Origin of the sequence: Clostridium luticellarii (assembly GCF_002995845.1) — a bacterium.
Classification (GTDB): Bacteria; Bacillota; Clostridia; order Clostridiales; family Clostridiaceae; genus Clostridium_B; species Clostridium_B luticellarii.
The window spans coordinates 1-55559 of record NZ_PVXP01000015.1 but is presented as its reverse complement, the minus strand read 5'-3'; the positions used below and the strand labels follow the sequence as shown (position 1 = coordinate 55559).

86 protein-coding genes and 1 pseudogene (1 of these 87 running past the window's edge) are annotated in these 55559 nt (G+C 34.0%); 83 read left to right on the top strand and 4 right to left on the bottom strand.

Going from position 1 to position 55559, the window contains the following annotated elements; all coding sequences use genetic code 11:
* The 7 genes from CLLU_RS07495 to CLLU_RS07465 all read left to right on the top strand — a co-directional run.
* Positions 1-18, top strand: partial view of a MetQ/NlpA family ABC transporter substrate-binding protein gene (locus CLLU_RS07495; protein ID WP_106009114.1) — the 3' end only. It extends 813 nt beyond the left edge of the window; 18 of the gene's 831 nt are visible here — the last part of the coding sequence; its start codon lies beyond the left edge, outside the window; the stop codon is at positions 16-18.
* Positions 19-149: 131 nt separating this feature from the next.
* Positions 150-1328: a trans-sulfuration enzyme family protein gene (locus CLLU_RS07490; RefSeq protein WP_106009113.1), complete on the top strand. Its 1179-nt coding sequence runs from the start codon at positions 150-152 to the stop codon at positions 1326-1328.
* A gap of 180 nt (positions 1329-1508) precedes the next feature.
* The gene (locus CLLU_RS07485; protein WP_106009125.1) at positions 1509-3578 is read left to right on the top strand and encodes a cell division protein FtsA; all 2070 of its coding nucleotides are present in this window, start codon (positions 1509-1511) and stop codon (positions 3576-3578) included.
* A gap of 104 nt (positions 3579-3682) precedes the next feature.
* Complete coding sequence (locus CLLU_RS07480; protein WP_106009112.1) at positions 3683-4855, top strand: M20 metallopeptidase family protein; 1173 nt, start codon at positions 3683-3685, stop codon at positions 4853-4855.
* A gap of 109 nt (positions 4856-4964) precedes the next feature.
* Positions 4965-5915, top strand: a complete 951-nt coding sequence (locus tag CLLU_RS07475; RefSeq protein WP_106009111.1) for a 3'-5' exoribonuclease YhaM family protein — start codon at positions 4965-4967, stop codon at positions 5913-5915.
* Positions 5916-6115: 200 nt separating this feature from the next.
* The gene (locus CLLU_RS07470) at positions 6116-7078 is read left to right on the top strand and encodes an RluA family pseudouridine synthase (protein ID WP_106009110.1); all 963 of its coding nucleotides are present in this window, start codon (positions 6116-6118) and stop codon (positions 7076-7078) included.
* Positions 7079-7139: 61 nt separating this feature from the next.
* Entirely contained in the window at positions 7140-8747 is a 1608-nt protein-coding gene (locus CLLU_RS07465; protein WP_106009109.1) for a putative polysaccharide biosynthesis protein, read from the top strand.
* 10 nt (positions 8748-8757) lie between these two features.
* Here CLLU_RS07465 and spoVB read toward each other — a convergent pair whose 3' ends face one another.
* Positions 8758-10089, bottom strand: a complete 1332-nt coding sequence (gene spoVB, locus CLLU_RS07460) for a stage V sporulation protein B (RefSeq protein ID WP_106009108.1) — start codon at positions 10087-10089, stop codon at positions 8758-8760.
* Between the two features lie 268 nt (positions 10090-10357).
* Between spoVB and CLLU_RS07455 the strand changes: the two genes are divergently transcribed.
* The 11 genes from CLLU_RS07455 (at position 10358) to CLLU_RS07405 (ending at position 22605) form a co-directional block, all read left to right on the top strand.
* Positions 10358-10654, top strand: coding sequence for a DUF6506 family protein (locus tag CLLU_RS07455; protein ID WP_106009107.1), 297 nt, complete (start codon positions 10358-10360; stop codon positions 10652-10654).
* 48 nt (positions 10655-10702) lie between these two features.
* On the top strand, positions 10703-11581 hold the full coding sequence (gene lipA, locus CLLU_RS07450) for a lipoyl synthase (protein WP_106009106.1): 879 nt from the start codon (positions 10703-10705) through the stop codon (positions 11579-11581).
* A 98-nt stretch (positions 11582-11679) separates the two neighbouring features.
* The gene (locus CLLU_RS07445) at positions 11680-13626 is read left to right on the top strand and encodes a sigma-54-dependent Fis family transcriptional regulator (protein WP_106009105.1); all 1947 of its coding nucleotides are present in this window, start codon (positions 11680-11682) and stop codon (positions 13624-13626) included.
* 397 nt (positions 13627-14023) lie between these two features.
* On the top strand, positions 14024-14962 hold the full coding sequence (locus CLLU_RS07440) for a thiamine pyrophosphate-dependent dehydrogenase E1 component subunit alpha (RefSeq protein ID WP_106009124.1): 939 nt from the start codon (positions 14024-14026) through the stop codon (positions 14960-14962).
* Between the two features lies 1 nt (position 14963).
* The gene (locus tag CLLU_RS07435) at positions 14964-15935 is read left to right on the top strand and encodes an alpha-ketoacid dehydrogenase subunit beta (protein ID WP_106009104.1); all 972 of its coding nucleotides are present in this window, start codon (positions 14964-14966) and stop codon (positions 15933-15935) included.
* An 85-nt stretch (positions 15936-16020) separates the two neighbouring features.
* Positions 16021-17379: a 2-oxo acid dehydrogenase subunit E2 gene (locus CLLU_RS07430; protein ID WP_106009103.1), complete on the top strand. Its 1359-nt coding sequence runs from the start codon at positions 16021-16023 to the stop codon at positions 17377-17379.
* A gap of 20 nt (positions 17380-17399) precedes the next feature.
* Complete coding sequence (lpdA, locus tag CLLU_RS07425) at positions 17400-19133, top strand: dihydrolipoyl dehydrogenase (protein ID WP_106009102.1); 1734 nt, start codon at positions 17400-17402, stop codon at positions 19131-19133.
* A 175-nt stretch (positions 19134-19308) separates the two neighbouring features.
* Positions 19309-20616, top strand: coding sequence for a PQQ-dependent sugar dehydrogenase family protein (locus tag CLLU_RS07420; protein WP_106009101.1), 1308 nt, complete (start codon positions 19309-19311; stop codon positions 20614-20616).
* A gap of 40 nt (positions 20617-20656) precedes the next feature.
* Complete coding sequence (locus CLLU_RS07415; protein ID WP_106009100.1) at positions 20657-21373, top strand: zinc dependent phospholipase C family protein; 717 nt, start codon at positions 20657-20659, stop codon at positions 21371-21373.
* A gap of 84 nt (positions 21374-21457) precedes the next feature.
* Positions 21458-21967, top strand: coding sequence for a hypothetical protein (locus CLLU_RS07410; protein WP_106009099.1), 510 nt, complete (start codon positions 21458-21460; stop codon positions 21965-21967).
* 35 nt (positions 21968-22002) lie between these two features.
* The gene (locus tag CLLU_RS07405; protein WP_106009098.1) at positions 22003-22605 is read left to right on the top strand and encodes a B12-binding domain-containing radical SAM protein; all 603 of its coding nucleotides are present in this window, start codon (positions 22003-22005) and stop codon (positions 22603-22605) included.
* 14 nt (positions 22606-22619) lie between these two features.
* Here the strand turns inward: CLLU_RS07405 and CLLU_RS07400 are convergent, their stop codons facing one another.
* Both CLLU_RS07400 and CLLU_RS07395 read right to left on the bottom strand, forming a co-directional pair.
* Positions 22620-24095, bottom strand: coding sequence for a recombinase family protein (locus tag CLLU_RS07400; protein ID WP_106009097.1), 1476 nt, complete (start codon positions 24093-24095; stop codon positions 22620-22622).
* 29 nt (positions 24096-24124) lie between these two features.
* Positions 24125-24373, bottom strand: a complete 249-nt coding sequence (locus CLLU_RS07395; protein ID WP_106009096.1) for a helix-turn-helix transcriptional regulator — start codon at positions 24371-24373, stop codon at positions 24125-24127.
* Between the two features lie 193 nt (positions 24374-24566).
* On the opposite strand from CLLU_RS07395, the gene CLLU_RS18730 reads away from it, so the two are divergent.
* Entirely contained in the window at positions 24567-24704 is a 138-nt protein-coding gene (locus CLLU_RS18730) for a hypothetical protein (RefSeq protein ID WP_158255903.1), read from the top strand.
* On the opposite strand, the gene CLLU_RS07390 is transcribed toward CLLU_RS18730, so the two are convergent.
* Entirely contained in the window at positions 24691-25098 is a 408-nt protein-coding gene (locus CLLU_RS07390) for a helix-turn-helix domain-containing protein (RefSeq protein ID WP_106009095.1), read from the bottom strand. The two genes, CLLU_RS18730 and CLLU_RS07390, sit on opposite strands and share 14 nt — an antisense overlap.
* 208 nt (positions 25099-25306) lie before the next feature.
* Between CLLU_RS07390 and CLLU_RS18725 the strand changes: the two genes are divergently transcribed.
* The 64 genes and pseudogenes from CLLU_RS18725 to CLLU_RS07115 all read left to right on the top strand — a co-directional run.
* Positions 25307-25480: a hypothetical protein gene (locus CLLU_RS18725; protein WP_158255902.1), complete on the top strand. Its 174-nt coding sequence runs from the start codon at positions 25307-25309 to the stop codon at positions 25478-25480.
* Between the two features lie 48 nt (positions 25481-25528).
* The gene (locus CLLU_RS18720; RefSeq protein ID WP_158255901.1) at positions 25529-25681 is read left to right on the top strand and encodes a hypothetical protein; all 153 of its coding nucleotides are present in this window, start codon (positions 25529-25531) and stop codon (positions 25679-25681) included.
* Between the two features lie 32 nt (positions 25682-25713).
* A complete protein-coding gene (locus CLLU_RS07385) occupies positions 25714-25917 on the top strand; it encodes a hypothetical protein (protein ID WP_106009094.1) in 204 nt (67 codons plus the stop codon).
* A 49-nt stretch (positions 25918-25966) separates the two neighbouring features.
* Positions 25967-26173 carry a helix-turn-helix domain-containing protein gene (locus CLLU_RS07380; RefSeq protein ID WP_158255900.1) on the top strand — a complete coding sequence of 69 codons (207 nt, stop codon included), beginning with the start codon at positions 25967-25969 and terminating at the stop codon, positions 26171-26173.
* Entirely contained in the window at positions 26170-26916 is a 747-nt protein-coding gene (locus CLLU_RS07375; RefSeq protein WP_106009092.1) for an ORF6N domain-containing protein, read from the top strand. Before CLLU_RS07380 ends, CLLU_RS07375 begins: the two co-directional genes overlap by 4 nt.
* Before the next feature lie 6 nt (positions 26917-26922).
* On the top strand, positions 26923-27123 hold the full coding sequence (locus tag CLLU_RS07370) for a hypothetical protein (RefSeq protein WP_106009090.1): 201 nt from the start codon (positions 26923-26925) through the stop codon (positions 27121-27123).
* Positions 27124-27277: 154 nt separating this feature from the next.
* Positions 27278-27520 (top strand): hypothetical protein, encoded by a 243-nt coding sequence (locus CLLU_RS07365; RefSeq protein ID WP_106009088.1) that lies wholly within the window; start codon positions 27278-27280, stop codon positions 27518-27520.
* 214 nt (positions 27521-27734) lie between these two features.
* Entirely contained in the window at positions 27735-27893 is a 159-nt protein-coding gene (locus CLLU_RS18715; RefSeq protein ID WP_158255899.1) for a hypothetical protein, read from the top strand.
* The gene (locus CLLU_RS07360) at positions 27874-28086 is read left to right on the top strand and encodes a hypothetical protein (protein ID WP_106009086.1); all 213 of its coding nucleotides are present in this window, start codon (positions 27874-27876) and stop codon (positions 28084-28086) included. The genes CLLU_RS18715 and CLLU_RS07360 overlap by 20 nt, the downstream gene beginning before the upstream one ends.
* An 86-nt stretch (positions 28087-28172) precedes the next feature.
* On the top strand, positions 28173-28406 hold the full coding sequence (locus CLLU_RS07355) for a hypothetical protein (protein WP_106009084.1): 234 nt from the start codon (positions 28173-28175) through the stop codon (positions 28404-28406).
* Positions 28399-28590: a hypothetical protein gene (locus CLLU_RS07350; protein WP_106009082.1), complete on the top strand. Its 192-nt coding sequence runs from the start codon at positions 28399-28401 to the stop codon at positions 28588-28590. The genes CLLU_RS07355 and CLLU_RS07350 overlap by 8 nt, the downstream gene beginning before the upstream one ends.
* 1 nt (position 28591) lies before the next feature.
* Entirely contained in the window at positions 28592-29080 is a 489-nt protein-coding gene (locus tag CLLU_RS07345; protein WP_106009080.1) for a siphovirus Gp157 family protein, read from the top strand.
* A gap of 11 nt (positions 29081-29091) precedes the next feature.
* On the top strand, positions 29092-29793 hold the full coding sequence (locus tag CLLU_RS07340) for a hypothetical protein (protein WP_106009078.1): 702 nt from the start codon (positions 29092-29094) through the stop codon (positions 29791-29793).
* Between the two features lie 5 nt (positions 29794-29798).
* Positions 29799-30506: a helix-turn-helix domain-containing protein gene (locus CLLU_RS07335; RefSeq protein WP_242977512.1), complete on the top strand. Its 708-nt coding sequence runs from the start codon at positions 29799-29801 to the stop codon at positions 30504-30506.
* On the top strand, positions 30506-32323 hold the full coding sequence (locus CLLU_RS07330) for a toprim domain-containing protein (protein WP_106009076.1): 1818 nt from the start codon (positions 30506-30508) through the stop codon (positions 32321-32323). Before CLLU_RS07335 ends, CLLU_RS07330 begins: the two co-directional genes overlap by 1 nt.
* A gap of 10 nt (positions 32324-32333) precedes the next feature.
* Positions 32334-32552: a hypothetical protein gene (locus tag CLLU_RS07325; protein ID WP_146127597.1), complete on the top strand. Its 219-nt coding sequence runs from the start codon at positions 32334-32336 to the stop codon at positions 32550-32552.
* A complete protein-coding gene (locus tag CLLU_RS18710) occupies positions 32542-32679 on the top strand; it encodes a hypothetical protein (RefSeq protein WP_158255898.1) in 138 nt (45 codons plus the stop codon). The genes CLLU_RS07325 and CLLU_RS18710 overlap by 11 nt, the downstream gene beginning before the upstream one ends.
* A 4-nt stretch (positions 32680-32683) precedes the next feature.
* Positions 32684-33208: a hypothetical protein gene (locus tag CLLU_RS07320; RefSeq protein WP_106009072.1), complete on the top strand. Its 525-nt coding sequence runs from the start codon at positions 32684-32686 to the stop codon at positions 33206-33208.
* Positions 33195-33452, top strand: coding sequence for a hypothetical protein (locus CLLU_RS07315; protein ID WP_106009070.1), 258 nt, complete (start codon positions 33195-33197; stop codon positions 33450-33452). The genes CLLU_RS07320 and CLLU_RS07315 overlap by 14 nt, the downstream gene beginning before the upstream one ends.
* A 229-nt stretch (positions 33453-33681) precedes the next feature.
* Positions 33682-33864 (top strand): hypothetical protein, encoded by a 183-nt coding sequence (locus tag CLLU_RS07310; RefSeq protein WP_106009068.1) that lies wholly within the window; start codon positions 33682-33684, stop codon positions 33862-33864.
* Between the two features lie 60 nt (positions 33865-33924).
* Complete coding sequence (locus tag CLLU_RS07305; RefSeq protein ID WP_106009066.1) at positions 33925-34302, top strand: YopX family protein; 378 nt, start codon at positions 33925-33927, stop codon at positions 34300-34302.
* Positions 34299-34643, top strand: coding sequence for a DUF5406 family protein (locus CLLU_RS07300; protein ID WP_106009064.1), 345 nt, complete (start codon positions 34299-34301; stop codon positions 34641-34643). Before CLLU_RS07305 ends, CLLU_RS07300 begins: the two co-directional genes overlap by 4 nt.
* Before the next feature lies 1 nt (position 34644).
* A complete protein-coding gene (locus CLLU_RS07295; protein WP_106009062.1) occupies positions 34645-35154 on the top strand; it encodes a dUTP diphosphatase in 510 nt (169 codons plus the stop codon).
* A gap of 103 nt (positions 35155-35257) precedes the next feature.
* A complete protein-coding gene (locus CLLU_RS07290; RefSeq protein WP_106009060.1) occupies positions 35258-35449 on the top strand; it encodes a hypothetical protein in 192 nt (63 codons plus the stop codon).
* A gap of 1 nt (position 35450) precedes the next feature.
* A complete protein-coding gene (locus CLLU_RS07285) occupies positions 35451-36098 on the top strand; it encodes a hypothetical protein (RefSeq protein ID WP_106009057.1) in 648 nt (215 codons plus the stop codon).
* Between the two features lies 1 nt (position 36099).
* Positions 36100-36390 (top strand): hypothetical protein, encoded by a 291-nt coding sequence (locus CLLU_RS07280; protein WP_106009055.1) that lies wholly within the window; start codon positions 36100-36102, stop codon positions 36388-36390.
* A 3-nt stretch (positions 36391-36393) separates the two neighbouring features.
* Complete coding sequence (locus CLLU_RS07275) at positions 36394-36603, top strand: hypothetical protein (RefSeq protein ID WP_106009053.1); 210 nt, start codon at positions 36394-36396, stop codon at positions 36601-36603.
* Between the two features lie 2 nt (positions 36604-36605).
* Positions 36606-36821, top strand: a complete 216-nt coding sequence (locus CLLU_RS07270; RefSeq protein WP_242977511.1) for a defense against restriction DarA-related protein — start codon at positions 36606-36608, stop codon at positions 36819-36821.
* Positions 36822-36824: 3 nt separating this feature from the next.
* Complete coding sequence (locus CLLU_RS18705; protein ID WP_158255897.1) at positions 36825-36974, top strand: hypothetical protein; 150 nt, start codon at positions 36825-36827, stop codon at positions 36972-36974.
* A 16-nt stretch (positions 36975-36990) separates the two neighbouring features.
* A complete protein-coding gene (locus tag CLLU_RS07265; RefSeq protein ID WP_106009049.1) occupies positions 36991-37182 on the top strand; it encodes a hypothetical protein in 192 nt (63 codons plus the stop codon).
* A gap of 34 nt (positions 37183-37216) precedes the next feature.
* Positions 37217-37378 (top strand): hypothetical protein, encoded by a 162-nt coding sequence (locus tag CLLU_RS18700; protein ID WP_158255896.1) that lies wholly within the window; start codon positions 37217-37219, stop codon positions 37376-37378.
* Positions 37379-37467: 89 nt separating this feature from the next.
* Positions 37468-37644, top strand: coding sequence for a hypothetical protein (locus tag CLLU_RS18695; RefSeq protein WP_158255895.1), 177 nt, complete (start codon positions 37468-37470; stop codon positions 37642-37644).
* A gap of 35 nt (positions 37645-37679) precedes the next feature.
* Positions 37680-37991, top strand: coding sequence for a hypothetical protein (locus CLLU_RS07260; protein ID WP_106009047.1), 312 nt, complete (start codon positions 37680-37682; stop codon positions 37989-37991).
* 41 nt (positions 37992-38032) lie between these two features.
* Positions 38033-38962: a site-specific integrase gene (locus CLLU_RS07255; RefSeq protein WP_207655956.1), complete on the top strand. Its 930-nt coding sequence runs from the start codon at positions 38033-38035 to the stop codon at positions 38960-38962.
* Positions 38963-39101: 139 nt separating this feature from the next.
* Positions 39102-39233 (top strand): annotated as a pseudogene (locus CLLU_RS19315) (HNH endonuclease); the annotation flags it as partial.
* A 54-nt stretch (positions 39234-39287) separates the two neighbouring features.
* A complete protein-coding gene (locus tag CLLU_RS19105; protein ID WP_242977513.1) occupies positions 39288-39497 on the top strand; it encodes a hypothetical protein in 210 nt (69 codons plus the stop codon).
* Positions 39494-40030, top strand: coding sequence for a hypothetical protein (locus tag CLLU_RS07245; protein WP_106009044.1), 537 nt, complete (start codon positions 39494-39496; stop codon positions 40028-40030). Before CLLU_RS19105 ends, CLLU_RS07245 begins: the two co-directional genes overlap by 4 nt.
* A gap of 15 nt (positions 40031-40045) precedes the next feature.
* Entirely contained in the window at positions 40046-40213 is a 168-nt protein-coding gene (locus CLLU_RS18690) for a hypothetical protein (RefSeq protein ID WP_158255894.1), read from the top strand.
* Positions 40213-40779, top strand: a complete 567-nt coding sequence (locus CLLU_RS07240; protein WP_106009042.1) for a hypothetical protein — start codon at positions 40213-40215, stop codon at positions 40777-40779. Before CLLU_RS18690 ends, CLLU_RS07240 begins: the two co-directional genes overlap by 1 nt.
* Positions 40780-41115 carry a PDDEXK family nuclease gene (locus CLLU_RS07235; protein WP_106009040.1) on the top strand — a complete coding sequence of 112 codons (336 nt, stop codon included), beginning with the start codon at positions 40780-40782 and terminating at the stop codon, positions 41113-41115. It abuts the gene before it with no gap.
* A complete protein-coding gene (locus CLLU_RS18685) occupies positions 41108-41278 on the top strand; it encodes a hypothetical protein (protein ID WP_158255893.1) in 171 nt (56 codons plus the stop codon). The genes CLLU_RS07235 and CLLU_RS18685 overlap by 8 nt, the downstream gene beginning before the upstream one ends.
* A 180-nt stretch (positions 41279-41458) precedes the next feature.
* Positions 41459-41944 carry a DUF5651 domain-containing protein gene (locus tag CLLU_RS07225; protein WP_106009037.1) on the top strand — a complete coding sequence of 162 codons (486 nt, stop codon included), beginning with the start codon at positions 41459-41461 and terminating at the stop codon, positions 41942-41944.
* A gap of 6 nt (positions 41945-41950) precedes the next feature.
* The gene (locus tag CLLU_RS07220; protein WP_106009035.1) at positions 41951-42295 is read left to right on the top strand and encodes a hypothetical protein; all 345 of its coding nucleotides are present in this window, start codon (positions 41951-41953) and stop codon (positions 42293-42295) included.
* A gap of 9 nt (positions 42296-42304) precedes the next feature.
* Positions 42305-42835, top strand: a complete 531-nt coding sequence (locus CLLU_RS07215; protein ID WP_106009034.1) for a helix-turn-helix domain-containing protein — start codon at positions 42305-42307, stop codon at positions 42833-42835.
* Complete coding sequence (locus CLLU_RS07210) at positions 42832-43080, top strand: hypothetical protein (protein ID WP_106009032.1); 249 nt, start codon at positions 42832-42834, stop codon at positions 43078-43080. The genes CLLU_RS07215 and CLLU_RS07210 overlap by 4 nt, the downstream gene beginning before the upstream one ends.
* 111 nt (positions 43081-43191) lie before the next feature.
* Positions 43192-43713 carry a hypothetical protein gene (locus CLLU_RS07205; RefSeq protein WP_106009030.1) on the top strand — a complete coding sequence of 174 codons (522 nt, stop codon included), beginning with the start codon at positions 43192-43194 and terminating at the stop codon, positions 43711-43713.
* Between the two features lie 116 nt (positions 43714-43829).
* Positions 43830-44243, top strand: coding sequence for a hypothetical protein (locus CLLU_RS07200; RefSeq protein WP_106009029.1), 414 nt, complete (start codon positions 43830-43832; stop codon positions 44241-44243).
* Positions 44244-44329: 86 nt separating this feature from the next.
* Entirely contained in the window at positions 44330-45175 is an 846-nt protein-coding gene (locus CLLU_RS07195) for a hypothetical protein (protein WP_106009027.1), read from the top strand.
* A 16-nt stretch (positions 45176-45191) separates the two neighbouring features.
* Positions 45192-45410 carry a hypothetical protein gene (locus tag CLLU_RS07190; RefSeq protein ID WP_106009026.1) on the top strand — a complete coding sequence of 73 codons (219 nt, stop codon included), beginning with the start codon at positions 45192-45194 and terminating at the stop codon, positions 45408-45410.
* Positions 45411-45456: 46 nt separating this feature from the next.
* The gene (locus CLLU_RS07185; protein WP_106009024.1) at positions 45457-45681 is read left to right on the top strand and encodes a hypothetical protein; all 225 of its coding nucleotides are present in this window, start codon (positions 45457-45459) and stop codon (positions 45679-45681) included.
* Positions 45682-45734: 53 nt separating this feature from the next.
* The gene (locus CLLU_RS07180) at positions 45735-46226 is read left to right on the top strand and encodes a hypothetical protein (protein WP_106009022.1); all 492 of its coding nucleotides are present in this window, start codon (positions 45735-45737) and stop codon (positions 46224-46226) included.
* 48 nt (positions 46227-46274) lie between these two features.
* Positions 46275-47063, top strand: coding sequence for a hypothetical protein (locus tag CLLU_RS07175; RefSeq protein WP_106009020.1), 789 nt, complete (start codon positions 46275-46277; stop codon positions 47061-47063).
* Between the two features lie 133 nt (positions 47064-47196).
* Positions 47197-48357 carry a hypothetical protein gene (locus CLLU_RS07170; protein ID WP_106009018.1) on the top strand — a complete coding sequence of 387 codons (1161 nt, stop codon included), beginning with the start codon at positions 47197-47199 and terminating at the stop codon, positions 48355-48357.
* A 92-nt stretch (positions 48358-48449) separates the two neighbouring features.
* The gene (locus tag CLLU_RS07165; protein WP_106009016.1) at positions 48450-49790 is read left to right on the top strand and encodes a helicase-related protein; all 1341 of its coding nucleotides are present in this window, start codon (positions 48450-48452) and stop codon (positions 49788-49790) included.
* Positions 49732-50616, top strand: a complete 885-nt coding sequence (locus CLLU_RS07160; protein ID WP_207655955.1) for a hypothetical protein — start codon at positions 49732-49734, stop codon at positions 50614-50616. The genes CLLU_RS07165 and CLLU_RS07160 overlap by 59 nt, the downstream gene beginning before the upstream one ends.
* Entirely contained in the window at positions 50591-51709 is a 1119-nt protein-coding gene (locus CLLU_RS07155; RefSeq protein WP_106009014.1) for a phosphoadenosine phosphosulfate reductase domain-containing protein, read from the top strand. The genes CLLU_RS07160 and CLLU_RS07155 overlap by 26 nt, the downstream gene beginning before the upstream one ends.
* A complete protein-coding gene (locus CLLU_RS07150) occupies positions 51710-52294 on the top strand; it encodes a ParB N-terminal domain-containing protein (protein WP_106009012.1) in 585 nt (194 codons plus the stop codon).
* Complete coding sequence (locus CLLU_RS07145; RefSeq protein ID WP_106009120.1) at positions 52287-52934, top strand: class I SAM-dependent methyltransferase; 648 nt, start codon at positions 52287-52289, stop codon at positions 52932-52934. The genes CLLU_RS07150 and CLLU_RS07145 overlap by 8 nt, the downstream gene beginning before the upstream one ends.
* A complete protein-coding gene (locus tag CLLU_RS07140) occupies positions 52924-53451 on the top strand; it encodes a hypothetical protein (protein WP_106009010.1) in 528 nt (175 codons plus the stop codon). Before CLLU_RS07145 ends, CLLU_RS07140 begins: the two co-directional genes overlap by 11 nt.
* On the top strand, positions 53452-53781 hold the full coding sequence (locus CLLU_RS07135) for a hypothetical protein (RefSeq protein ID WP_106009008.1): 330 nt from the start codon (positions 53452-53454) through the stop codon (positions 53779-53781).
* Between the two features lie 11 nt (positions 53782-53792).
* Positions 53793-54305, top strand: coding sequence for a hypothetical protein (locus tag CLLU_RS07130; protein ID WP_106009006.1), 513 nt, complete (start codon positions 53793-53795; stop codon positions 54303-54305).
* Between the two features lie 102 nt (positions 54306-54407).
* The gene (locus CLLU_RS07125; RefSeq protein WP_106009004.1) at positions 54408-54596 is read left to right on the top strand and encodes a hypothetical protein; all 189 of its coding nucleotides are present in this window, start codon (positions 54408-54410) and stop codon (positions 54594-54596) included.
* Between the two features lie 201 nt (positions 54597-54797).
* The gene (locus tag CLLU_RS07120) at positions 54798-55169 is read left to right on the top strand and encodes a hypothetical protein (RefSeq protein ID WP_106009002.1); all 372 of its coding nucleotides are present in this window, start codon (positions 54798-54800) and stop codon (positions 55167-55169) included.
* A gap of 85 nt (positions 55170-55254) precedes the next feature.
* Positions 55255-55559 (top strand): hypothetical protein (locus tag CLLU_RS07115; protein ID WP_146127596.1); only part of this gene is annotated, 305 nt, incomplete at its 3' end.

The following is a 55559-nucleotide window of genomic DNA, read 5'->3' as shown; positions in this document are numbered from 1 at the left end:
GAAATTCCTGTTTTTTAAGGCTGATTTAAAATTGGGAAAGATACTATTTCGTAAAGGCATTTACTCCCGGAGAGGATTTAGCTAAAATAGATGTTATATAAGTTGTAATATGTAAAAAACAATATTAGTAGTATTTGGAGGAATTATCTATGAATAAAAGTTTTGCTACAAAACTCATTCACCTTGGCGAACAAAGCCCGGAGTCTATTTCTAAATCCAAGACTTTGCCTATATCTATGACTTCTGTATTTGCCTTTGACGATGTAGAAACATTGGACGAGGTATATGAGGGAAAAACCAAGGGATACGTATATTCCAGAAATGGAAATCCAGTTCATGATTCATTAAAGGAAATAATGTGCAGTATTGAAGAAGGGGAGGATGCCCAGGTTTTTTCTTCAGGTATGGCAGCTGTAACCATGTCAATTTTATCGCTGGTACAGTCAGGAGATCATATAATAGCAGATAATGTACTATATGGTGGAACTTATCAATTCCTTAAAAATGAACTGAGTAAATTCAATATAGAGGTTACTTTTGTGGATACCATAAATGAATCCATAGAGAAGTATTTTAAATCCAATACAAAACTTGTGTATGTGGAGACTATATCAAATCCACTGATGAAGGTGGCTGATTTAAGATCAATATCCAATATTACTCACTCTCACAATGCAAAGCTGATTGTTGATAATACTTTTGCTACCCCTATAGTATGTCAGCCTATAAAGCTGGGTGCGGATATAGTGGTGTATAGTGCCACAAAATATTTATGTGGTCACAGTGATATAACTGGTGGAATTGCAGTTTCAAACAGAGAACTTACCCAGAATGTAAGGAATATAAGTGCGCTCTATGGTCCCATGATGAGCCCTTTTGATGCATGGCTTCTTATAAGGAGTTTGAGAACCTTGGAGATCAGGATGATACAGCACTCTCAAAATGCTGCAAAGCTGGCAGATTTTTTGGAAAAACACAGTAAAATAAGAGAAGTTCATTATCCCGGACTGAAATCCTCACCCTCTAACGAAATGGCCGGTAAAAATTTCGTAAACGGCTTATACGGAGGGATGTTAAGCATTGACGTAGTCAATGGGGAAAGTGGAGCTTATGAACTTATACGTGCACTTGACACTATAAAGTTCGTGCCTAGTCTGGCAGGAGTGGCCACCTCTGTTTCCTATCCTGTAAAAACTTCACACAGAGCACTGAATGACGAAGAACTGCATAAGGCAGGTATATCAAAAGGGCTTGTGCGTATTTCCACAGGACTTGAAAATATAGATGATTTGATTTCCGAATTTAATAGAGCACTCGGCAGAATATAAAAATTCATACCATAAAAACAGGCATTCTAAATGACGGATGCCTGTTTTTCACTGGAAAATCAAAAGAATATCCCAGGATTCATTTTACAAATATTCTATAATTATTTATAATGATTCTAGATGCAGGAGTATATTCCTGCCAATATGACACCTGAAATTATGGAAAAAGAGGTAAATACTATGGATGTAAAAGGACTAAACCCACAGGATGTGGTATTTGCACTGGATATAGGAACAAGGACTGTAATAGGCACCGCAGGAATAGTTAAAGATAAAAAATTTGTTGTAATATCTGAACACTGCATGGAACACGAAAAAAGAGCCATGATTGACGGACAGATACATGATATAGGACTTGTAGCCAATGCAGTAAACATAGTAAAAAACAAAATAGAAAAGGATTTAAAAATAAAGATAGAAAACGCGGCTATAGCTGCTGCAGGAAGATTTTTGAGAACTGTATCTGTAAAAGAGGAAATGAAAATTGATTATGACAGGGAAATAGACAGAGATACCATAAGGAGCCTTGAACTTACAGCAGTAAAATCTGCTGAGAAAAAAGTAAATAAGGACACCAAAGGAAGACTGTACTGTGTTGGGTACAGTGTGAGAGGATATTATCTCAACAATTATCTCATAAGTAATTTGATGTATCAGAAAGGAGAGAAAATATCCGCAGAGATCATAGCTACTTTCCTTCCAAGATCTGTGGTGGACAGCTTATATTCTGTTATGGAAAAAGTGGGGCTTCAAGTGGTAAATCTGACATTGGAACCTATAGCGGCCATGGAGGCAGCTATTCCACAAAACTTAAGGCTGTTGAATCTGGCTTTGGTTGATGTTGGCGCAGGTACCTCGGATATAGCTATAAGTGACAAGGATACTATAACCGCATATGATATGGTACCTAAGGCTGGAGATGAGGTTACTGAAATAATAGCGCAAAACTATATGGTGGATTTCAATAAGGGAGAAAAAATAAAAAAGCAGTGCAGTAAGACAAAGAGTATAACTTACACAGATATTCTTGGTCTGGAAAACAGAATTTCTTCTGAAGAGATACTGAAACTCATAAATCCTGTTGTGAAAAAAATAGCAGATGAAATAGGCAGCAGAATAATAGAACTAAATGGGGGTAAGTCCACCAGTGCGGTTTTTTTAGTTGGCGGAGGGGCACATACTCCCGGATTAAGGGAATTTTTGGCTAAAAGACTAAGCATACCACTTAACAGGATTGCTATAAAGGACAGAAAATCAATACAGGAATGCCTATGTGAGGACAATTCTCTTGGAAGTTCAGGAGTTACAGTTCTTGGAATAGCTCTGATATCCATAAGAAAATTAGGACATGGATTTATAGATGTCATGTTAAATGGAAATGTGGTGAGCCTGTTCAATTCCCATAATCATACTGTTATGGATGTAATGCTTCAGGCCGGTATAAATCCCGCCAGTCTTATAGGTAAAAACGGCAAAAATATAAGATTCATGTTAAATGGAATAAAAAGGGTGGCTTTTGGCACTCTGGCTTCCAATGCGGAAATAACCATAAATGGATTGAAAAAAACCATGGATGATAGTGTTAAAGAAGGGGACAATATAGAAATAAAATATGCAGTTAATGGTAACTCGGCTTCTCCCAAAGTCATAGATTATATACAGGAAGTATATTCCACCAGCTTTTTTATAAATGATATAATAGAAAATCTGGAGCCACTGGCATATATAGATGGAAAGAGAGTGAGCATTGACAGTTATATAAATGAAGGGGATAATGTAAAGATAGTATTTCCCCAAACCCTTGAAGATTATAAAAAATATTTTTCCAATTCGGCTAAAGATGGAGAGTATATATATTATTTAAATGGAAAGAAATTGGATGAGAGTTATGTAATAAATGAAGGTGACAGAATTTACAGGGCAGTCAGGGATTCTTCGGATGAAGATTTTATAGAAAAAAACTTTGATTTGAAAGAAGCGGTTTTGGATGAAGAAAACAAAGACAGGGGAGTTTCAGAAAAGGAAGTCAATTCAAAAAGCTCCGATACCAGTGAAATAACTGTAACTGCAAATGGGAAAAATGTGGTGCTTACAGGAAAAAAGAAGTACATATTTGTGGATATATTCAACCACATAGAGTTTGATTTAACCAAAGTAAAGGGTAAATTGTATCTGCACCTAAATGGCAGAAATGCAAGTTACTATGATTCCCTTTCGGAGGGAGATATAATAGAAATAGGATGGGAATAATGCTGAAATTCAAATATGAAAGTTCAGAGTTCAAATATTAAATTTTCATTATCTGATATTTGATATTTAAACTTTATACTTTGAATATAGTTGGAGGTAAATATATGAGCAGAAATTTTTTGAAAATGGCAGAAACCATGAAAAGTGAACTGGTAGGTATACGAAGGGATCTTCACATGCATCCGGAACTTGGATATGAGGAAAAGAGGACTTCCGGCAAGATAAAAGAATTTCTCAAATCACTTGGAATAGAATATAGGGAAACGGCAGGTACAGGAGTATGTGCCATAATAAGAGGAAATGGGGACAAAACTATAGGAATAAGAGCTGATATGGATGCTCTGCCGCTGCAGGACAAAAAAAATACCGTGTATTCTTCAAAAGTGACGGGGAAAATGCATGCCTGCGGTCACGATGCCCACACTACTATTTTACTGGGAGTGGCAAAAATTTTAAATGGCATAAAAGATGAGCTTACTGGAAATGTAAAGCTATTTTTTGAACCGGCTGAAGAAACTACAGGCGGGGCAAAAGTCATGATAAAAGAAGGTGTACTTGAAAATCCACATGTGGACAGGATAATAGGGCTTCATGTAGAGGAAAACATAGAAGTGGGAAATATAGGCTTGAAATTTGGGGTGGTAAATGCCGCATCAAATCCATTTTCAATAAAAATAAAGGGAGTGGGTTCCCACGGAGCAAGACCCAATATGGGAATAGATCCTGTAGTTATGGCAAGCCATGTGGTACTTGCACTTCAGGAGATTATAAGCAGGGAACTTCCTCCTGTGGATCCAGCTGTCATCACCATAGGAACCATTCACGGCGGAACTGCCTCCAATATAATTCCAGACGAAGTCACCATATCAGGAATCATTAGGACCATGAAAACAGAGCACAGATCCTACGTAAAAAAAAGACTTGTAGAAATAACAGAGGGTATCGTAGGTTCAATGAGAGGAAAATGCAAAATAGATATAGATGAAAGTTATCCCTGCCTTTACAATGACGACAATGCAGCAAAAGCCATCTTAAAGGCGGCACAGCAGGTAATAGGAAATGATCATGTCAAAATACTTGAAAATCCAAGTATGGGAGTGGAAAGTTTCGCATATTTTTCTATGGAAAAGCCTTCTGCATTTTATTATCTTGGCTGCAGGAATGAGGGAAAAAACATAATACATCCAGCTCATGGAAATTTATTTGACATAGATGAAGATTGTCTTCCTATTGGTGTAGCAATACAGTGCCAGACGGCTTATGATTTTTTAAAATAGCTTAATTCTACAATAAGTGATACCATCAAGCCGGGACATTCAAGGCCTGATGGTTTTTTAATTCACAGCTGCCGTGTAAAAGCGGGCAGTATTATAAAGGAGGAAAAAAATGAAAATAAAAGATCTTACAGCAAATGCGTCCTTTGATATTTTTTTGCTGGTAAAAGAGATGGAAGAAGATGTTACCAGAAACAATGACCCTTATATTAAATTTTTATTCAGTGACGGTGAAAATGACATTCACGGAATTATGTGGTCTGTATCTTCAGAAAAATTAGGTAAAGGTGTTAGACCTGGAAAAATAATTAAGGTAAGATCCACAGTCAGGAACTATAAGGATAACCTGCAGCTTAATATCACCAACTGCAGGGCGGCGGAGGAAAAAGACAGTGTGGATATAAACGACTTTATAAAGGGAACACCTCTAAAGCCGGAGGACATGTTCTGTCAGCTTTTTCAGGAAGTTGAAAATTTCCACAACGAGGATTTGAAAAATATAGTTGAAAAGCTTCTAGCAGACAATAAAGATAAGCTCATATATTATCCTGCCGCCAAAAAAGTTCATCATGCAGTCAGAGGAGGGCTGCTGTACCATGTCTACAGAATGTTTGAAAATGCCAAGAGCATGGCCTCCGTGTATAAACAGCATATAAACAGGGAGCTGCTGCTTTCGGGAATCATACTTCATGATATTGGAAAAGTTAAAGAGCTTGATTCCAGCGAGCTCGGCATAGTGGAGGATTATTCCAAGGAAGGAAAGCTGCTGGGCCATATTGTAGAGGGTGTAATAATGATCCACGATGCAGCAGACAAGCTGGGAACTCCCCAGGAGGTGGAACTTCTTTTAAAACACATGATAGTCTCACACCATGGACTGGAGGAAAATGGTTCTCCTAAAAAACCTATGACAATCGAGGCGGAAATACTGCACTATTTGGATGAAATAGATGCAAGTGTATATCAATTTGAGGAGGCACTGGCAAATACACGTGAGGGACATTTTAGTGATAAACAGTTTTTCCTTGGAAACGTACAGCTTTACAAAAATAATTTGTCATAAAGGCAAACTTCATCTGAACTCATAAAATTGATGATAACAATTTATATATTGATTTAACCAACAGCAGTAGTATATAATTAGATGTTGTCTAATAAAATTGTCAATGGGAATAATATTATGAAGATAAATGTAGAATATATTTATCTTGAAGTATTATGTTTTAAAAATTCAATACATTAAAGATATTGGGAGAGATCAGGATGAAAGTTAAAATTGGAAGTAATGAAGCAGGTCAGAGACTGGATAAATTCTCGAGAAAATGGTTAAAAGATGTACCTTTAAGTGCTGTATACAAGGCTATAAGAAAAGGAGATATTAAAGTAAATGGCAAAAAGGCCAGAGAAAAGTATTTTTTGACTGAGGGAGATATTATAGAAACAAACAGATATGTGACTTCTTCTCCTGAAAGCACAAAACTCAAAAAAGTACAGAGTAATTTTTTGAAAATAACCTATGAAGATAAAAATATGCTTTTAGTTGAAAAATGGCCTGGGGTTTTGGTACATTCGGATAAAAATTCAAATGATCCTACTTTAACTGATTATGTGCTCTCATATCTATATGACAAGGGCGAATATAATCCCCAGAATGAAATTACATTTGCTCCTTCACCCTGTAACAGGCTGGATAGAAATACTTCGGGAATAGTTATATATGCAAAAAACTACGATTCTCTGAAATTGTTGAATGAGATGATAAAAAACAGAAGTATAAAAAAATACTATGAAGCTGTTATAAAGGGAAGAATTGAAGAAGGCTTATATAAAGGCTATATATTGAAAGATATAAAAAATAACATGTCTGTTGTCTATGATGCACCAAGGAAAAATGCTAAAGAAATATCCATGGAAGTGAGAATTATTCAAAGCTGCGGCACCTATTCTCTTGTGGAATTGGAACTCATTACAGGCAGAAGTCACCAGCTCAGGGCGCATTTGGCCCACCTGGGAAACCCCATAATTGGTGACACCAAATACGGAATTCCCAAATTGAACAGTTTCTTCTATAATAAGTATGGATTAAAATACCAGTACCTTTACGCATACAAATTAAATTTCAGAGATTGTCCTGACCACTTGAAGTATATGGAAAACAGAACAATATCTGAAGGACTTCCTCCTGTGTTTAAAAAAATAAAAAATGACATGTTTGATAAGTTTTAATGTAACTTGTAAATTAAAATGACACTACACACAAGTGTCCTGGAACAGGGAGTTTTGAATTATGAAAGAACAGTCAACTGCTAAGGGTTTTGCCATACTTTCAGCAGCAGGAATGCTGGTAAAGGTTTTATCCATAATATACATACCGCTTTTGATGACAATAATTGGCGAGGAAGGTTACGGCCTCTATGGGGCATCCTATCAGATATATGCTTTTATTTATGTGCTTACAAACTCGGGGATACCTGTAGCCATATCCAAGCTTATATCAGAGCTTAATGCAGTGGGAAATTACAGAGATGCAGTGAGGGGATTTAAAATAGCCAGATTTATGCTTATGACAATAGGTGTGGTAATGGCGGCACTGCTTATGATTTTTGCAGCCCCACTGTCCAGAATAATGGGTTATAACAAGATATATCTATCCCTTTTAAGCCTGGCCCCAGCTATACTTTTTACCTCTGTGGCTTCAGCCTACAGGGGATATTTTCAGGGCAGGGGAAATATGACTCCTACTGCCGTATCCCAGATCATAGAGCAGGTAATAAATACAATATTTGCCATAATATTTGCAGCCTATTTGATGAAGTATGGAGTGGAAGTGGGATGTGTGGGAGGACCTATCGGTACTTCCCTGGGAGCACTGGCTTCTGCAAGTTTTCTTATGTTTTGCTATGAAAAGAGCAGAAGATATGTGCTGTATAAAAAAATACCAGTTCAAAAAGTAAAGAGAATTGATACTAAAAAGCTGGTGAAAAAAATTATAAAATATGGAGTGCCTATAACCATATGTGTTGGAATGACTTATGCAGGAAGTCTGGTTGATGTGTGGAATACAAAAAGCAGGCTTATGGCCGGAGGACTGAGTGATGTAAAATCAACAATACTCTATGGATATCTCACAAAATATCAGCAGCTTCTAAATGTACCTATAACTATAATATCCTCCCTTTCTGCGGCTATACTTCCTGCAATATCCGCAGCTGTTGCCGTTAAAAACGGCAAAAAGGTAAAAGATAATATAGATTATTCCTTCAGGATCTGCTTTTTAATTGCAATCCCCTGTGCATTCGGGCTTTCTGTTTTAAGCGATCCCATATTTCAGCTGCTTAAATTTGGAAAAGGATCCTATATCATGGCCTGGGGTTCAGTGGTACTTGTATTGATGTCCCTCATGCAGATTCAAACCACTATTTTGCAGAGCATAGGAAGGCTTTTCACTGCGACCTTGTATTCTGTAATAGGAATAGTTATAAAAATATGTATCAATTATCTTTTGATTGCCGTGCCCAAAATCAATATACTGGGTGCTGTAGTAGGCAGTACAGTGGGATTTATGATTCCAATAATATTGAATCACAGAATTATCAAAAAATCTTTAAGCGTAAAAATCAGTATGATAACACATGCAGTAAAGCCCCTGGCGGCTTCAGCTGCAATGGGAATTATAGTGTACGTGAATTATTTTTTAATGCACTTTATACTTGGATTCATCAAAATTCCTTATCTTCCCAATGCAATCTCCACTGCAGCATCTGTGGCAGTGGGAATTATCACATATATGTATGTTCTGGTTTTAATTGGGGGGATAAGCAAAAGAGATCTGCAGTCACTGCCAAACAGAGCCATGAAATTCATTCCGGGATTCATATTGGTCAGAATGAAATAGGACAACTTTATTAAGAGCTTCCATAAAAGTTGTCCTTTATAAGTTCGTGCATATTTAGAGCTAAAGTAATAAAGGAAGTTACCATTAAGCTTATTCCGCATCCATATATGTTTATTTTGGGTATACCTGTAAGAAAATATATTAGAACTATGTCCATAACCGATGAAATGAGAGAATTCCTGAGTATTATTTTTTGTTTCCCTATTCCGTTTAAAATCCCGAAGGTGGACATGGATACGAATATGACTGGAGCAGATAATGCTGCAAATTTTATATAAGAATCCAAATCATACCTTTTATAAAATAACTCTCCCAGGTAATCAGATAGAGCAATGCACACCATCATGGTTAAAACTCCCAAAAGGAGAGATATCTTTATAATCTGGGATATTCTTTTTTCTATGGCCCAATAATCTCTTTTGCTCATCTTCTCTGACAAATCCGGTATGAGAACTATGGACATAGAGGTTATGATTGTAATTGGAAAATAAATTATGTTCATGGCCATACCGTTGAATCTGCCTATCATTCCAAGTGCCATATTGTATTCTATTCCCGAAGCTACAAGCCGCCTGGGAACTATTAAGGCGGAAATAGCAGAGAGAGCCGTGGATAAAAATCCATTTATGCATAGTGGAAATGATATAACAAGTACGTTGAATAAAAGCTGTAGTTTATCCTCTGCATTGTACAAACTAAATCCAAATTTTCTTTTTTTTATTTTATACATTATATACAATATGGTAAAGCTTATAAACTCTCCTAGAGTCAAAGTTATATAAGCTGCAGTCACAGTCCCATTTACATCTTTCAGTGAAAAAGAAGTTATTAATAAATTTATTATTACAATTCTCAGAAATTTTTCCGATATATCTATAAATGCCGGAGTTTTCATCTCTGATATCCCATAAAAATAACCTTTTAATATGGATGACAATGATATGAAAAAGATAGCCGGGCACATGACCTGAAGTGCATGGGTAGCTCTGGTATCATTTATTATTTTAGTGCTGATATAAGGAGCATTGATAAATATCATACAGATTATAAAAGCAGCCAGCAGAGAATTAAAAGTTAAGGATATATCTATAGAACGGTTCAAGTTGTTGAAATCATCTTTCCCAAAATACACTGCAGCTACTTTGGAAATTGCGGTTATCATACCTCCTGAAATAAGGCATATAAATAGATCGTATACCGGCATTATAAGACCGTAGAGTCCCATACCTTCAGCTCCAAGACTTCTAGACAATATTATGGAAAATATAAATGCAAACATTGAAGTTATCAAATTTGAGCAGATCAAAATGAGTGTACTTTTTAAAAATCTATCTCTTTTCATAAAAGCTCCTGACCTAGAAATTATATTATTAATATTGAATCATTAATATTAATAATTATGACAAGCTTTAAAAGTATATTCTCATTATTTTCAGAGTTTTAAACTCAATCACCAAATGCCCCATGCAAAATGATTTCCCATTTTGAAATAATTTTTCCCATAATTGAATCTCAAATTTTTTTGTGTGAGCTCATTACAACGGTTTCAGCATTGGCTCGATTTATGCTTTAGTGAATAGTAAATAAAAAATACAGGAGGTAATTGGATAATGAAAGCTGCATTTATTTTTTTGGCTCCAGGAGCTAATCCTGAAATTCATAAATCTGTGATAAAAACTGATAGTATAGAACTTACAAGTGTAGGAGTACCGGATTACAATGAAGCCTGCAGGGTAGCTGCAGATCTGCTAGAAAATGGGATTTCAGCAATAGAATTGTGCGGTGGTTTTGGTATAGAAGGAACTACTGAAATTAAAAAAGCTGTAAAAGGCAGTATTCCCATAGGCACAGTGAGATTCGACATTCATCCGGGACTTGGTAATAAAAGCGGAGATGAAATTTTTTAAATTACAGCTAATATTATAATAAATAGCGTATAGAAGGAAGTGATTTTATTGAATTTAAAACCTGAATGGCTGAAGATGAAAGCACCTGACGAAGCGGTATTAAATAAAATGGAAAATATGCTGAAAGAACTTTCACTTCATACGGTCTGTGAAAGTGCCAATTGTCCCAATATAGGAAAGTGCTTCAGGCACAGGACGGCTACCTTTATGGTGATGGGCAGTACATGTACAAGAAACTGCAGATTTTGCGCTGTAAACAAGGGACTGCCTGAGAAACTTGATCCTGAAGAACCCCAAAATGTAGCTCTTGCAAGCAAAAAACTGGGACTTAAACATACAGTTATAACATCTGTTACAAGAGATGATCTGGAAGATGGCGGCGCATCACATTTTGTAGAAATTATAAAAGCCATGAGAAGGGAAAATCCAGAATCAACTGTAGAACTTTTAATACCGGATTTAAAGGGTAACTGGAGTGCCTTAAAAAAGATAATTGATGCAAAACCGGATATACTCAATCATAATATTGAAACGGTAGAACCTTTATATAAAAAAGTCAGGCCTATGGCAATCTACAACAGATCCATTGAGCTGCTAAAGCAGGTAAAAATTTTTGACAAAGATGTATATACAAAATGTGGTATAATGCTGGGGCTTGGAGAGACAGAGCAGCAGGTGCTGAAAGTGATGGACGATTTGCTGGAAGTGGGCTGTGATATATTGACAATAGGTCAGTATCTCAGGCCATCTAAAAATCATCTTCCTGTTTTTGAATACATCACTCCCCAAAAATTTGAAAAATATAAAAAAATAGCAATTGAAAAAGGATTTAAGTTTGTTGCTTCAGGTCCTTATGTTAGAAGTTCTTACAAGGCTTTTGAAGGTATGGAAATTTTGAAAAATCAAAATTTATGTAATTATCAGTAATTTTCTTTTATTATTTCCCCTATAAATTTCATATTATAAATTGTATAATATATTTATAGTATGGTATATTTCATATAAAATTTAGGGGGAATAAACTCATGGGCTATGTAGATAAAATCAAGGAGAGACGCCGTAGGTTTATAGAATATAATGAAATACCCAAAGATGTAAGACCGGATATTTTAAATTCATGGATACGATGTAAAAATTACGGAGTCGGAGAAAACAGTAATAAGGCTAATATTCTTTCTAAAAGTGAATTTGATGCAGTGCTTAGAGAAAAAAAAGAATTTATACAAATTTGCCTGCCTGTAATGTTAAATTTATATGAAATCTTAAAAGATACAAACTATTCTATTATATTAACAGATGAAAATGCAGTTATACTGAAAATTTTGGGAAATGAAAGAATAATGGCCGCAAATAAAAATTTGGATTTTTTAGAGGGCCGTAGATGGAGAGAAGAAGATGTGGGAACCAACGCTATCGGAACTTGTATCTATTTGAATAAGCCTGTTTGGACATTAGGTGCAGAACATTACTGTAAAGAGCAACATAAATGGACATGTTCTGCCGCACCAATACACAACAGTAGCGGTAAGATAATAGGGTGTATCGATCTTTCCGGAAGTATGGTTACTTTTCACTACCACACTTTAGGCATAGTAGCAGAAGCCTCCAATACTATAAAAGAGCAATTTGCCATAAATGAGCACAGAAGGTGGACGGAAGTTGCATTTAACACAATAAAAGAAGGTATGCTGGTTTTAGACAATGAATTTAAAGTTAAATATTTTAACGAAAAGATATGCAGCATACTGGGAATCTATAAAAATGAGCTATATAAAATTGATATGAAAATATTATTGAAGGATATAGTAAAGGATATATATGAACTAAATCACAAAGGAAAAATTGCCTACAGAGAAATAAGTTTATATGTAAAAAATAGAAGGATAGAGTGTAATATAAGTGTGACTCCTTTTTCCATGAGTGAAAATTACATGGGCTATGTAATCGTTATTCAAAAAGCAGATACCATGCGTGGAGTAGTAAACAAAATAGCAGGATTTTCTTCCAGATATGATTTCCGCAATATACTCACCCGTAATACCAGGATGATGCACATAATTGATGAGGCAAGAAGAATAGCCCAAAATGAATGTACCGTGCTGATAACAGGGGAAAGCGGTACAGGAAAAGAATTATTTGCACACTCTATACACAATGGCAGTAAGAGGTGCAGTGGACCATTTGTGGCTATAAACTGTGCAGCACTTCCCAGGGATTTGGTAGAAAGTGAATTGTTTGGCTATGAAAAAGGAGCTTTTACCGGTGCATCGAGAGAAGGGAATCCCGGCAAATTTGAATTGGCCAATGGAGGTACTATATTTTTAGACGAGATTGGAGAATTGCCGCTTGGAATTCAATCAAAATTGCTGAGAGTTCTTGATAATCATACTATCATGAGAATCGGGGGAAAATATGAGAGAAACTTGGATGTGAGGATAGTAGCAGCTACTAATAGAGATCTCATAAAAGAAGTGAATTCAAAAAATTTTAGAAGCGATTTGTATTTCAGGCTGAATGTGTTTAATCTCAATCTGATTCCGCTGAGAGAGAGAAAAGAAGACATAGAGATGTTTGTAAATGTTTTCTTAAATAAATTAAGCAAAAAAAATCAGATGAAAATAGAGCATGTGGATGAGAGCTTCATGGATATATTGAAAAATTATAATTGGCCTGGAAATGTAAGAGAGCTGGAAAATGTAGTCCAAAGGGCGTATTATCTTTCAAAGGACGGATCCATAACAGAGTCTTTAATACCTGAGTATATTATGGGAAGTGTTGAAAATATAAAAGAGGATTCAATATTTTTGGAAAGCCATTCAAAAGGCAGAATAAAAACCGTAGATCAGGTTGAAAGGGAACTTATCATGAAGGCTCTGGAAAAGTGTAACGGAAATGTAGTAAATGCAAGCAAGTTGATTGAAATGGGAAAATCAACACTGTATAGGAAAATCAAAAAATATAATTTGGAATAGAATTTTCAGCTCCATTTAGGCAATTGATTGCATAAGCCTAAATGGAGAATTTTTTTATACGCAAAATTCAGATTAATCTAAAAATGGGAAAGAAAAAATTCCCGTTATGAAAAAAATTCTTCCACTTAGCCTTTCAATCCCACCTTTTTATCTGTTAAAATGGTCCATATAATATTTTTTATATTTGGCACATTTTTTGCTTTGATTAAAGTTGTATACAAAATGATAAATTATTTGATGTTTAATTAAAAAAGGAGTGGCCATTCATGTAATCGTTTATCAATGCAGTTCACTGCTGATATCCATATTTTAAATATTATTGGGAGGGATTATTTTGGAAAAGATAAAAGAAAGAAAAGGCATAGAAAACACTACTCTTGTAAATATCTATGACAAAATGTTAAAAATAAGGGCATTTGAGAATATGGCAAAGGATAATTTTGCAGAGGGAAAAATCCCAGGATTTGTACATCTTTATATAGGTGAAGAAGCTATATCTTCCGCTGTTTGTGAAAACTTAACTGATGCTGATTATATAACCAGTACTCACAGAGGTCATGGACACATAATAGCCAAAGGCGGAGAACTCAAATATATGACTGCCGAACTATTTGGAAAAGCTACAGGATACTGCAAGGGAAAAGGCGGATCCATGCATATTGCAGATGCAACAAAAGGAATACTTGGTGCAAACGGTATAGTAGGTGCAGGACATGATATAGCATTAGGTGCAGGAATGAGTGCACAATACAGGGGAACAGATCAGGTTTGTGTATGCTTCTTTGGTGATGACTCCACAAACCAGGGTACATTTCACGAATCACTGAATATGGCAAGCGTTTGGAAACTTCCTATTGTCTATGTATGCGAAAACAATGGATACGGAATATCAACTTCTCAGAAAAGGCACCAGAATATCAAAGATATATCTGTAAGGGCAAAAGCCTATAACATGCCTGGAGTTACAGTGGATGGAAACGATGCTGTTGCAATTTACAAGGCTGCCAGTGAAGCTATACAAAGAGCCCGAAAGGGAGATGGCCCAACCCTAATAGAGTGTAAAACCTATAGACAACGAGGACATTTTGAAGGGGATCCAGCACCTTATAAACCAAAAGAGGAACAGGAAGCATGGATTAAAAAGGATCCTATTCCGCGCTTTGAAAAATATCTGGTGGAAAACAAGGTCATAAGTGAAGACAAAATAGATAAAATGAAAGAATCCGTTGATGAACAAATTAAAGCAGCAGTTGATTTTGCAATGAACAGTCCTGAACCAGAATTGAATTCAGTATTTGAAGATGTATACAGCGATATAAAAGAGGGGGTTGAATAGTATGTCAAAAATAACTTTTTCACAGGCAATAAAAGATGCCATGAGTACTAAAATGCGTCAGGATAAAAATGTATTGTTGTTTGGTGAAGATGTAGGTCCCTTTGGAGGGTGTTTTGGAGTAAGTCAGGGAATGCATGATGAATTTGGTGAAATGAGAGTTAGAGATACTCCTATTTCAGAAGGTGCCATTTTAGGGTGTGCCATCGGATCTGCTGCCACAGGATTGAGACCTATTGCGGAGCTTATGTTTATGGATTTTATGACAGTTGGAATGGATATGCTGGTGAATCAGGCAGCAAAATTGAGATATATGTTTGGAGGTAAAATAAATTTACCTATGGTAGTAAGAGTACCCTGTGGAGCTGGATTTCAAGGTGCAGCACAGCACTCCCAGTGCCTTGAAGCGTGGATTACACATGTACCTGGGCTGAAGGTTGTTTATCCTACTACAGCAGCAGATGCCTATGGATTAATGCTCACTTCAATAGCTGATGATAATCCTGTGGTTTTCATAGAGCATAAAGGTCTTTATCCTAAAAAAGGCGAAGTAGATGAAAACTCGGCACCAATACCTCTTGGCGTTGCAGATATAAAAAAGGAAGGAAAAGATGTTACCATAGTGGCAACAGGCAGAATGGTTGACGAAGCCCTTTCAGCTGCTCAAAAACTTTCAGGAGAAGGTATTGATGCCGAAGTAATAGATCCAAGAACTCTATTTCCTTTCGATAAAGATACAATATTCAATTCAGTAAAAAAGACCAATAGAGCAGTGGTTGTAACAGAAGAAGCCAAAAGAGGAGGTTTTGGAGGAGAAATTTCCGCTCTGATAAGTGAGGAGATATTTGATTATTTGGATGCTCCGGTAGTCAGAATCGGAAACTACAATGTGCCAATACCGTTTTCACCGAAACTTGAAAGCTATATACTGCCTAATTCAGATAAAATAGCAGCTGCTGTAAAGAAAACATTATAAAAATGCGTAAGGTGTAATTCAGGGAACATTTCTCTGAATTACATTGTCCTATTTATATTCAATCTAGATTTTAGGAGGGTTTTTAATGAGTTGTATTGAAGTAATGCCGAAACTTGGATTGACCATGACGGAGGGGACTCTCGTAAACTGGCATAAAAGTGAAGGAGAAAAAATTGAAAAGGGAGAAATTCTCTTTGAAGTTGAAACGGATAAGCTTACAAATGAAATAGAAGCAAAAGAAAGCGGAGTGCTTAGAAAAATACTGGTGGAAGAAGGGGAGACAGTTAAATGCCTGGTGCCTGTTGGCATCATCGCAGGACAAAATGAAGACATATCAGAGCTTTTAAAGCAGGCAGGAGCCAAAAGCGGTGAAAGTGAAGAGAAAGAGGATAAGGTCCAGGAAGAAGTGATCGCCGAACCAGGGATTTCCGCCACGGTGGGCGCTGAAGGCAGAATAAAGATATCACCCCTTGCCAAAAGGCTTGCCCTGCAGGGCGGTGTGAGCTATGAAGACATAAAGGGTACAGGTCCTCAGGGCAGAATAGTAAAGAAAGATATAGAAGCATATATTGAAAGCACCAGGATCAAAGTATCTCCTGCAGCTGCAAAACTGGCAAAAGAATTCAACGTAGATCTCTCGGGTATAAAGAAAAACGGAAGGATAATGAAAAGGGATGTGCTGGAGGCTGCAGAGGCAGCTAAAGCGCCTGAGACAACGCATGAAGAAAAAGTGGAAAAAGAAAAAACATCGCCGCAGCAGACAGTTGTCAGGGGCGAAAAAGCAGTAAAGATGTCTGCCATGAGGAAGGTTATTGCAAAGAGGATGAGTGAAAGCGTCAGTGTTTCACCTACCGTAACATATAACATGACTATGGATACTTCAGAGCTAAAGAGGCTGAAAAACAGCTTGAAGGATGTCTTCAAGGTTACCTATACGGATTTGCTCATAAAAATAGTTTCACAGGTGCTTAAGGAATTTCCGCTGGCCAACTGTTCCGTGGAAGGAGACACATTTATTTTGAAAGACTATGTAAATATGGGAGTGGCCGTTGCTCTGGATGGCGGACTTCTGGTTCCTGTGATAAAGGACACGGATATAAAGGGTATTAAACAGATCACTGCTGAATTCAAGGATCTTGTAAAGAGAGCCAGGGAAAACAAATTGGTACCTGATGATTTGAGCGGAGGTACGTTCACCATAACCAATCTTGGCATGTACGGCATAGATACCTTTTCTCCTATTATAAACCAGCCCGAGGTGGCTATTCTGGGAGTAAACAAAATTGTTGAAACACCGTTGGTGGAAAATGGTGAGATAGTCATAAAGCCGCTTATAAGCATGTCGCTTACAGCAGATCACAGAGCTATAGATGGAGCCTATGCAGCTCAAATTCTGCAGAGAATCAAGCAGTATGTGGAAAAACCGGGACTGCTTATACTTTAAAACATGGGAGGTTTTTAAAAATGAGTTGTTTGGAGATAATGCCCAAGCTGGGCCTTACAATGACGGAAGGTATGCTGGCAAAGTGGCATAAAAGCGAAGGAGAAAAAATTGAAAAGGGAGAAATTCTCTTTGAAGTTGAAACGGATAAGCTTACAAATGAAATAGAGGCAAAGGAAAGCGGAGTAGTGAGAAAAATACTGGTGGAAGAGGGGGAGACGGTTAAATGTCTGGCACCTGTTGCTGTAATAGCCGGTGAGAATGAAGATATTTCAGGGCTTTTAAAAGAAGCCGGTGTAAATGGACAGGAAGTAGCTGAAACAAAAACAGAGGAGAAAAAATCTGACAATACTGCAGTAGAAGCAGGACCGAAGAAGGTAGTGGTCATAGGCGGAGGCCCGGGAGGTTATATAGCTGCTATTCGTGCTGCACAGCTGGGAAATAAAGTAACTTTAATCGAAAAGGAAGAACTGGGTGGTACATGTCTTAATGTAGGATGTATACCTACAAAGACATTGCTGCACTCTGCTGAATTGTTCAGTGAAATCAAAGACAGCAGAAATCTGGGAATTGATGTGGGCGAAGTGAGCATAAACTGGAAAAATGTTCAGAGAAGAAGGAAAAGGGTAATAAAAAAACTGGTATCAGGAGTGAAGGGACTGCTTTCCTACAACAAGGTAAATGTGATCAACGGATTTGCCAGAATGGAAACTGAAAATTCCCTTACTGTTTCAAAAGAGGGGGGTAAAAGCGAAAAAATTGATTTTGACAGCGCCATAATTTCTACAGGCTCTGTTCCCTTTGCACCGCTTATACCTGGAATAGGACTGGAAGGCGTGATTGACAGCACCGGTGCACTGGAGCTGGAATCCCTGCCGGAGACGATAGTGATTATAGGCGGAGGAGTAATAGGAATAGAATTTGCGAGCCTTTTCAGTTCATTGGGGAAGAAAGTCACTATTCTGGAAATGCTGCCATTCATTTTACCGCCTATAGACAGGCAGATTTCAAGTATGATTGCTGATAAACTGTCCAAGCAGGGAGTTTCCATAAATACAGGGTGCAGAGTCACCAGTATAGAAAAAGGAGAAAATGGACTCAAGGTTGACTTTACAAAAGGAAATGACAACCTAAATGTAGAAGCTGAAAAAGTACTGGTGGCTATAGGAAGGAGGTCCAATACAGAGGGCCTTGAACTGGAAAAAATCGGAGTAAAAACGGAAAAGGGCCGTGTATGTGTGGATGACTATATGAGAACCAATGCAGGCAGTATATACGCCATAGGAGACTGTACCGGCAAAATCATGCTTGCCCACGTTGCATCGGAACAGGGTGTGGTGGCAGCAGAGAATATATCCGGGAAAAATGTCAAAATGGACTACAAGACCGTTCCCTCCTGCGTATATACAAAACCTGAAATAGCTTCGACAGGGCTTACTGAGGAACAGGTCAAGGAGAAAGGTATTGACTACAAGGTAGGAATTTTCCCCATGGGTGCCAACGGAAAGGCCATGATATCAAAGGAACCCGACGGTATAATAAAAATCATAGCAGACAAAAAGACGGAAGAAATTCTAGGCGTTCATATCATGGCGCCCAGGGCAACGGACCTCATAGGTGAAGCTGCACTGGCCCTGAGGCTTGAAGCCACTGTAGATGAAGTGGTAACTACAATACATGCCCATCCCACTATAAATGAAGCTTTCAAAGAAGCTGCACTGGCTGTCCAGAAAAGAGCACTTAATTCTGTAAATTAAAATTTGACTTAATTTGAATAATTCTAGGCCCTGATAATTTTTGTTGAGGCTTAGAATTATTTTTGTACAATATACTATACAAAATTATATAAAACTCTGCATTCAAATACTCATATGCAGAGTTTTTTTATAATATATATATTCTAGGATCTATATTTGAGGAGAGTATTGTACCATGAAGAAATTATTAAAAATTTTATTAACCGTTGTGATTATATCCGTATCAGTTTTTATAGTTCGGTTCTATTTTGATAAGACACACCCTGAAGTTAGGTTTGAGATAAAAGACAATTCTTTAACCTGCAGCTTAAAATACAGTGGCCTTAAGGATTCGGTCGATTTCACGAAGGATGAAAAAGATAATTATTACATAGCCTATAAAAACAGGATACAGATCATTGAAAATAATGGCAGAAGTTATGATATACTTAAAGATTTAAGTCTGGACATACACAGTATTGATTATTTTAAGAACAGTATATATTATTCTTCAGGAGATAAAATATACTGTTATAATGTAAATCAAGGCAAGAATAAAGTAATTATAAATAATATACCAAATTACGGTGATTATGGAAAAAGCGTCTTAAGAGTAAAAGGAGATTATATATATATTTCCATAGGAGCTGCAACAAATTCGGCTGTAGTTGGAGATGACAACCAATGGATTAAAGATAATTTTTATGCCCATGATATGACTCCTGAAGATATAACTCTGAGGGGAATTAACTTTGGCAAATACAAGAGAGGAGCATTTCAAAGCTATAATACCAAAAGTTTAAAAGGCCAGATAGTACCGCAGCATTTTCCCGGAAATGCTTCTATAATAATATATAATATAAAAAATGGATCAAGTGAAACTTTTGCATGGGGAATACGTAACGTAGAAGGTATGGATTTTAACAGCAGCAATGGACTTATATGCGATATAGGAGGCATGGAAAACAGAGGGAGCAGACCTGTCATAGGTGATACGGACTACATATATGAAATAAAAAAAGGAATGTGGTATGGATGGCCGGATTACAGCGGCGGAGATCCCGTTACGTCTCCAAAGTTCAAAAGCGTCAAGGGATCACCACTTCAATTTATACTTGACAACCATCCCAATACAAATCCTCCAGCTCCTATTTATCAGCATAAAACTGTAGGCACTCTGGGAACTTTAGCTGTAGATGCAGATGGAGATTTAAAATCAAAAGACTGTATATTTTTTTACGATAGATCGGATAATATGATCTATAGTTTTTCCGGAGCAGGACTGCCTCTGGCAGAAATTAAATTTGAGAATACTTCAAAAATTTCCAGTATGAAAATTTTTGATAAATCACTGTTCACACTTGACGGAAAGAAAGGTTATTTATATAGTATAAAAAGGGGCAGAATTAATATGACCCAGATAGTTGATAAAAGGATTTATCTCTATTCACTTTTAACAGCAGTACTGGGAATTGTATTGATTTTGAAAAATCAAAATTCCTGATATCGCAATATTATATCAAAAAAGAGGAGATTGTTTTTGGATGAAACGTGGAATTGAAAGAACCTATGGCAGCGCTGTAAGGGGAATATTCTTTGCAGTAAATCCACTGAAGAAAAAAATCATGAAGACTAATTGTACCGTGCATAAATTCATAATCATACAGGCCATAGAAATACTAAAGAGCAATGGATATATGAGAGAATATAATTTTTTTAGAAAATATGCGAGAACTTTAAATATGGGGGTCACCTGGGCAGATCAGGATTTTAAAAGTTCAAATCATTTCTATCATATTATAAGAGGCAGGGGATTATATGGATTTTCAGATGCACTGACGGAATGTAAAAAATACTATAATCAGTCTCTGCAGTTTTTTAAAAATGAAGAAATTCAAAGGGCTCTGTTTTATTTCGGAGCATCCTGCCACCTTGTTCAGGATGTCACAGTTCCCCATCATGTAAATAATAGACTTTTGAACAGTCATAGGAAATTTGAACTCTGGATAATAGGAAAGCTGATGACTGATTATTCTTTTGTAACAGAAAAATCACCTATAATATATGATGAAGTGGACGATTTTATAAAAAACAATGCCATAATGGCAAACAGCACTTATATAAAAAACAGAAATATAGAATCCAGAGAAGAGAGATATGGGAAAATAGCCGGAGTTATTATAAAAGAAGCCGAGAGAACTACGGCTGGTTTCATGGTAAAATATTTCAACCAAATAAAAGATTTTAAAATTCTTCCATAGATTGGAGGATTTTTTTCCCTTTTACAGAACATATATAACATATTCTATATTTCGATTATGTATTTGTAGAGGGTGGTGATAGAAATGAATAGAAATATATTTATAAATATGGAAAATGAAATATTCAGGGGTAATTTACTGGATGTAGGCCTGAATAATCAGGGTATAGTGTATAATATATATAAACAATTCAATGACAATGTGAACGTGGAATATATAAGCGGTAGGGATGAACAAAAAAATATTAGAGAAAACTATTATGACAACTGTATACTTCTGTTTTCCTTTGACAAACTATGCTTTAATTTTAAAAAGAAAAATTTTATAAAAGACATATATAAGTATTTAAATAAAAATGGATTTTTACATATATGGGACATAGACAAAGGGTACAGCAAAATTTTTTATGCAGATATAAAGATAGCAATACCCGGAGGCAGACTTAAGAAAATAAAAATAAGAGATTTTAATATTTTAAAGGACAGCTCAAAAGAGAATACTTTAAAATTGTTGAAGCATTATTTTAAAATTTTAGATTTTAGGAACTCGGATGGGATTTACTATATAAAAGCTCAGAAAAAAGATATTGTTTAATTAAAAAAAGATTTGGAGGAAAATAAAAATTTCATATGAAAATATTACTTACAGCTCTAAATTCAAAATTTATTCACAGCAATCTGGCAGTGAGATATTTGAAAGCTTATACACAAAAACTGGATTATGATTGTACTATAAGAGAATTTACAATAAATGACAGAAGAGAAAGGGTTCTGGAGAAAATTATAGGGGAAAGACCGGATATAGTTGCATTTTCCTGTTATATATGGAACATAGAATACATAAAATCACTGGCTGTACTAATTAAGCTTGTAGAACCTAAAATTGAAATTTTATTTGGAGGGCCAGAAGTATCCTATGACAGCTGCAGTGTTTTAAAAAATACCCCGGGAGAATATGTAACAACAGGGGAAGGCGAGGAAACTTATGACGAGTTTGTAAAATTTCAGATAGAACGTTTTAGAAAGTCAGAGGAAGAAAATAGCCAAGCAAATCTTTTAAGGCTTAAAAGTATAAGAGGGCTTTGCTTTAAATGGCAGGGTAAGATAATTTTAAATGAACCCAGAGAATTAATAGACATGAATAAGATAGTATTTCCCTATAAAATAGAGGAAAATTTCAAGAATAAAATAGTGTATTACGAATCCAGCAGAGGATGCCCTATTAATACATAAATGATACAAAATACCTATAAAAATTTACAAACTATTTTTTCATTTATCGGATCATAGTCAATATACTTGAATATATTTTTTACGTAATTACGTTTATCCTCTGGGTTATCAGTCTTACTGAAATTTAATATATTCTCATATATAAAACTTTTATCGAATTTTTTGCTTTCAATCTCAAGCACGTTTAGCTGTTCGTTTCTAACTTTATCTTCCAGTTGTTTATTTTCTTTGGAAAGTTCATCTATTTTCTTTAAAAGTATTTCAGCTCCAGAATTACTTAACAGTGCTACTTTGCTAACTAAATTATCTATCATCTTAGAATTTTTCTTAATTTTTTTGTTTAAAGCTTCTATGCCAGAGTTGTATATATTGTCTGAATTAGATTTATATATATGTTCAAAATCCACTTTATCTCTAAAAGATAGTATGTATTTTTCAATTACACTTTCTATTTTAATTGAATTTACATACTTATTATTTTTACATTTTTTATTATGTTCATGAAAGCGGTTCACTCTGCTTCTGCAGGCATAATAATGATTACGTGCACTATTCACTATGACATAAGGTTTTTTGCAGTATGGGCATCTCAATACCCCAGAGAGCCAATATACCTTACTTTTTCTTTTAAAGATACTTTCCCTTACCTCGTCAAGCTTCTCCTGCACTTTTAGCCATAATAAAGGGGTTATCACAGCTTCATGTTTGCTTACTATTGCTATTGGCTCTTTAACGCTTACACCATATGTCAAATATCCACACCCATTGGTGTTACCGAATACTTTCCAGCCATTTTTCATCAGATAATCATTTATTTCTGAGCTGGATTGTACATATAATGGGCTTCTTAAAAATCTTCTAACGGTATCACGACCTTTTAACATATTATATTTTCCCTTTGCTCTCATGTCAACTTGATATAAACTTCCTAGTTCTAAATACCAATTATATAAATTAAGTATTAGCTCTCTATCAATTAATTTCAAATAAGTTTTACCACCATGCTTTACCAATTCATATCCACGTGGAGCAGGACCACCGGTCCAGCATCCCTTTTTAGCAAGCTGTAACATACTATCCCTCACACGTTCTGCAATTGTTTCTCTCTCTAATTGAGCAAAAACAGACGCAAAATACATCATTGCCCTACCCATAGGTGTAGATGTATCATACTTATCTTTTACGCATATAAAGGCTATATCCTTTTTATCCAGCAAGTCAAAAAAATCTGCTATATCTACAACCCTTCTGCTTAACCTGTCAAGCTTATAACATATCAGGGTATCAATCATATTTAATTCTATTTTCTTGTGAAGAAGTTTAAAAGCTGGTCTATTAGTATTCCCCCCAGAATATCCATCATCTTTAAATTCTTCAAACTCACATTCTTCATCCGCAAAATAATTTCTGCACATGTTAACCTGAGTTTCTATAGAAATACTATCTTTTACTTCAACACTTTTTCTGGCGTATATAGCGACTTTCTTCATGACATATAGATCTCCTTTACATTGCTAATCTATTTTTCTCTTTTAATATTACTTTTATTATAACAGCATGTAGCACATTTTAAACTGTTGCACCCTATTATCATTTCTTTAGGGCATATATCTAAATGACATCCCAGCTTCTCCAATGTACTTGAGCGTGGATCTGTCTTGTTATTTTCCACTAAACTTACATAACTATCCGATTTATTTATAAGTCTCCCCAATTGCTTTTGAGTTAATTTGTGTTTATATCTATATCTTTTTATGCTAAATTTCATTTAATTACCTCCATATGACTTATATAAGGTAATTTTAAACTATATTGGATAAAAAGATAAGACATAAATAATGGAAATAAAACTTTTTTCGACATATTAAGACAATCAAAAGTCGAAAACTTTTTGAACCGTAAAACATCATGAAATTATAATGTAATTGAAATAAATATTAACAATCACTGGGGGAGTTATTATGGGTAAAAAAAGTAATCTACTGGAGAGTATAAAGTTTATAGATAACGTTTTAAAGAAAAACAATATATTAAACAAAAACAGCATAGATATAGACAAGCTTGTCAAAACCATAAAACATAAAATTAATCTTTCTTGACGTTATCTACTTTTGATTGTAAGGCAATTGCCTCAAGTAATAATTTCTTTACTTTCGGAGACATATTGCCTTTACTATCTATTAATCCTTCTTCTATAAATTGTGTTACAATCAAAGCCGATAATGGCAGATCTGTATCTGGAGCATTATTGCATATATTATTTAATATTTCTTCTATAGAATCATCTTCATTATTTTCTTTATAAAGTCTTTGAACAGATACGTTTAATGCCTTTGCTATTTTATTGAGCATATGCGAAGATGGATTTTTTCTCAAGCCCCTTTCCAGCTTGGATATATAATCATTAGTAGAACCTATCATTTTAGATAGTTGTATTTGAGTTATGCCTTTTTCTTTGCGTATTTTTCGTATATTCTTACTAATTGCATCCATTTAAAAGTTCCTTTCTTTATGACTATTAGACACAAAATATAATATCATATTTTTTTAGATAAATAAAGATAAATAAAGAAAAACTTAGAAAAAATTAATATTACGCATATAATTTAATACATTAGTCCTAAATTATGTTTTACTATTTGGGACTAATGTATTAATATATAACCATAGCAAGCGATAAAACATTGGAGGAAAGATTTAAATGGAAAAACAATTTTTAAATCGTTTGGAGGGCTGCAAATTAGCTAAAATTGATGAAGGTGGAGAAAACACTGCTATATATCTACAAGATGAAAAAGGTACCATATATGCAATCCATATTGCAGGAAAGTGTTTTCACACAGATGTAATGGAAAGGGGAAATTATTATGATTGATTCGAGCTGAAAAAATAATTCTTATTTTCTTACATAAGGAGGAATGCAATGGAATATTGGGGAAACATAGACGGCATAGAAATATACGAAGACAATCCAGAAAAAAAGCAAGCGGCTATTGAGAGGGGTTTTACCCTCTTGGCAAGAGACCGTATTAAGAAAATAAAGGAGGGGATAAAAACGGATGAGAAAACAGCGTAAGGGAGAGTTAAAAACGAAATGGAGGTATTGACATGAAAACGTGGTATAAGTGCCCATTTTGCGGGAGGAAACTTGCCATTATAGACAATACTATAAATATATCGGGAGTATTTCTCAAATGCCATTGTTGCAAAAGAGAAATAGAAATAAAAAATAATATTGAGAGCCGGAATCCAGAGGCCAGAGTTCAAGAAACCAGAGTCCAGAGATCAGAGCCATTAGCCGATACAGGTTGAACTGTATGAGCTGATGGCTCTTTTATTTTACCAGAAGGGAGGAACTTACTTGAATTTAAAAGAGTTATGTAAAAGTAAAGGGTTCACTTTAACCGAAATTGCCAAGCAAACAAATACTACTGTAGATTATTTATCAAAATTAAATACGGGCAGAAGAAGTAATCCAACGTGGCAAACAATAGTAAATATTGCAACAATATTAAAAGTCCAGCCAACCGAAGTTGGAAATTCAATATCAAAGGAGAGGAAAATATGAGTAATTTAATACCAGTAACATATAACAATGAAAGAATTTTGACAACAGAGCAACTTGCACAAGTTTATGAAACATCTACAGACAATATAAAAGTTAATTTTAACAACAACAAAGAAAGATTTGAAGAAGGTAAACACTTTTTCCATTTAAAAGGCAGTAAACTCAAGGCTTTTAAGGACAAGGTAAATAATACTTACCTTGTTGGTAAAAACGCAAATCAATTATATCTCTGGACAGAACGCGGAGCAGACCGCCATTGCAAGATTTTAGATACTGACAAAGCATGGGAGCAATTCGACCACTTGGAGGAAACGTATTTCAGAGTGAAAGAAAACAAGCCTGCTTGTATGGAAGATGTTCTAATCCAATCATTAAAAGGCATGAAGGAAATAAGGTTAAAAGCAGAACAAGCTACACAAAAGGCAGAGTTGGCAAATACAAGGATTGATAATCTGGATTGTACAAACATACAAGGTACACCACAGCAACGTCTTAACGCCATGATAAGAAAGTATTCTTATGAGAATGGAATTATATACTCTCATGGATGGGAGGACTTTAGAAAGGCCTATAACACAGCATATCATACAAATGTTGTTACAAAATGCCATAACTATTGCAAGGACAATCACATAAAGAAATTAAGCATACCCGCGTATTTAACCAGGGTAGGACTAATAGAAGATGCCCTGAGAGTTGCAGATAAGATGTTAAATTCAAAGGATATAGAGGAGGTTATATAAAAACTAATGCTTTATAAGATTCTTTACATGATTCTATTGATAATTTCTGTGATGTGCCTAGCAGTATATAAAAAAATAAGCCCAGATACTTTGCTAGATTACAGAAGGTTGAATTATGAGATGGTGAATCTTATAGAAGAACTAAAGGATAAAGCTATTCGATATGAAAAGATGGCTGGTTATGTAAAGGGGGATAAAGATGCCTAAGAAACTACCACATAAGTTTTGGAACTTACTATATTGTAATGGTGTAAATCCAAACAACTATAGCATGATTAGAAACGACCATGAGAGCTTTACCATACAGGATATAAGGACAGGTAAAATATTATTGCCTATTAGATATTAAGGAGGAATTTATATGGATACAGCATATACGATTGATATTACTCCAGATAACCAAATTATATTTACAAAGGATGAACAGAAAACAATATATACACCTATGGAAGAATTAGAAATGATTATAGCAGAGAGTTTCCCAGAATCTTATGTGGACCCAGAGAAATATGCAAGAAAGTTACGCAATATATGTTTACTTGAATATGCCAGGGCTTTTAAAAGGAGGAGAAATGAAAGAGATATTAAGAAGTTTAAGGCATAACTTTTATCTATATTACAGAGCTTTTGGGCCTGAGGACAAGAACACTCAGCACGCATATGAAGAATGGAAAGATACCCTTATAGGCTATTTAGAAGAAGGCAAGGTGACATGAGCATCTATGTACTGCTTGAGTATGTAGATGAATGTAAAACAAGCTATATAAATCCTACATGGAAAGGACTATTTGAATTTAAAAAGTTATGGAGGGATTAACATGGCAAATATAGCTAAAGCCCGAGAAACCATGAAACTGGTTGGACAATTGGCTCCTAGTCTTAATGAAGATGAATTAAATTCTATATTAAAGGTGTTATATAGTGCCTTGGAAAGAATGGAGGGAGAGTGGAAAAGAGATGGACAGATGCACAAGTAAAAAGCTTGGTACGGTAGAATCTATATACTTTGGGTGTAATGGTCAACTTAGTGCCAAAGACATTATAAACAGAGCCGGGCGTTGGAGACTAGATGACAATGGAGAGTTATATGATGAAGATATAGGAACAACTTACAAAGATATAGATATGCTTACACCGCTTGAAATGAAACAGTTTCTTAAAAATATATAAAAAGAAAGCCTTTAATTAAAAGGCAAATAAAAAATGTTACTTCCAGTATATACTAAGCTGGAAAATAAATCAATGGAGGGTTTGAAATGAAATTTAGTATGCATTCAGAGCACAGTATTATACAGAACAAAGAATATGGAGTTTATATAGATGGATGTGCTTTAGAAAATGTAATATCAAAGAATCTACCTGTTTTAGGGGGAACACGACCTTGCAAGATAGATATAGATATTGAAATATTCGATAAAGGATTTGAAATTGCAAAGGAAGGTTATCCAAAAGACACAGATGAAGATACCGAAGGTGATGAAGATGATTGATTTAACAGATAGTTGTTATGACTACAGATACGAAGCACCTAAAGCTAAAGTATATACCCATTGTGACGTGTGCGGTGACCCTATATATGTAGGAGATAGTTACTATGAGATTTTAAATGATGAGCGTATGAATGTTTGTAATGACTGTATAAATACTTTTAAAACTATAGCAGGGGAGGATTAGCATGGGTAAGTTATATGAAATAAGTGATAGGTACAGAAATATACAGGAACTTCTGGATAATCCAGACTTACCTGAAGTGGATATTTTACAAGCACTAAATAAGATAGATGAGGAATTTGATACTAAAGTAGAAAACATTGCAAAACTTATATCTTCTTTAAACTCCGATATAGACGGTATAAAGAAAGAAATTAAGAGGTTGCAGGTTAGAAAAAATGTTATGGAGCACAGAGTAGATGACTTGAAGAACTATATTTATGAGCATATGAAGCTTTTAAAGAAGGATAAAATCAAGGGCAAGCTATTTACTCTCTCCATAAGAAAAACAGCCCCTGCAGTAGATATAGTGGAGGAAGAAGTTATTCCAAAAAAATATTGGAAGCCACAGCCAGACGTTTTAGACAAGAAAAGTATTCTGGACGAACTAAAAAATAATATGGAAATTCCAGGTGTAAAGATTAAGCAAGGAACAACTTTAAGTATTAGATAGGAGGCTTAGGATTGAGTAAAGAGATACGGCTTTTAAATGCAGATGAAATTGAAGTAAGGGTACAAAGTGTTAAATCCAACGGTTGTATATTGCTCCTATATAAAGATGCCAGAGTAGACATGCGTATACTTGATGAAACTTACGGTCCCACAGGCTGGCAAAGAGAACACCAGCTTATCAACAATAATTTATTCTGCACTATATCAATATGGGATGATGAAAAGAAGCAATGGATTAAAAAACAGGATGTAGGAGTGGAGAGCTATACAGAGAAGGAGAAGGGTCAGGCAAGTGATTCATTTAAGAGAGCAGGATTTAATGTAGGTATAGGCAGGGAACTTTATACAGCACCGTTTATATGGGTGAATCTACAGGCAGGAGAGGTTAAAGATAAAGGCGATAAGTCTTATATAAATCCACATTTACACTTTAGAGTTAAGTCTATAGCATATAACGATAAAAGAGAGATAGAAAAACTGGATATAGTAGACAACAATAATGTAGTTAGGTTCTCTATGGGTAAATCTGTGACACCTAATTATAGTGAAAAATATAAGCAGAATATTCAAAATAAAGAAAGCAATAATTCAAGCAATGGATTAACTTGTGAAAAATGCGGTAAGAAAATTTCGGAGAAAGTGGCAGAGTTCAGCACTTCTAAATTTAAAAAGAAGTTGTGCATGGATTGCCAGAAGACTTTTACAAGGAGGTGAGACTTTTGCCTGATGAAATAAAGAGAAGCTATTATGCCATAATTCCGGCTAATGTTAGATATGACGAAGATATAACCCCGAATGCAAAACTATTGTATGGTGAGATTACTGCTCTATGTAACGAGAGAGGTTATTGCTGGGCTACTAATGAATACTTTGCTTCTCTATATCATGTAAGTAAAATTTCTGTTTCTAACTGGATTAAACAATTGATAGGAAAAGGCTATCTGCATTCAGAGATAATTTACAAGGAGGGTACTAAACAAATTTTAAATAGGTATTTAAGAATTCTTTATGAGCCTATTAAAGAAAACTTTAATACCCCTATTAAAGAAAACTTTAAAGATAATAATACAGTACTTAATACTACAGTTAATAATAAAAAAAAGAAAAAGGAAACCGGGCTGGACAAAATCATTGCTGATTATACAAATAATAGTGAGTTACAGGATAGCATTAGAGAGTTCATTAAAATGAGGAAGTCTATTAAAAAGCCAATGACAAATAGAGCATTAGAACTTCTATTGAGTAAATTAGATAAACTATCTGGCAGTGTTAAGGGGAAGGTAGATATTCTGAATCAGAGTATATTCAATAGCTGGCAGGGGATATTTCCTTTAAAGAATAGCTCATATGCGAGTAAAAAAGAGAGTGGTAATAATTTAGACAGTGCAGAAACATGGGACCCAAAAGCTTTAGGGCTTGATAACTAATGGATGAACTGAAATTTGCAGATAAATATCTACAACCATATAAAATTAAGGGCAGTGAAATAAACCCAGTATCATGTCCATATTGCCATGGTGGGAGACATAGAGACAAATATACTTTTTTCCTAAACTTGGATAAGCATACTTTTGTATGTCACCGTGGGAGCTGTGGTGCCTCCGGGAAATTTAGCGAACTGGCAAAATTATATGGTGAAAGGGCTGATTATGTATTGGACATATATAAACAAAAATTTGATTCTCTGGATAGAGAAAAGATATATAAAAAGCCGTCTATAAAGCTGAACAAGCTATCTAAGCAGGCAGAGGACTATTTAAGACTAAGGAAAATATCTTTAAGTACCGCGACACATTTTGATTTAAGGTCTGATAGCAAGGGGAATATAATTTTCCCCTACTACAACCAGGACAACGAGCATGTTTTAAACAAGATTAGGATACCTAGAAAGTTCGTTAAGGGTAAAGACAAGACTAAGATATGGCAAGAAGGCGGCGGAGAGCCTGTATTATTCAATATGAATCGCGTAGACATAGAACAGCCTATCTTACTTACAGAAGGTGAATTTGACTGCTTATCGGCTTATGAATCGGGCTATAAAAATGTTGTATCCATACCTTTTGGAACTGAAAACATGGAATGGGTAAATGATTGTTGGGAATGGTTGGATAAATGCAAAGAGTTTATTCTTTGGTTTGATAGTGACAGGGCTGGCAAGAGGGCAGTTGAGAAAGTTGCAAAGAAACTGGGGATAGATAGATGCAAGAAAGTTGAAGCAAACCGAAAAGACGCAAACTTAGTTTTATATAAAGATGGCTCCGAAAAGGTTCTTGAATATATAAACAATGCCAAATATTTTCCAATAGACAATCTGTTCAAAATGAGTGATATAAAGCAAAAAGACGTAGATAGGATATTGTATGGTGACAGGTTTTTAGATTACTTTTTAGGTGGTTGCAGAGGCGGAGAATTGGTTGTATGGACCGGCAAGAGAGGCGGAGGTAAAAGCACATTTTTAAATCAAACGTTGGTTGATACTATAGAACAGAAAACAAAATGTTTTATATACTCCGGGGAACTGAGCAATTCCAAAGTAAAACAGTGGCTAGATAGGCAGATAGTAGGGGAAAGATACATTGTGAAATACAAGGACCCGTTAACCGGCAGAGAAGAATATGGGGTCCACCCCGAAATAGAGAAAATTATAAATGCCTGGTATAGAGATTACTTGTATTGTTATGGCGAAGATGGCAGCAACGATGTGGAAACTTTGATTGAAATTATGACTTATGGATATAAGCGATATGACATAAAAAGATTTATTATAGATAATTTGAAGACTCTCAAGACAAATAAAAAAGAGGATTATTTCAGGCAGCAGGGGTTCATTGTGAATCGTCTAAAAAGTTTTGCAAAGAGATATGACATACACATAGATCTTGTGGCACACCCTAAAAAAACAAACAACAAGCTGGTTGAAGATGAAGATGTTGGAGGCGTGTCTGACATAATAGACCTGGCCGACAATGTGATTGCTATAGCAAGGATTACGGAAGATATGGCTGATAGTGCAAAAGAAAAAGAGAAAGAAAAATTTATGGACAATGACACGGTAATTATAATCCGTAAAAACAGGGAATACGGAGACACAGACATGAAGAACTTTTACAAATTTAATCCAATTAGTAAGAGGATGTATACAAAAAACGGTACTAAGACTTACAGCTGGGAGAGAAACGTAAAAGATAGGAATGTAGTTTTAGATACCAATGTAGAAGAAAAAGAGGATGAATGTCCATTCTAGGGGTGATTTTATGACACTTGAAGAACTGAAACAGGAATATAACGGGCTTATTAAACGGGAACTAAGAGCTGAGAAATGGATGGATACAGCCGATAAGGAAGACATTAAAAAGTGGATGCCAAACTATATGGGAATAACAATAAAACTCAGCAGATTAATGGCTGAATATAGAAAAATAACTGGAAAGGAAATGAGTGATAAGGAGGTATTTAAGGGGTTTGACCTATGAAGATGTGGTTAATAAATTGATTAGAGTTGTGGTTGAAGGTATAGCGAATACCACAGACGCGGAGACATTGGAGAAATACCAAAGGATATTGGACTTCTTCAACCAGATATTAGAGAGAGGAGAATAAAAAAATGGGTCTTAGAAGATGGGATAAAAAGAAAATAGCTAAGTTAAAAAAATATTGGCTGGTGAAAACTAATACTGAAATAGGAAATATGCTGGGTATAAGTGCTGTATCTGTAGGTAAAAAGGCTAGAGATATCGGGCTTGCAAATAAAAGAGAAATGTATCGAGGGGCAGATAGGGCATGGCATAATCCAAGATATACACCTGAACCGGGAGAGATTGAACAATACGGGCCACGATATGACACAATCAAGGAAATAGAAGGACGTAGGAAAACAGCTATGTTAAAGCACGTTAAAAAGAATTTCAAAAAGGGTGACAAAATAAAGCTTATAAACTATGAATCTGACAATTCCGCAACTTTGAAATATGGTAAAAGATATTTAACTCCTAAGAAGAAAAGTGGAGAGATAACGGACATAACGAATTGTTTAATTGTAGTACGTAGAAAGCATTATAATGAGTGTTTCAGATTTGCGGATATATTAAGTGGCAGAACAGTTGTGGAGGGATTGAATGTATGTCAATAGCTGGGGAAATAGCTATATTTCAATAAAACAAGTAAAGGCAGTAAAGCATAGCTTTAGACTTGGACAAAAGATACGTTTAATCGAGCATATGGGCAGAAATAAAGACAGATATGTGCGAGGGAGAGTAATTAATAAGGCAAGTTACAATCTAACGATTATGGTATCTAAAAACGGAATAGAGAGATACCCAGAAAGTTTTAAGTATGTGGATTTTATTCTGGGTGTAGTTCAAAAACTAGAATAGCAAAATTTAAAACGAGAAGGGGCAAATTTAAGAGGAAAATATATTTTTGGTATAGTTGGACACTTTGAAATTAAAATGGCTTTAAAATGGCTGTACGTTCGATAGAAGATATATAAATAAAGTACAGAATATTCAAACTAAAGAATTTAAGTAAAAGACTAAAAGAATAAATTATCATCATGAAAATGTATAAATGAATAAAATATTTCATAAAAGGGAGGTAGTAAAATTGATAAGTCTGAAACAGTATTTGACATCTGGGTTGGACTTATTCGAAGAAAGCTATAAGAAAGTAAGATGCAGGTACAAAATTGATGGAGTATGGCATAGAGCAAGAATCAATCTGGATAAAGGTCTTATATATAGTGCAGATGGGAAGAGAGTAATTAGAAGGTGCCATATATGTATGTAGTTATTGGGATATTGGCGGCGGTTTGTGTGATTCTGTGTTTAAAATGGAGGGAAAAATAATATGTCAAAAGAAATTAAATTTCGTGCTTGGGATAAGCAAAATAAAAACATGGAAGAAGTAGATTTACTAGGCAGTAATGTATTGCACATTAAAAATTCTGAATGGGAGAATATAGAAGATTTTGAAGTGATGCAGTATACGGGATTAAAAGATAAGAATGGTGTAGAGATATATGAAGGAGATATTATAAGAGAACAAAGTAAAAGATTAGATAAATATTTTGTAGTTGAATGGCTTGATAGGATAGGAAGTTACAGTTTTCAGCCAGTAGATAAAGAAGCAAAATCTTGGCCTTGCTTTAATTTTGGGAGTGCAAAAAATCTTGAAATTGTTGGGAATATCTATAAGAATAAAGAGTTATTGGAGGGAAGTAAATGAAACATTATGACAATACGGATAACTTTAGAAAGAGAACACATACGGTAAGAGTTACATTTCAATTTGAAGATTATAAAGGACATATAGCTTATAAAATGGGTGGAAATTGTATGGGGTTAGATATTTTAAATACATTTGATCCAGAATGTACAAACCAAGATGATATAGATAGCTTTGTAGAAAATGATTGCAATTTTGCATTTAATGAAGACATGAATTTATTTAGTTTGACATTGAGTAATGATAAGGGTGAAACGGTTGAATTTGAAGAAGATGAAGATTCTGACATAAATAAAAAAGTTGTTGCTATAGAGATTATAGATTGCAAGGAGGATAAATAGATTGGATATAAAAAAGATGTTAGCAGACCAAAAAGAATTGGATGACAAGATACTAAGCAATGCAGGGATAGAGAAATATCCGCTTGAGAATATAAAATTGGCTTTGCTGGTGGAGCTTGGAGAGTTGGCGAATGAGTGGCAGGGATTTAAACATTGGAAGAAGCATAGGGAAATCAATAGAGAAAAGTTACTTGAAGAATTTGCTGACTGTCTACACTTTGCACTTAGCATAGAAAACTACTATGAAAGCAAGGATCATAAACTTAATGGTGATTTTAGTGAAGATAGTTTTAACTCAATTTCGGATTTTTTAGGGAAAGACAAAACAACATTGACAGACATAATAGAAGGATTTTTTGTTACTTATGATGTGGTCTTGAATGATACTAGAGATGTGCTTGTGTATATTGTTGGACTAGGATTAATGCTTGGCATTAGCAAAGAAGAGATGGAGCAGGCTTATTACAAGAAAAATGCAGTCAATTATAAAAGGCAGGAAGAAGGATATTAAGGAGGGGTAAATGGTTAGTATATGGTTTTTACCCTGGGTATTTAGTGCTGGATGCGTATGTGGATTTTTCTTTTACGGATGCATAGATAAGGAGGGATAAACAGTGATAGCAAGGCCTAAATATAACCGTACATCTAAGAAATGGAATATAGCTTGTATATTGGATAAAGATGAATTACCACTAGGGCATAGAGAAGGGGAATTTGTAAAATATGAAAGCTTTGATAGTAAACAACAGGCCACAGATTATATAAACAATAGAGAAGATTTGGAACTCAAGGTAAAGGAGGGATAATTTGAAACCTATATTATTTAATACTCCTATGGTACAGGCAATACTAGAAGGCAGAAAAACAAGTACCAGAAGGATTATAAAACCACAACCCAAACAACCGGTACCACTAGGATTTATTTCGGGCTCAACGGACAACAAGCGTATTGGGTATTATGGCTGGGGACAAGACGAGTATGGCGGAATAATTGATATAGCAAAGCCACCATATAAGATAGGAGATATTCTCTATGTGAGAGAAACGTGGTGTCAGTCTACAGAAATAGAACCTAATTATGGGAAACAACAATACCATTATAAAGCTTCACCAGATGATTTTATACGTCAAGCACCAGAAGGATTTATTAAATGGAAACCTAGTATTCATATGCTTAAGTCTGCAGCAAGAATATTTTTAAAGGTTACAGATATAAAAGTAGAGAGATTGCAGAATATTACAGAAAGAGAGGCATTAAAAGAAGGAATTAGAAGATATCATTTCAATTTGAATATGCCTGATGCATACGGGGATGCCCTTTACACAGACCATAAATTGGCATTTAAACAGTTATGGAATAGCACAGTAAATAAAAAGAATATTGATAAATACGGGTGGGATGCAGACCCATACATCTGGACAATAGAGTTCCAGAGAGTAGAGAAGGAGGGATAGAATGCCATTTCATAAAGTGGATGCAGAACGGAAAACGAATGAATTCATAAAGGAACACCCAGAAGAGAAATATTCTTTTATTGCTCAAGACAGATGGTATGAATTAAGGAAAGCACTAAAAGAAACTAGAGAAGCATACCATATCAATTTAGAGCATATCTCAAAAGAAACCGACATGAGCATAGAAAAGTTAAAAGATATAGAGCATGGAGAAGACACCAATATACTGGATTATTTAAAATACTCTAAAGTGTTAGGAAGTAGTTTATATCTTCAACCATGGGAGGGATAAAGTGTGAATAAACCACATTGTTACGGGAAAATGAATTGGATTTTAAAATATCCAGAAGATGATACTCCTAAAGGTTCTATATGCAGTTGCCAATATACAAATAGTTGTTTAAGACTTACTAGAAATAAAGCTGAAAGTGAAATATGCCCATGTACCTATGAACCGTGTGATAGAGAAGATAAAGACTGTAATAAATGTTTGAAGGAGGGATAAAAGTGTATAGATATTATTCTACAGAAAGACCTATAAGCTTAGGAACCTTTCCTAAGACGAAAGACAATGTGCCTGTGGATATAGAGAATTTTGAAACAAAGAAATATGTTGATGAGATAAAACGTGAAGCTTATGGATATCTGGAATATGAACACAAGCTGACTGACAAGCAGATATTTGACTATGAATTGTATCCTACAATAGTAGAGAAGGGATAAGCATTGGATATTAAGATAGGAGCTACAGTAAAATTGGAGAATGGTAATACAGGTAAGGTAATAGGTCAGCTAGATAGTGGAGAATACATGATAAAGAGTGGTAAAGAAATATTGTATTGCCAGAAGAAAGACATTGTTAGTGTAGAAAAGTAGGTAGGGAAAAATATTTATGAAGAAAAAAATTCCAATAAAAATTGTCATTGGCAAGACATATAAGAATTTTGCGGACAATTGGAGAACAGTATTGGCAGTTACAGAAAGTTCGACCGGGGTTAAGGTGACGTATGAAGATGGCACAGGACTTCCGAGGACTTGTGAAATAGACACATTTAGGCAATGGATAAAAAAGAATTATTACTAAAATTAATTTGATTTCAAAATGGAGGGTTTAAAAAATGCATGAAACAGATATGGATAATCCAAAAGTTAAATATATGATATGTGCTTTATGCCATGAAAAGTTACATCCATTAGATGCACATATGATTAGAATAAATGGTAAATTAGATGTTGCACATATAGATTGCTGTAATGAGATTATAAAGAATAAAGAATAGAAATAATTTAAGGCACTAATACACTAGATACGGAATAGTTAAAACTATAGTGTATTAGTGTAATAGAAAAGCATTAAAGGTATAAAACAATGGTTATAAAAGATGCAAAGAAAATAAAGTTTGGTAAGCAAATAAGTATATGGGATAGAAAAATACTTAAAGGGGTGCAGCTAAAAATGGATTTGGATAGCAAGAATAAAGGAGAAAAAGGATATATGGTGGGGAGAGGTATTGGGTGCTGCTGTAGGATTGCTAATGGTAATTAGATTTTTAATATAAAAATAAGAAGGGGATAAATTAAATGTATGTTTTAAAATTAAATGAAAAAGAGTGCAGAGTTATTATACAAGGGTTAACTTGTTTAACTGCGGATAGTGCAAATGCAATTAATTTTCCAATACGCAATATCAAAAAATTAATAAATAAATTTGAAGCCATGAATGAATGTAAAGTAAGAAGCTTAGGAGGTAAATATGTTTTAGAGTTTAAAGGAGATATAGTAACAGAGTTTAACAAAGAAAAGCATAAACGGATACCACGTGAATTTAATTCTATAAAAAATGCTAAAGACTATATAGCAAAGAATTTTGTATCTGTTATGTATAAATTATAGGGTGCAGCTAGAAAGGAGAAATAGAGAAGGAGATCTTAAAAGTGAAGTTATCCGAGTACTACGACAAATGGATCGTAACTTATAAAAAGAATAATGTAAGGCCTGTAACATATAGGAAATATGTAATGACAAGTAAATCATTAAAGAAACTAGAGCCTACGTGTGAAATTACGGATTTTGATAGAGGGACATACCAAAAACTTATTAATAGATATGCAGAGACACATGAGCATTTAACGGTTATGGATTTCCACAGGCAGATTAGAGCTAGTGTTTTAGATGCTTTAGATGAAGGAATTATTGGAAGGGATTTTACAAGGCGGGTACAGATTGGAGGTAAGCCCAAAGCTAAAAAGATAAAAAAGTTTTTAGAGGAAGATGAAGCTAAAAAGTTTATAGCTGATTTGAACGTTAATACAAAAGAATTAAACTGGGATCACTTTTTACTACTGCTGATCAATACTGGATTGCGTTATGCAGAGGGCTTGGCACTGACACCGAATGATTTTAATTTTGACGATAGAAAAGTTGATATAAATAAATCATATGACTATAAAACTAAAATCAAGGCTAATAGATTTCAACCTACAAAGAACCCTTCATCAAATCGGATTATATCACTAGATTTAAAGACAGCATGGATATTAAGACCAATAATAGAAAAGCTAGATCCAACAGAGCCAATTTTCCCATATTGGTATGGTGGCGGGCATGTAATAATATATAATTCGACAATCAATGACATAATAGCCCGACATTGTGCTAACGCTGGGGTTGGGAGGATAACAGTACATGGATTGAGACATACACATGCAAGCCTGCTTATAGCAAAGAAGGTTAGCATACAGGCAGTTGCCAAAAGGCTGGGGCATGCAAACACTATAACAACTCAATCGACGTATATTCATCCACTTAAAACAGCAATGAAAGAGGCGGATGAAAGGATAGAAAGTATATTAGTTAATATGTAATTGTGGTATTTTCCAAAATGGAAAATCAGATATTTAAGGGAATAAGCTGAAATCACGTAACAGATATATGCTAAGTGTATTAGTAAAATAATAATGTAGTACAGTATAAAAGCTGTACTACATACAAAGGAATGGTGAAATGAGTTATAAACATTGTGTGAATTGTGGTTCTACGAGATTGCTACAAAAGCACCACGTAATTCATAGATCTGAGTGCGGTGCATTAATACATTGTAAAAAGAATCTAGTTTATTTATGCAGAAAATGTCATACGGAAGAGACATATGCAGTACACCAAAAGAATGGGCATGAGTTAGATATAAAGTTGAAACTAGAGTTCCAGAATTGGTTAGAAAGTGTATTTACAGAGGATAGATATACCCTAGATGAAATACGGAAGAAGTTAGATATATCTAAAGATGCAGCTAGAAGCTTATCCAAGCTTATGGATATAGATAGAGGAGCTTACTGCAGAGAAGATATAATTAGAACCGCAATGGGTGGAAAAATAATTGATTTGGAGGAGATTAAATGAAAAAATATACATTACTAGAAGCTTTAAATATGCTCAAACAAGACCATGATTTAGTATTTAAAATAGTTCCAGAAAAAAATCCTTGTACCCAAACAATTTCATCAAGCGTATTTAAAAATGTGATAGTAGATTGTCAAGGGTGCCAAGGGCAGAATGGGTGTTGCTCATTACAATTTAGCGATACGTGGATTTTAGAACCACGACCAGTAAGTTTTATGGAAGCTATAAAGAGCAAAAAGAAAATTAGAGTAGAGCACCCTCTTTTAAATACAGAGTATTTTGTTTTAGATGATATGTTGGATAAGCTATGCAGAACATTTTTAAATAAAGACATAATTGATATATTAACTAATGGTAAATGGTATATAAAGGAGGATGAAGAAGAGACTACCTCTGCGGACAAAACAAAATTTATAGAAATAAATTATAAGGACTTAAGAGATAATGAGAGACATACAAAAGACTTTGCTACTAGAGAAGAATATGAAAAGTGGCACGAGGAAAATTGGAATTACGTGGTAATTAATGGGTAGGAGGATGAAGAATAGATGAAAGATGAAGTATCTGAATGTATAGATTTAATTACAAAAGAAATAGAGAATCAGCAAAATAAAAAAGACGATTTTGATGTCACAGGATTGATAAAGCAAGGTGAAATACAAGGGCTAGAGATAGCAAGAGCAATATTAACTCAATATTGGGAGGGTGAAAACTAGTGAAAATAGAAAATGTAAGAGTATATGATTTGGAAGAAAGTATAAAAGCAAGTAAATATCCTATGTCAGTAGATACTGATAAATGTAATTCTGATATTACAGATATGGTTAAAAAGTTAGCTCAATCACCTAAAGGAGAAGCACACGACCAATTTTTATCTGGAATAAGAGTAGCCTTTGATTTGACTTGTAGTAATAAAATGTGGGTAGAGTTGGAGAGATATAGATTTATTACTTTTGTCAGCAGCCAAAGTACCATGCATAGAATCTCAAAGTTTGATTTATCCAAGCAGTATAACCAATATGTAGATCCAAGAATAATTGATGTAATGGAAGAATTAAAAGACACCTATAATCAAACACATGACCCATACGATTATTTAAAACTCTTGTATTCTAATCCGGCGGGATTTGAACTTACTGCAAGACTTACTACTAATTATAGATGTCTAAAAGGCGTGTATAGTCAGAGAAGGAATCATAAATTACCAGAATGGCGTTCGCTATGTAAATGGATTGAGACTTTGCCATATGGCGAGGGGCTAATTGTGGGGAGCGAAGGATAAATGACAAATAGTAAACGTAAGGGAGCCAAAGGAGAGAGGGAACTCTCTTCTAAACTCCGAGAATATGGTTTTAATACAAGGCGTGGTCAGCAATATTGCGGGGCTAATGGTGATGCTGATGTAGTAGGGCTACCAGGCGTTCATATAGAGTGTAAAAGGGTACAAAAACTTAATCTATATGATGCTATGACACAAGCTAAATCAGATGCCAAAGAGGGTGAGATACCTACTGTATTTCATAGAAAAGATAGATGCGAATGGCTTGTTACTATGAGATTAGATGATTATATGAAGATGTACAAAACTTATTATGAAAACCTAAAAGAGGGTGATTAATATAAAGTATATATTGATACTTATAGGATTATGGATTGGGATTAGCTTGATAGTGTCGGTTATTGTGTTTGGTCTGATATATAGAAGACAGAAAAAAATAGATGAACGTATTGAAAAAATGCATAAGAATTTTGAGAAAAGATGGGATAAGTGGGGTAGGTGATCAAATGAAATGTAAGTCTTGTGGTTCTATGGAGTGGAAGAAATTAGGAAGCTTAAGGATATGTAAAAAATGTGGGCATACAGAATGTATATATTTTAAACCAATACATGAGAATGAAATAAAAGATTGTGGAAATTGCAGACATTATAAAGATTGTTTTGAATAGAGGCAGGTGATTAAATGGTTTCTAATATTCTAAATAAGCTGAATATAGCTGAGCAAATGGAGTTAAGGTCTTATATAAGTAGACAAGTAGAGAAGAAGATATTACAGGCGACAGAAGAAATGGATAAAAAGGCTGCAAATATGGAGGAAAAAATTTCTAAGATTACTGATAATACATGGCAAATGATTGATAGTTGGCTTCATATGGCTATGAGAGATTACCATATTAGCGATAAAAGAATAAAGGATATAAATGTAAGACTACAAGAATTAGCAAAAAAATATGATGGAAAATTGCTTATAGGGGAAGAACTAAAATCTGGTTATAAAGTAATGAAGGATGAAGATTTTAGAAGTATAATAGAAAATTTAATTGAAGGTAGTTGCAAGAATTGTAATAAACATAGCAAAGGCTGCGAGGTATTCGGGATACTAAAAAAGTACGGTATCCCGTACCCTACAGGGGAAAGGAAGAAATGCAAATATGGATATAGGAGGTAAAGAAATATGTCTGTAGAGCCTATAGAAGTAACAGATGCATTATATAATACATCTAAAAGATTAGATAAAGGTGCTGACATAATAACTTCTAAAGCTAAGGATTTTGCACAATCTGAGAAGATATATAGAATAGCATTGGCAAAGGAAATTACAAAGTTAAGGACAGAAGGTGTGCCTACTACACTTATAAATAATTTAGCAAGAGGTAATGAAAATGTAGCTGATTTAAAATTCAACAGAGATTTATCACAGGAAGTTTTAAAAGCAAGCCATTCAATGTTAAGAGCTTTAGAAACTGAGGTTAGTGCCTTACAAAGTATATTGAGGGTGCAAGAAAGAATTGAGAAGTAGGTGAAATATATGAATATTGGGGAAAAAATTAAAAAAATAAGAACTCAACAAAATAAATCTACTTATGAATTAGCTGATATAATAAATAAAAATGGTTTTAAAATAAGTCAATCAGCAATAAGTAAAATTGAAAACGGTAGGAAAAAAATAGATATTGAAACACTTAAAGAAATAGCCAAAGCATTAGATATTGAAGTGGATTTATTAATTACGAATCAGAAGCCTAACATCGGAGAAAAAATTAAATATTTTAGAGAAAAAGCTCATTTAACTCAAAAAGAATTAGGCAAAAAAGTATATAAATCTGAAATATCAATTAGAAAATATGAAAGTGGCAAAGTAAATATACCTTTATCTGTACAACTTGATATTTGCAGGGTACTTCAAATTGCACCATATGAATTACAAGCTGGGTTCAAAATAAAGGAAGAAACAAATGATATAGACCTATCTAAAATATCTACATTAAAACTCATAAAAGAGCTTAATAGTAGAGAAGATTTTCCTATAAAAATATTAAGGAAGGGAGCAAGCAAATGAGTAAATTTAACGTTATTTTATCTTATAAAGAATTACTAATATTAAAACATGCATTAGAAAAGAAAATAACAGATAAAGAGATGGCGGTTGTTATGGCTAATTGTTTAGAAAATAGTACAGCCGATAAAGAACAATTGCAGAAAGATCTACAGGATGAAACAAAATTGTATGAAAAGATATCTGGCATTGTGGAAACTTTAAGGGAGGAATGGAAACATAATAGAAAGACTACTTATTCATTTTAGATATATTCTTAATATTTAAAATTGAATGTGCTAAACTATATATAGAGATGAATATCGGCATAGATCTCCTAAAAGGTGGTCTACAAAGCATACCTAAAAGGGGGTGCAAATATGGATTCCATGTTGGAAGAAATGGCAACTAAATTAAAAAATTATTTCAGGCGAGATGAAAGGTTGAAATCTTTAAACGGAAAGCTCAAAAGGCTAAAAGACCAGCTGGCAGAGATAGAATATAAGCTAGAGAATACAGATATACACCTTCCGGAAGAATCGCTGTCAATAAGCTATGAAGAAAGAGTACAAGGTGGACATTCTGTGTCCGGTTTTGCAGAGAAAGCTACTATCAGGATAATTAAAAGATTGGAAGAAAGGCAAGCGTGGTACAAAAGCGAAATTGCATATTTGGAAGAAAAAATTGATGATATAAATTTAGATAATGGTTATATAGAAGATAATATAGGAATGTTAGAAAAAGGAGACTATGAGTTTTTGAAAAAGAAATATGGTGAGGATTGGACAGATGAACGATTAGGAATGAAATATGGTATTACCCACCAAGCAGCTACAGATAGAAAAAATAAATTATTGCAGAATGTAGCTAACTGGGAAATATGGCAGTCTCACGATAGATAGCATATAAGCATAGATTAATTTCTATGCTTATTTTTTAAAAAACTTTTAGAAAACCATTTACTTATATAAGTAAATAAGGTATAATTAAAATAAAGATAAGGGAAGGGGATATAAATATGGATAAAATTACAATTATAAAAGATTTTTTAAACAAGGGAATGAAAGAAATAACAAGACCTGGAGATAAAGAACTATTAGAAAAAAGATTAAACAAAGTTGAAAATGCAGAGATAACAGAGGATATGCTACATCATATAGTTTATTTACTAGATGCTTTAGAAATAATTTCAGACAAAATTCCAGAATTAGACAAAAATATAAATTGGATTATAAATACAGAAGGGCCAAAACTTACAGAGGTATTTATAGTACCGAATGAACAACTCAGTAAAATCCAAATACCTTCTTGGCTGGCTAGTAAAAACGGATTGGCAACAAGCTTTAAAGCAGTTATTACTAAAGAGACGGAAAAGGCAATTCAGATTAATTATGAAACTTGGTTGCCTAAAAGCCAAACAATTATTAAATAAAAAGTAAAATATTTTAGAAAAACTATTTACTTATATAAGTAAATATGTTATACTATATTTGTAAGATAAAGAAAGGGGATATGAAGATGAAATTTGAATGTAAATCTAAAAAAGGAAATGTGCTAAAGATAGATACAGAAATTTCAATAGATGAATATAATTACGGAAAGGAATTAAGAGTTAATAAAGCTAACTTGGACGGTAATGAGATACAAAAAGACGGTCAAGTAGTTGCTATGAAAGTAGAGAAAGTAATAGCAAATGGAAAGCCGGTTGTTGCTGTAAGAGCAGACTTCAATGCCTGCAAACAAATACTTAAAATATTAAAGAGCAGAAGGAAAATAGACCATTGTTACTTCAAAGGTTGTAAAGAGCTAGAAGATTATTATAACAATATTTTCCCAAAAGAAGCCGAAAAGATAATTGAAAAACTTAAAAGAGAGAAGGAAACGAAATTAGAAGCAGAATTTGCAAAGATACAGGATATAGACATTATAGAGATCAAGGACCATTCTTATTATGGTATAAGTGTATGCAACGAAGCATCACATTGTAAGTTCTTTACAGAGTTTGCAAAGGTGCTAAAAGCTTGTAAATATACACTGCCTCAAGAATATCAAACAGATGTGGATTGGGGAGATTACAGCGACGAAGTTACTTACAAAATCCCATTTGGAAAGCTTAAAGAAATATTTGAAGATGCAAAATCAAAGTTGGTAGAGATACAGGCAAAGAAAAAGGCTGAACAGGATACTAGAGATGCAAAAGAGAAAGCTATTTTCCAGAAAGCGAAGGAAACAGGAGAACCACAGGAACTCAGTCGAATATTGGCAGAATGCAATGACCCAGACGAAGATTGTAGCTTAGATATTGTTTACACTATGGCGATGCCAGATGGTACAACGCAGCAAAAAAGACAGCATACTTGGTAGAGGAGGAAATAGATAGATGAATAGAGAAAGTTTAAAGGGGCTTACCAAAGCCCAATTAATCAACATAATTGAAGGATTTGAAGAAACCTCAAGTGGAATGGTTGATTATGACTCAAGAGATTATGAAGATAGGAAGAATGAATTAGAGGATATATCATGCAGAGGGGATGCTTACATGGAATCTCATGGAAGAATTGATTATGGATATGGAGTAGGTGTATACGGACCGTTATAGAAAATATAGTTTGCGGTTATCATAGGCCACAGAAAGGAAGGTTGATATGCTAGATGAAAATTTGCATGTAGATGTAGAAAAGTTCACAGACTGGGCTAAACGACATTTTTACATGGAGGATATTGTAGATATAGAAGAAGATTATACAGGAGAAGAGCTAGAAAGAAAGCTTATAGAGGGGGGAGCCCGCATTGTCAAAGATGCAATTATCTACGATAAAGAAGGACATTGGTTTAAACAAGGAGAAATAACAGGGGCAGATATTTCATAGAATATATTTTGGTTGGCAGTTATCCAAAAAACTGCCAATAAGGAGGAACTAATATGAAATTAACAAAAAAATGTAGTGAGGTAGTGGGGAAAGGCAGCGTAAAGATAGTCAATCTTACGCCTCATGAAATTAACATCATTTTAGACAATAGAAACATTAAAATAGATCCTTCAGGCACAGTTGCCAGATGTACTGTAAGGATAGAAAAGGCAGGGGTAATTAAGACTATAGACGAAAAAGATCCATGCGTAAACTGTTTGCAGAGTGGTCAGGATTCCACAAGCTGTGATTTGGCTATATCTCCGGATATCTTCGGAGATAGCAATAGAGGAAGATGCCCGGATATTACAGTACAGATTCCACTTTCAAAAAGCGTATTTGGAGAAGTTGAAAATTTGCCAGACCCTCAAGAAGATACAGTATTCGTTGTTTCATCTATAGTTGCACAAGCCGTTTCAGGTAGAAAAGACATATTTATTGTCAATGATACAGTTAGAGACAAAAACGGTAGAATTATAGGGTGCAGAAGTTTGGCTCATATTTAATTTTTGGTTGGCAGTTATCCAGAAAACTGCCATAAGGAGGAATTAAAAATGGAAAAAATATATTCAGAAGAAGTAAAACCAGAATTAAGTAAAAAATTTTTGGAAGGAAAATTAATTGTCGAAACACCAACTAAAGAGGAAGCTTTAAAGTTGTTGAATTGGATAAGTAAACAACACGTTAACTGGAGCCCGAGCAATGGAAAACCAGACCTAACAGATGCTGAGGAATGGGAAGAGTATAGAGAGAAGACTCAATACAATATAGAAGAATCCAACGCAAGAGATGGAATGGAATTAGTATGGGATGATGGATTTTGCTGTGATAGAGATAAAGTCAAATTTGAAGACTTTATCTCTACGGGGAAAATAAATAAAGGTATAAAAGTAATAACAAGATTTTGGAAAGTCAACCTTGATGAAGTAAAGGCTGATGAGACATTAAAAAGGGTGCTGTATGCACCAGACTTTGATATAAAATATGATTTAAAGCATATCTACAAATACCTGGGAAAGCAATATGGATACAGGCTTAAAGAAATGGGAGACTGTATCCGAGATTGTGAAAAGTTTGGTTTTGGAAAATTAAGCGATAACTATACACCAGCATTTGGGAGCATAGCAATTACTCCAAAATGCGCAATAATAAAAGACGCTGATGTTTTTTATACCCGTGAACAGTGGGACGAACACAGCGGGACAATGTGTTATTATTGTTATAGGGTTACATTATTCCCTTTAGAAGATATAAAAATAGGGGAATATGTCGATAAGAATATAGATGGAAGTTTCGACGTAAATGAAGAAAAAAATTATGTTAGCATTTACACCAGAGACTAGAAGAAAGGGCATAGCCTAGAGGCTACACCCTTTCTAATAAATAAAAATATAAAAATTTTAATTCCTTGTAGGTATGCTAAAATGTTACCTTTATTAAAGCATATCTATAGGGAAATGTCAAGGAGGAATTAAAATGGCATGGTATTATGGGACTTATTCATGCGGTCATGAAGGTCGTGTGAACATAATAGGCCCTATGAAGTTTAGAGAGTACAAGAAAGAAAGGGCATTTGAAGGCATGTGCCCTGACTGCTGGGAGAAATATAAACAGGGAGAGCATGAGAAAGCAAACAAAGAGGCTGCGGAAAAAGCAAAAGAGATGGAGTTGCCGAAACTAGAGGGGACGGAAAAGCAAGTTCCATGGGCGAATACTATTAGGCAAAAATTTATAGATAGTTTTATAGAGAATGAAATCACAAAACGAGAATTCTCTATTTTGGAATTTGAATGTAGTGGTTTCCGTAAGGTTGTAAAAGATATAAGCGATATTAAAAACATTGCTTATTGGTGTATAGAAAATGTCACCAAGGCTCACGAGTGGATTGAAAATCAGGGGTCTGTTATGATAGCAGCGTACTTTAGAGAAGCACTGAAATCTCCAGAGGAAAGAGCAAAAGAAGAAGCAGAGAGGGAAGAAAAAAGGCAACTAGAATTGGAAGCTACTGTTTTCCCAGAGAAAAAAGTTACAGAAGCAGTAGTAAAAATAAAGTATACCAAAAAGAAAATATGGGCATGCTTTGAGAAAAATGAAGATTTTAGGCTACTTGTAAAATCTTTGGGCTATAGCTGGGAAGATGGAGTATGGGAAAGAAGCATTGGAGAAACTACAGGTTATGCAGAAGATAGAGCTGCAGAGTTGGGAAATAAATTACTTAATGCCGGTTTCCCTATAAGAATAATGGATGAAAAAGTTCGTAATAATGCTATAAATGGCATATATGAACAGGAATGTAAAAGATGGATAAAATATAAGCCTAAAGAAGATAGGCTTGTTATTAAGTGGAAAGGATACAATGACAATTTATATAGCGTGTCTAAATCTATTCCAGGAGCATATTGGGATAGTGGCATGTGCCTAAAAGTTAATCACTATAAGGAAGTAGAAGATTTTGCCAAATTATATGAATTTAAATTTACAACAGCTGCACGAAAAGCTATTGAAGATCATAAGGAGAAAATGAAGGAAATTGAAACTATAAATCCCAAAGAAGTTAAAGAAGAAGAACCTAAAAACGGACTAGAAGAAATACTAAATTCTAGTTCAGATATAATAGAGGATTTAAAAGATGATTAGAGGGTGATAATATAGAGCTTAAAACTAAACCTTTAATACAGCAAAAAAAAGCAGTAGAGAAACTTAGGCATATAAAAGTTGGCGCTTTATATATGGAAATGGGCACGGGCAAGACCCGAACAGCTTTAGAATTAATAAATTTAAGATTAACTAAAGGTAAGGTAAATAAAATATTATGGCTATGTCCTTGCTCTGTAAAAAGGAATCTAAGGGAGGATATAATAAAACATACAGGAGAAGGACAAGAGGATTTAATTACTATTTGTGGTATAGAAACACTTTCAAGCAGTATAAGAACCAATATAAGACTACTTAAAATGGTAAAGAAATACAAGGCCTATTTAATAGTAGATGAAAGCAATCTTGTTAAAAATTTTTTTGCACAACGTACAAAAAATATAGTACGTATTGCCCAATATTGTAAGTATAAATTAATCTTAAACGGTACTCCGATTAGTAAATCAGAAAAAGATTTATTTGCACAATGGTATATATTGGATTGGCGAATTTTAGGATATCAATCTTTCTGGAGCTTTGCAGCTAATCATCTTGAATATGATGATAGAATTCCAGGAAAAATAAATAGATGCCTTAATACAGATTACCTCGTTAGGAAAATAGCTCCATATACTTACCAAGTTAAAAAAGACGAATGTTTGGATTTACCTGATAAGACATATGAAACTATTTACTATGAGCTTGATTATGAGCAGAATATTGAATATGAAAGAGTGAAAGATTTATTTCTATCCGATGTAGATGAATTTGAACCAGACACAATATATAGGCTGTTATCTGCTATGCAGCTTGTTATAAGCGGAAGATATATAACTAGCTGTTTACAGGAATCTATAAATAGTATTCCTATGTTCGAAAAGCCAGAGGATAATCCACGCGTACAGATTTTATTGGATACAATAAGTAAATTATCCGGGAAAGTTATCATATTTTGTAAGTATTCCAGAGAGATACTTGATTTATTAGGTATTTTAAATAACATTTACGGGGAAGATTCCGCAGTACCTATTTATGGGAAATTAAGTAATAAAGCAAGACAAAATAATATAGAAAAATTTAAAAATACCGCAAAGTTTTTAATTGCAAATAAACAATGCGCAGGATATGGACTGAATTTGCAATTCTGCCACTATATAATTTATTATTCTAATGACTGGGATTATGCTACAAGATCTCAATCTGAAGATAGAGTGCACCGCATAGGCCAAGATCATAAAGTACATATAATGGACATATGTGCTTATAACAAACTAGATGAAAGGATTTTAAGTTGCTTGTGGAGAAAAGAAGATTTAGTGGAAGAATTTAAGAAGGAAATTAGCAAGAAAAACAATGTCTCGGTTTGGATGGATGGAGGTGTTAAAAATTATAAGAATAGGGTTATCAAAAATACAAAAAAGAAAGTTAGTAGTTGATTATGTAAAAGAGAACAATATAAAAAAGGTATTTTGCTTTTACTTTAAGTCATTTAAGCCATCATATAATGTATCTTGCGAAATAGAATATATAGAATATGCAGATATAGAGATGTATAAATATTTCTATAGGTTGTTGGAAGAAATAGACGATACAAGTTTAATAGTTATGGATGGATGCTTGAGGACCCAAAACAGAAGTGAACTAATCTATAACTGTGCTCATCATTATTTAAATCAGACTGAGCATCACATTATATTTGAACTATTTCCTATAATTGATACTAAAGAGGATTTTATGATTCTCCTGGATTTTGATCATCCAAATAAATACAAGGGAAGGTCATTTGACTACATCTATTTACAGCAAGAAGATGTAAAAATCAGGCCATATAAAGTCAAAATGAATGTTATAAATGTTCCAATAACAGATAAAGAAAAACAGAAATATGAAAAGAAAAAGGAATATTTATTTGATAATTTAGGAAACAAAGAACCAGATACAATACCTAGAAACTTGCAGTTGCTAGTTGGAAACTTTAAGAAAAAAGCTATTGAGCAAGACAAAGCATATGTTGCTAGGAATAAAAGGTTTAAATTAAACAATGTTCTATCTTATAAAGATATTAATTCAAAGAGCAATTATATTGTTATAGACACACACTATAGGCGTCTTAATATGAATGACTTTATAAAAGTAAGCGGGATGCATACAATTAAGTATTTGGCAACATTATTGCCAATAGATGATTACATAATTACAGAGTTTAGTAAATGGAAAGCGAGGTTAGAGTCTATTTATGCTCAAGCAAGTTTATATAAATAAAAGTGTATTACAGGCTGCAAAAGAAAGAATATCATACGTTTTCGATGAATTTCCAAACGTCTGTGTATCCATAAGCGGAGGCAAAGACAGTACAACATTAGCCCATTTAACACTTATGGAAGCACATAAAAGAGATAGAAAAGTCGGGATATTTTTTTTAGATGAAGAGGTTGTATATGATAGTACAATTAAGCAAGTGAAATACATAATGAACTTGTTTCCTGAAAATACGATTAAGCTATGGTATCAAATACCATTTCATCTTACAAATGCAACAAGCTTAAAGGAAACACAATTTATACCTTGGGAACCCGGGAAAGCTAAATTATGGATGCGACACAAGGAACCGGATAGTATACAGCATAAGCCATGGCCGAAAGAAAAAGAAACTGTGAGAGATAAAAATAAAGGTTTTGGGTTTTATGATGTTATAGAAAATTTTGAGAATTCCAGAGAAAACACTGCTTTTCTCGTAGGATTAAGAGCAACAGAAAGCCCAAATAGATGGAGAGCTGTATCAAAAAACCCGGGACATAAGAATATGTACTATGCTACAAAATTGAAACATGGCAATGTAAGTGCATATCCTCTCTATGATTGGAACTTTCAAGACATATGGAAATATATCTATGATAATAAATTGAAATATTCTAGGATATATGACTATATGTATAAGAAAGGCATGGGTTTACAAGAAATAAGGGTATCAAGCCTTATACATGAAAAGAGCTTTAAATCCCTTGTTGAATTGCCAGAATTTGAGCCAAAGACTTACAATAGGCTTTTAAAAAGAGCTAAAGGGATTCAAATAGGACACTTGTATGGCAAAAATAAAGAAATACTAAGAACTCGTAAACTACCTAAAAATTTTAAGTGTTGGAAGGATTATAGAGATTTCTTATTAAAAACCTATCCAGATAAGGATAAAAAATGGATATTTGAAAAAAGATTTAAGAAACATCTTAACAATAACTATGTTGCAAGGCAAGAATGCAGACAACTTATATTAAATGATTATGAAAACAACTTGCCTGTTGACAATAAACCGGACCCAAGGGAAGAAACAATAAAGAAATGGAGGGCAATATTATAAATGAGAGAAATAAAAACGTCTTTAGGTATATTTAAAATACCAGATACACCAACCATAAAAACAAAAAAAGGAGTTTTGAAACTGCCTGTTATGGCTCCTATATTGGTTCCTACTGAGCTAGTACAGGCGAATAATTATAACCCTAATCATGTAGATGACAATAATATGAGATTACTTGAAACTTCAATTTTAGAGAATGGATTCACATTTGCAATTGTTACTGTATGGGACCCCGATATTGAAAAATTTGTTATAGTAGACGGCTTTCATAGAGAAGAAATATTAAAATTTTGGCTTGAATGTGAAGAGATACCTATTGTAGTATTAGAACAGGACATAGCTCAAAGATTAGCGGCAACAGTACAATTCAATAGGGCGAGAGGGGTACATCAAGTTGATCTTATGGGCGATTTGGTTAAATCTCTTTTTGAGCAGGGTCAGGATGACCAAGAAATTGCAAAACAGTTAGGCATGGAACCCGAAGAGGTGTTTAGATTAAAACAGATTACAGGTATTGCAGAGCTTTTTAAAAATCAAAAATATTCTAAGGCATGGGAGATGCATGAGGTGAATGAAAATGTCTAAATGGAATTATGGAGATGCTTATTTAAAGTATCCCCTTTCTCAAGCTCCATATATATTTAATAATGGCAGTATTGTTCAAGTACATGACATATTCAACCCTCTTCCTGAATTTATGAAAAAAGCTGATTTGATTTTTGTAGATCCTCCTTGGAACCGAGGTAATATAAATACTTTTTATATGAAAGCAGAAAAAGAAGAAAGAATAGATAATTTTTCTGATTTTTACATAAGGCTATTTAAATGCATTAGAAAAATAAAAGCTAAAACTTGTTATATAGAAATTGGAAAAGAGTTTTTAGCTGATTTTATAATTGAGGCCAAAAAAATTTATAAATATGTGACTTTCTATAATAGCTCATATTACCATTCTAAAGATAAAATATGTTATGTAATTCGTGGCAGTAGAAAATTTAAGAAACCCAAGTTGGATTATATGGATGAAGAAGATATAATTGAATGGGTTTGCACTAATGAGGATTATGATATTATTGGAGATTTGTGCATGGGTAGAGGATTAGTCGGATTAAATGCATATAAAAATGGTAAGAAATTTGTGGGGACAGAATTAAACCATAAAAGATTATCTGTTTTAATTGAAAGGATAGAAAAATATAAGGAGGGGCAAGGAAATGTTAAATAAAATAGAAGTTGGAAAGAAATATCCCGGGAATTATAATTTTGAAGGAATAAAATTAGATTATAACCATGGATTTACGTTGTATGCATTTCTATCTAATTTATCTAAGGAGGAAGTGCAAGGGTTTAAAAAAGGGAAATATAAATTTGCACTCACGGAGGAACAGGGAATTTTGTTTTTCTTGTCTGAATTTAAAGGTGCAATAGATATGTCAGATGCTCCATTTCATTTTGGATTATACAGAGATGGAAGAATAAAAGATTTGCCTAAAAGTTTAGGGCCTCAAGATGGTTTAAGCTTAACAGTTATAGTAGTAGATTCTGCTACTGGAATAGTAAAGGCCATTAGATATATAGGGTTGTCACATGTTTTTTCTAACAAGCTCATAGAAATATGTATAGAGCAAAGTAAAGGCATTATAGATGTAGAGAAGTACAATAAAAGGCTTAGACTTGTACAAATGCGGTATACGTCGCAGGAATTATACAAAAAATCAATCGTAGAATGTGAGGGAAAATAGATGGCAAAAGGAGATGCAAAACTAATTTTTTTTAAGACAAATTCCGGGGAAGGGGCTAAAGTTACGATACCAAGAGATATCGTAAAAGAATTAAAAATAAAAGGTCAGGAGATATTTTCACAAAAAATTATAGGTAGACATATAGAAATGGAAAGAGTTTCTTCTACTTATAAAGATAACAAAGTATCTGTAAACCAATTCGAGACTTCTACAAGTATACAAACAACAGTGTATATATTACCAGAAATAATAGGCAGGTTGAAACTAAAAAGTGGTGATATGATGCTGTTTGAAAATAAAGGGAATAAAATATTAATAAAAAAATTTTAAGGGAGGATAAAATGAGTTATATTGATGAATTTGAAGAAGTTATGCAAAGCATCTGGAGAAACTTCATTGAAAAGGACGGTATAATAAGCAAATTTAATAAAAGCAATATTTTAGACGAAATAGAAAAAGAAATGGATAGAATAGATACAATTAAAAAATCCAATGTTCCTGCTGTAGCAACTGCTATCATAGACAATGGTAAGTCGGGAGCCGCTAATTATTTTATTATAAATGATCTGGGATATGGTGATGTATGCGAGGAATGTGGCAGTAGCCTTTATATTTTATTGCTGCAGAGCCAAAACTATCTTGAAGATTTAGATAATAGAATATGGGTTCCATCTGCAGAAACTTATCTTGCACTGCATATACCTATCGGAAATATGGCTAGATATTTTCCAGTTCCCATAAATACAGAAAAAGACCTATGGGTATGCCCTTATTGCAAGGAAATTCATAATTTTAAATATGATAGAGATGTAGGATTATTATACAATCAAGACGAATCACAAGATTTTTTATAGAGTGTGAAAGCACTCTTTTTATATACTTAATTATAAAAACGCTTGAAATTCGTGACGAATTATTATATATTAGAAGTATAAAAGGAAAAAGGAGCTTAAAATATGGAAACTAAAGATTTAAATGTGAGTTTTAATAAATCCGGCGGAACAGCAGGTAGTGGAGGAATGACTGCAAGGGTTATATTCCCTATTAAATGGATTAGAGAAATGGATATAACACCAGATGATAGGAAATTAAAAGTTACTTTTGATGGAAAAAGAATAATATTGGAGAAGAAAAATAAGGGATAAAAATATCTCTTATTTTTTATAAAAAAAAGCAAAAATCCCTTGACTATTCGTGACGAATGAATTATAATGTATACATAAGATAAAGGGAAGGGAATAAAAGAAATGTATGGTTGCCTTTGCAACTAGAGATACATATGAAATGCAATAGAAAAAACATGGTTTACGGTTATCCCCAAACCGTTGCAAGGAGGAGAATGTAAAATGAAAGAAATTATGAAAAGATTAGGTGTTGATTGTGCTGAGGTAGATTTTAATTTGAATAGTGTTTGTTATTACTTTATGAAGGTTAACCATAAAGTAATTGAAAACAACGTTAACAAATTATTGGAAGTTAAAATGAAGGATGATAACACTACTTTTTATGCAATTTGTTTAAAATATTTTGAAGGCTCAGCATTTGTTACCCTTGCAGTACCCGATAGCGCAGGGGAAGGTATACACACTGACGATATATGGTTAGATTCAAAATATATTGAAATGACTGACATGAGTGATCTTATTACAGAAAAATCCATTGATGCTGATGCACTTGCAAAAGAAGTTATAGAGAAATCAAATGAGATATTGAAATAGAATTATTTTGGTTGGCAGTTATCCAGAAAACTGCCATGAGGAGGAATAAAAATGTTTTAATTCCTTAAAAAAGGAGCGCATAAATATGAATATTGAAAAATGTATATTAGATTATACGAAAGAAATTAAGAACAAATTTATAGAGGGGTTAGAATCGGTCAAAGAAGATGTAATAATAAAATATAATTGCTCATTTGATGGAGAATTTAAGGACACCATAATTCTACATCAATATTACAACAGCAGTGAAAGCATTATAAGTATTGAGTTTAACACTTATACTTATGACGTGTTTTTCAAAGAAATAATAAGCTTAATAAAAGATATATGTAAACAATCATATAAAAATATAGAAGAAGCAAAAAAAACTTTTTATAAACTTATAGATAC

Coding starts and splice junctions, on each gene's coding strand:
- CLLU_RS07410 (WP_106009099.1), top strand. CDS start 21,458: ATGAATAGAAATATATTTATAAATATGGAAAATGAAATATTCAGGGGT.
- CLLU_RS07325 (WP_146127597.1), top strand. CDS start 32,334: ATGACACTTGAAGAACTGAAACAGGAATATAACGGGCTTATTAAACGG.
- CLLU_RS07470 (WP_106009110.1), top strand. CDS start 6,116: ATGAAAGTTAAAATTGGAAGTAATGAAGCAGGTCAGAGACTGGATAAA.
- CLLU_RS07175 (WP_106009020.1), top strand. CDS start 46,275: ATGGAAAAAATATATTCAGAAGAAGTAAAACCAGAATTAAGTAAAAAA.
- CLLU_RS07350 (WP_106009082.1), top strand. CDS start 28,399: ATGATTGATTTAACAGATAGTTGTTATGACTACAGATACGAAGCACCT.
- CLLU_RS07220 (WP_106009035.1), top strand. CDS start 41,951: ATGTCTGTAGAGCCTATAGAAGTAACAGATGCATTATATAATACATCT.
- CLLU_RS07245 (WP_106009044.1), top strand. CDS start 39,494: ATGAAAAAATATACATTACTAGAAGCTTTAAATATGCTCAAACAAGAC.
- CLLU_RS07485 (WP_106009125.1), top strand. CDS start 1,509: ATGGATGTAAAAGGACTAAACCCACAGGATGTGGTATTTGCACTGGAT.
- spoVB (WP_106009108.1), bottom strand. CDS start 10,089: ATGAAAAGAGATAGATTTTTAAAAAGTACACTCATTTTGATCTGCTCA.
- CLLU_RS07375 (WP_106009092.1), top strand. CDS start 26,170: ATGAGTAATTTAATACCAGTAACATATAACAATGAAAGAATTTTGACA.
- CLLU_RS07490 (WP_106009113.1), top strand. CDS start 150: ATGAATAAAAGTTTTGCTACAAAACTCATTCACCTTGGCGAACAAAGC.
- CLLU_RS07155 (WP_106009014.1), top strand. CDS start 50,591: ATGCTCAAGCAAGTTTATATAAATAAAAGTGTATTACAGGCTGCAAAA.
- CLLU_RS07165 (WP_106009016.1), top strand. CDS start 48,450: ATGGAAATGGGCACGGGCAAGACCCGAACAGCTTTAGAATTAATAAAT.
- CLLU_RS07315 (WP_106009070.1), top strand. CDS start 33,195: ATGTATGTCAATAGCTGGGGAAATAGCTATATTTCAATAAAACAAGTA.
- CLLU_RS07345 (WP_106009080.1), top strand. CDS start 28,592: ATGGGTAAGTTATATGAAATAAGTGATAGGTACAGAAATATACAGGAA.
- CLLU_RS07400 (WP_106009097.1), bottom strand. CDS start 24,095: ATGAAGAAAGTCGCTATATACGCCAGAAAAAGTGTTGAAGTAAAAGAT.
- CLLU_RS18700 (WP_158255896.1), top strand. CDS start 37,217: ATGCATGAAACAGATATGGATAATCCAAAAGTTAAATATATGATATGT.
- CLLU_RS07170 (WP_106009018.1), top strand. CDS start 47,197: ATGGCATGGTATTATGGGACTTATTCATGCGGTCATGAAGGTCGTGTG.
- CLLU_RS07145 (WP_106009120.1), top strand. CDS start 52,287: ATGTCTAAATGGAATTATGGAGATGCTTATTTAAAGTATCCCCTTTCT.
- CLLU_RS07405 (WP_106009098.1), top strand. CDS start 22,003: ATGAAAATATTACTTACAGCTCTAAATTCAAAATTTATTCACAGCAAT.
- CLLU_RS07195 (WP_106009027.1), top strand. CDS start 44,330: ATGAAATTTGAATGTAAATCTAAAAAAGGAAATGTGCTAAAGATAGAT.
- CLLU_RS07225 (WP_106009037.1), top strand. CDS start 41,459: ATGGTTTCTAATATTCTAAATAAGCTGAATATAGCTGAGCAAATGGAG.
- CLLU_RS07360 (WP_106009086.1), top strand. CDS start 27,874: ATGGACAGATGCACAAGTAAAAAGCTTGGTACGGTAGAATCTATATAC.
- CLLU_RS07330 (WP_106009076.1), top strand. CDS start 30,506: ATGGATGAACTGAAATTTGCAGATAAATATCTACAACCATATAAAATT.
- CLLU_RS07260 (WP_106009047.1), top strand. CDS start 37,680: ATGTATGTTTTAAAATTAAATGAAAAAGAGTGCAGAGTTATTATACAA.
- CLLU_RS07395 (WP_106009096.1), bottom strand. CDS start 24,373: ATGAAATTTAGCATAAAAAGATATAGATATAAACACAAATTAACTCAA.
- CLLU_RS07280 (WP_106009055.1), top strand. CDS start 36,100: ATGCCATTTCATAAAGTGGATGCAGAACGGAAAACGAATGAATTCATA.
- CLLU_RS07355 (WP_106009084.1), top strand. CDS start 28,173: ATGAAATTTAGTATGCATTCAGAGCACAGTATTATACAGAACAAAGAA.
- CLLU_RS07185 (WP_106009024.1), top strand. CDS start 45,457: ATGCTAGATGAAAATTTGCATGTAGATGTAGAAAAGTTCACAGACTGG.
- CLLU_RS07370 (WP_106009090.1), top strand. CDS start 26,923: ATGCTTTATAAGATTCTTTACATGATTCTATTGATAATTTCTGTGATG.
- CLLU_RS07475 (WP_106009111.1), top strand. CDS start 4,965: ATGAAAATAAAAGATCTTACAGCAAATGCGTCCTTTGATATTTTTTTG.
- CLLU_RS18695 (WP_158255895.1), top strand. CDS start 37,468: ATGGTTATAAAAGATGCAAAGAAAATAAAGTTTGGTAAGCAAATAAGT.
- CLLU_RS07305 (WP_106009066.1), top strand. CDS start 33,925: ATGTCAAAAGAAATTAAATTTCGTGCTTGGGATAAGCAAAATAAAAAC.
- CLLU_RS18725 (WP_158255902.1), top strand. CDS start 25,307: ATGGAAAAACAATTTTTAAATCGTTTGGAGGGCTGCAAATTAGCTAAA.
- CLLU_RS18720 (WP_158255901.1), top strand. CDS start 25,529: ATGGAATATTGGGGAAACATAGACGGCATAGAAATATACGAAGACAAT.
- CLLU_RS07435 (WP_106009104.1), top strand. CDS start 14,964: ATGTCAAAAATAACTTTTTCACAGGCAATAAAAGATGCCATGAGTACT.
- CLLU_RS07430 (WP_106009103.1), top strand. CDS start 16,021: ATGAGTTGTATTGAAGTAATGCCGAAACTTGGATTGACCATGACGGAG.
- CLLU_RS07455 (WP_106009107.1), top strand. CDS start 10,358: ATGAAAGCTGCATTTATTTTTTTGGCTCCAGGAGCTAATCCTGAAATT.
- CLLU_RS07215 (WP_106009034.1), top strand. CDS start 42,305: ATGAATATTGGGGAAAAAATTAAAAAAATAAGAACTCAACAAAATAAA.
- CLLU_RS07420 (WP_106009101.1), top strand. CDS start 19,309: ATGAAGAAATTATTAAAAATTTTATTAACCGTTGTGATTATATCCGTA.
- CLLU_RS07465 (WP_106009109.1), top strand. CDS start 7,140: ATGAAAGAACAGTCAACTGCTAAGGGTTTTGCCATACTTTCAGCAGCA.
- CLLU_RS07205 (WP_106009030.1), top strand. CDS start 43,192: ATGGATTCCATGTTGGAAGAAATGGCAACTAAATTAAAAAATTATTTC.
- CLLU_RS07300 (WP_106009064.1), top strand. CDS start 34,299: ATGAAACATTATGACAATACGGATAACTTTAGAAAGAGAACACATACG.
- CLLU_RS07125 (WP_106009004.1), top strand. CDS start 54,408: ATGGAAACTAAAGATTTAAATGTGAGTTTTAATAAATCCGGCGGAACA.
- CLLU_RS07210 (WP_106009032.1), top strand. CDS start 42,832: ATGAGTAAATTTAACGTTATTTTATCTTATAAAGAATTACTAATATTA.
- CLLU_RS07385 (WP_106009094.1), top strand. CDS start 25,714: ATGAAAACGTGGTATAAGTGCCCATTTTGCGGGAGGAAACTTGCCATT.
- CLLU_RS07130 (WP_106009006.1), top strand. CDS start 53,793: ATGAGTTATATTGATGAATTTGAAGAAGTTATGCAAAGCATCTGGAGA.
- CLLU_RS07390 (WP_106009095.1), bottom strand. CDS start 25,098: ATGGATGCAATTAGTAAGAATATACGAAAAATACGCAAAGAAAAAGGC.
- CLLU_RS07480 (WP_106009112.1), top strand. CDS start 3,683: ATGAGCAGAAATTTTTTGAAAATGGCAGAAACCATGAAAAGTGAACTG.
- CLLU_RS07140 (WP_106009010.1), top strand. CDS start 52,924: ATGTTAAATAAAATAGAAGTTGGAAAGAAATATCCCGGGAATTATAAT.
- lpdA (WP_106009102.1), top strand. CDS start 17,400: ATGAGTTGTTTGGAGATAATGCCCAAGCTGGGCCTTACAATGACGGAA.
- CLLU_RS07265 (WP_106009049.1), top strand. CDS start 36,991: ATGAAGAAAAAAATTCCAATAAAAATTGTCATTGGCAAGACATATAAG.
- CLLU_RS07235 (WP_106009040.1), top strand. CDS start 40,780: ATGACAAATAGTAAACGTAAGGGAGCCAAAGGAGAGAGGGAACTCTCT.
- CLLU_RS18715 (WP_158255899.1), top strand. CDS start 27,735: ATGGCAAATATAGCTAAAGCCCGAGAAACCATGAAACTGGTTGGACAA.
- CLLU_RS07120 (WP_106009002.1), top strand. CDS start 54,798: ATGAAAGAAATTATGAAAAGATTAGGTGTTGATTGTGCTGAGGTAGAT.
- CLLU_RS07190 (WP_106009026.1), top strand. CDS start 45,192: ATGAATAGAGAAAGTTTAAAGGGGCTTACCAAAGCCCAATTAATCAAC.
- CLLU_RS07320 (WP_106009072.1), top strand. CDS start 32,684: ATGGGTCTTAGAAGATGGGATAAAAAGAAAATAGCTAAGTTAAAAAAA.
- CLLU_RS07365 (WP_106009088.1), top strand. CDS start 27,278: ATGGATACAGCATATACGATTGATATTACTCCAGATAACCAAATTATA.
- CLLU_RS07180 (WP_106009022.1), top strand. CDS start 45,735: ATGAAATTAACAAAAAAATGTAGTGAGGTAGTGGGGAAAGGCAGCGTA.
- CLLU_RS07150 (WP_106009012.1), top strand. CDS start 51,710: ATGAGAGAAATAAAAACGTCTTTAGGTATATTTAAAATACCAGATACA.
- CLLU_RS07440 (WP_106009124.1), top strand. CDS start 14,024: ATGTTAAAAATAAGGGCATTTGAGAATATGGCAAAGGATAATTTTGCA.
- CLLU_RS18730 (WP_158255903.1), top strand. CDS start 24,567: ATGGGTAAAAAAAGTAATCTACTGGAGAGTATAAAGTTTATAGATAAC.
- CLLU_RS07415 (WP_106009100.1), top strand. CDS start 20,657: ATGAAACGTGGAATTGAAAGAACCTATGGCAGCGCTGTAAGGGGAATA.
- CLLU_RS18690 (WP_158255894.1), top strand. CDS start 40,046: ATGAAAGATGAAGTATCTGAATGTATAGATTTAATTACAAAAGAAATA.
- CLLU_RS07200 (WP_106009029.1), top strand. CDS start 43,830: ATGGATAAAATTACAATTATAAAAGATTTTTTAAACAAGGGAATGAAA.
- CLLU_RS07445 (WP_106009105.1), top strand. CDS start 11,680: ATGGGCTATGTAGATAAAATCAAGGAGAGACGCCGTAGGTTTATAGAA.
- CLLU_RS07135 (WP_106009008.1), top strand. CDS start 53,452: ATGGCAAAAGGAGATGCAAAACTAATTTTTTTTAAGACAAATTCCGGG.